Genomic DNA, 57,671 nt, shown 5'->3' on the forward strand with positions numbered 1-57,671 from the left:
CACATCACGCGAGACGCGGGTGACCTTGGTGCTGGCCGTGCCGCCCCAGGTGTCGTACTTGTGCGAGTACTCGAAGCTGCGCACATGGCCGTTCTGGGCGGTGGAGAGCGAGATGTTCTCGCCAGCGCGCAGGCTGGCGCCGCCACCGATGTTGCCCTGAACGCCCTGGGCCACGATGTTCTTGCCTGCGCTGATGCTCAGGCCACCACCGATGTTGAGCTTGGTGCCGGTCTGGTTGAAGGTGGAGTCTTCGCTGCGCCACTTCGGCCCACGCGCACCTTCGGAGGACTGCGCATAGATGCGGCGCCCGGTGTCATAGGCCAGCAGCGAGAAGTTGCCGCCAGCGCTCAGGCGGGCGCTGCCGCCGGCGCTGATGGCGCCACCGATGATGACGGTGTCGCCACCGCTGCGCATGCGCAGGTTGCGCTTGGCCGCGATGTCTCCCAGGATGCTGGTGAGGCCCCCACGCGCACGCAGGTCGATGTTGCGACCGTTGAGCGAGCCCAGAATGTTGGTGATGTTGGTGGCGCTGATCTTGAGGTCTTTGCGGGCATTGAGGGTGCCGGTGTTGAACACGTCGCCGCTGAGCTTCATGTCAATCTTCTTGGCCGAGATCAGGCCAGCCTCCTGACGACCGGTTTTCTTGTCCACCAGTGCATAGAGCTGCGGCACCAGCACTTTCTGAACCTTGCCGTCGGGCAGTTTCACGGTCTTCTCGACCAGCCAGACGATGTCGCTCGTGAGCGCGGCCATTTGCGCCTGGGTGAGCGCAATGCCGGGCTTGAGGCGGTATTTCTCCGCGAATTCAGCGCCGGCTGTCAGCAGCGCACGGTATTGCTCTTCATCGTCGGTGAAGGTGCCCAGGAAGCGGCGGCCGGTGAGCTGCGCCACCTGCTCGCGCACCAGCTTTTGCTCGTAGAAGCCGTCGCCCAAGCGTTGGGTGACCGTGGCCGGATCATGGCCCAGTTGCTCCAGCATGAAGCTGCTGCCGAGCCAGCGGCGCTCCATGGTGAACTCTGGGTCGGTTTCAACCAGATAGCCCGACGGCGCGCCCACGCGCAGCTGGAAGAGCGAGTTGTTGGGCAGCGCAATGCGCGGTGCCGGTGCATTGACGGAAGACGCGGCTGTGCTGCCAGCGCCGGAGACGGACGCAGCCGAAGCCACTCCACCAGGCATGGTGCGCACCACCACGCCCGGACCGGGGCGGCCCAGGCGGCCCGTGGGCGCCGTGGGCTGGTCATTGGTTTCCGTGCTGGTGTCGGCCGACTGCTCTGCCGTCTGGCTTTCCACTTCCACGGTGGCGGCAGCCCCTGGGCGGCGCGACCCGTGGTTGGGTGCCGTGTTGAACTTCACCGTCGAAGGAATCTCTTCGTACTGGGTTTGCTGTTCGAACACGCGGGTCTCTTCAGGCCCCTGAAAGCGGCGGTGGTGACGTTCCCAGTCGTACCACCGTTTCTCGGTCCAGGAGAGCTGGCGGGTGCCGACTTCGTCTACCGAGCGGGACTTGTAGCCGCTGATGTTTTGCAGGTCGCCACCGCGCACCGTGAGGTTGCCACCGACGATGATGCTGCTCTTGTCGTTGACCGTGCTCGCGGCATTGATCTTGAGGTTGCCGCCCACGGAGAAGGAAGCCGGGTCGCTGCCGAAGGTGCCGCTCTCAGTGATGGTACGGGTGTAGCGGTCAATCCACCATTCCTGCGCACTGACTTGTTCGCTGCCATCGTTGGGCACGAAGTAGGCGTACTTCTGGTTGTCGTCGTCCCAGCGCCAGTCCATCTCGCCGTCGTTGGCGTTGAGCGGCGTGTCCGCGTAGGGGTGCGGACGGGGGTCGGCAGGGTTGCCTGTCAGGGTTTCGTCGACGACGAGGTATTCCACCACGTCCTCGGTGGTGGTGCGGTTGTAGGAGCGGCCATGGCCGTCCACGTTGGCGACGCTGCCAGCGTTGATGGTCACGTTGCCGAACACATCGACCTCGGCACTGCTGTTGACAAAGCCTCCGGCGGTGCCCTTGGCCTTGAGTTCATCATCGAGCGAGCCGCCCACACGCATGTCGCCCAGGGCGAGGATAAGCGCGCCGTCAGAGTTGGTGACGGCGCCCACGCCAAAATCCAGATCTTCACGGCTGGCAATCACCGGTGCTTTGCCGCCGCTGGCGGCATTGGTCACGCTGCCGGCCGAGATGGCGATGTGGTCGCCATAGATGCGCCCCGTGCCCCGGTTGTTCAGCGCGCCAGCCTGGATGAGGGTGAGGTTGCCGTTGATGAGGCCGTAGTTGGTCACAGCGCCGCCACGCACATCGACCAGGCCGCCCCGGATGGCACCTGGCTGGCGGTTGCGCACGTTTGCGCCCGACACAGTGGTGACCTGCGAAGACTCCAGCGTGCCCGAGTTGTCCACGGACCCGTCCGAGAACAACTCCAGGTTGTTGGCTGACTGGACGATGGAGCCATCACCGGAAGTGAAGTTGCCCGACAGCACCATGCGGGTGTCACCCTCTTCAATGGCCATGCTGCCATCGCCTTGCTCGACCAGCTGGCCAGCATTGGCAATGGTGCCGTTGTTGACCATGCTGCGCGCGTCAAAGCTCAACGCGCCGTTGCTGGCGATGATGCCGTCGGTGCCATTGACCACATCCAGCGTTTTGCCGGCCACGTTGGTTTCGCCGTCAGGGTCGGCCAAGGGATCTTTGACGGTGAGCGTGGTGCCTGCAGAGAGCAGACCATCGGTGTTGTTGAGCGTGCCAGAGGCCTCGATGTTCACCGCTTCGGCAGCAATGATGCCGCCGCGCGTGTTGTCCAGGTCTTCGGTAGTGATGTCAATCTGGCGTGCCTGCATGCCGTTCACATCCAGCTCGTCATCAGGCAAACGGGTCTTGGTGTCGACGTTGAGGATGCTGCCAGCCTTGACCGTCAAGGTTTCTGACGAGGCGATCAGACCGTTATCGCTGTTGTCCAGTTGCCCGCCTTCGAGCAGCAGGTCCACGTTGGCCGCCGACTTGATGTCACTGCCACGGTTGTCCAGGCTGCCTGCGGTGATGGAAACGCCATCCGCCGAAGCGATCTGGCTTCGCACCGGGTCGCCTGCGTCGTCGGTGGAGGCCGAGTTGTCGATATGACCGATGGCTTGAACGGCGAGGGTTTCTCCGGCCAGCATCTGGCCGCCACGGTTGGTCAGGCCCGGGGTGCCTTCGCCCCCAATGTCCACCGTGAGCGTGGTGCTGGCCTGGATGATGCCCTTGTCGTTGCTGAGCTGGCCCGAGCGAATACTCATGTCTTCGAAGGCCATGATGGTGCCTTCGGTGTTGTCCAGCGCGTTCCCGTTGGTCTCAATTGCAACGCGTTCGCCAGAGACGGTGGCGCCACTGACGTCGGTGGCGCCTGCCGTGGTGAGCGCGACGTTTCTCTCTGATTGCAACGCGCCGCCATTGAGGTCGAAAGCGCCTGCCACGTTGACCGCCACATCGCCAGAAACGCCGATGACGGTGGCCTTCTGCGCAGACAGGCTGCCTGCTTTCAGGTTCATGGCCTCGTTCGCGGCCAGCGTGGCCTCTGTGGCGGTGGCGTCTTCGCCCAGCGACAGGTCTGCGCTGTGCTGCGCCGTGACATTGGCGCCGTCGAGCTTGGCAGAGGCCGAGCCCAGGCTCAAGGATTGGCCCGCCGAGACGATGGCGTCCGTGCCGGACATGACGCCTGTCATGTCGACCGTGACTTTGCCTAGACCGGAGAGATCTGCATCGTCGGCCAGCAGTTGGCCACCGCGAACCTCCAGGTCCCCTGCTGTGGCGACCAATGCGCCTGTGACGTTGACTTGCTCTTCACCATCGAGCTGCAGCTTGCCGGCACCACTGTGCAGCACCAGGCCGTCGCTCATGTCGATGGATTGGGCATCGAATGCCAGGTGGGTCGCGTTGGCTTCCAGAACGATGCCGGCCGCATTGACCTTGCCGGAAACCGCCATGCGGGCATCATCGCCATCGCCGGTTTGCGTCACAACAGCGTTTTCTGCGGACCAGTCTTTTGCGGTCAAGGCAACCGCCTTGCCGCCCAGGTTGGCGTCCGGGGTGACCAGATCGCCAGCGGCATTGAGGCTCAGGCCATTGACGGCTTGCAGCGAAGCACCAGTGGCCTCGATATCCCCCGCTGTGGCTTGCACATCGATCCGGTTGGAGACGATGACTTGGTCGCGCAGATGGACAGAACCCCCTTTGGCATCCAGTGCCTCGCCGGCCAAGGTGGTGCCTTGCAGGCTCACTTGGCCGGTTTCCGACTCTCCTGCATGCGCGGTGAGCACGCCTTCGCCCAGAAGCACATAGCCTTCTGTGTCCATGCCTGCGGCCAGCACTGCCGTATCGGTGGCGGTGACGGTGCCATCGGCAGCACTGGTTTGCAGATTCAAGTCCTTGCCCGATGCCATCAGGCCTTCAACGCCCACGGTTTGCCCCGCCGTCACGCTGGCGCCCTGTGCAGCGTAGGCTTGACCTGCGTTGGTGACGGCATCGCCCGCTTGCAGGTTCATGCTGCCGTCGGCCACCATCAGGCCCGGGTTCTCAATGCGTTGGCCGGCTTCCACATCGATGCCAGCACCACTGAAGATCTGGCCTTCGTTGATGAAAACGTCGGGTTTGGCGATGGTGATGCCGTTGTCGGCAGCCACAAAACCGGTGTTGGTGTTGACCACTTCAGTGCCGGCTTGCACAGCGATGCTGCCATCCGCAATGAGCGTGCCGGCATTGGTCACGCCTTGCTCCGTCAGCAGACGAACGTCTTGCTGGCTTTCGATGGCGCCAGCGTTGGAGATGCCGTCGGGCGCGGAGATATGCACACTGCCCTGGACGATGACGCTGCCCTCGTTGTCAAAGCGCGAGCCCGACTGCAGATCGAGCAGGCCGCCCGCATTGAGCATGCCGCTGTTCTGCACGTCACTCGCTTGCATGGACAAGGTATTGCCCGCGCCGATGTATCCGCTGTTGTTCAACGATTCGCTGGCGACGATGGTGGCATCCGTCCCCGCGAGCAATGCGCCACTGTTGTCGACGCTGGTGGCGGTGATGGTCGCGGACTGACCAACATCGATGAAGCCAGGGTTGTTCAGCGCACCGGGGGTGGAGACCTCCAGATGCCCGCCGGAGCGAATCGTCCCTTCGTTGTTGATGTCTCGGCCGGCCTGTACGTTCGCGTTGCCTTCGGCGAACAAAGTGCCGCTGTTGTCCACTTTGCCAGCCGTCTGAATATCGGCATCGCCATCGGCGCCCAAGGCGCCCGAGTTGACCAGATCACCCCGTGTATTGAGCGTCAAGCCTTTGGAGCCGGCTTGCACCGCGCCCGCGTTGCGCACGCCGACGCCCGCCTCGGTGCCCACCAGCGTGATCTTGCCTGCGTACATGCCACCCAGGCGGGACACGTCCAGCGAGAAGCTGGGGCGCGAGCCTGATGCAGCGGCTGAGCTGATCTGGTCGTGGTGATCGGCATCGATCTTGTTGGTGCCGGTGACCACTTGCAGGTCTTTGGCGTGCAAGGGGCCATTGACCTCCACTGCACGGGCCAGAATGCCGGTGTAGTCCGTCAGGGATGCGTCAAAACCAAGCTCCCCAATGGTGATCTTGCCGCCGCTGACGGTGTAGCTGCGCAGGTCGCCGCCGCTCATCTCCACCTGACCGGTGGTGAGCGTGGCACGCGAGGCATTGATGAAGCCACTGCCGTTGACGCTCAGGCCCGCCGGGTTGGCAACGACGATCTCTGCACGCTGGCCGGCAATCTCCACATAGCCATTGATCTGGCTGGGGTTGTTGCTGTTGACTTGCAGCAGAATCACGCGGGCTTCGCCCTGGCCCAGCCAAGGGTTGCCTTGCACCCAGCCACCCAGCTGTGTCTCGACGTTGGTGCGGCTGTTGTTGACGACTGCGCCCTGGCGGTCGACATCCATTTGAGAGAGCTGGTTTCGCGAGACGCCAGCACCGCTGGGCGTGGTGATGTTGATTTGCGGCAGGCCGTTGGCGGTGTTGAGCACCGTGGGCCGCTCGGCACCCGGCGCATTGCGGTCCGAGCGGATTTGCGCCATGGCGTTGATGGGCGTCAGCATGGTCTGCGCCAGCATGGCCGAGAGCGCCACGGTGTTGACCGCGCGAACGGTGAACGAAGGTCCCCGTACAGCTTTCACCACCTCACTGGCCTTGCTCTCGCCTCGCCCGGCAGAGCCACCCTTGCCCGCGCCTTTGGCTGTTTCAGCCACCAGCATCATGCAACCACGCGCCTTGTTGAAGACCTTGCGTCCCGTACCCTTGTTCATCTCAATCCCTCTTTGCGTCTTGCGGCTCTCTCTGCCGCAGATTTTGGTTTTTTGGCCTGCGCTCGTTCACCCTTTCCTAGCGGGCTGAATCGGCACGAATGGTTTTTTGAAACTGGCTCTATTCCGTTTTGCTGTTCTGCTGTTCTGCTGTCCTGCTTTCCAGTGGCCCGCTGTGGTGGGCCACCGCTGCAGTCAGGCGTCTACGATCAGAACGCGCGGTAGAGCATGAAGCCCCAGACCGACGAGTCCGCCTTGAGCTCTGGTGGTTTGCTGATGGGCTTGCCCCAGAAGACATCGAACTGGGTACCGGCCCACTGACCTCTCCAGCCAATGGCCGCGCCCACCAATCGCGTCCCTGACAGTGCCAAGGCTGAAGGGCCGGAGACCCGACCGGCATCAAGGCCCAGGTAGACTTGCGTTCCGTCCAGCAACCATGGGCTGGCGGTCACAAAGTCGTTGCGCAGCAGAAAGCCGCGCTCTGCTGTGATGGACGCCGAGCTGTCAAAGCCCCGCACGGTGTAGCGGCCACCAATGCTGAAGCGATCCTGCGGCGTCAGTGGCGTGTGATGGAACTGTGTTTTGAAACTACCGCTGTATGTCCAGCCACCGGCCGATTCGGTGATGGGTGCTTGCAGGCGCAAGCCCAGGGTGGTCAAACGGTATTGGCTGGTGCCTTCGCCATAGGGCTCTTCAGGTGCTTCAAGGCTGCCCAGCGCTTTGATGCCTTGGCGATACTGGACATCAGCGGTCACTGTCGCCTTGTCCCAGTAGAGGCGATGTGAGAGGACTGCCTCAACCGATGTGACTGCACGGCGCTGCACCAGAATCTCGGTGTCGTCAATGTAGTTGCGTGACGTGCGGCGCTGCAGGCCAACGCTGGCCGTTGTGACGTTTCTGCTGTCACGCCACAGGACGCGCGACGCATTGAGGGAGAAGTTGCTGCCCTCGCCCGAGTATTCATAGTTGTCAAAAGCACCGAGCACCGTCTGGTGGTACTGGTTGACGCTGCCATTCGCAGAGAACAACCAATATCCGTAGGGAATGGAATAGTGCAAGGTCAGGCTTTGTGAGCCTTTGGGCGAAGGGCCATCGCCGCCACCCAAGGCACGGCTGTAAGTGGCATAGGCCAGATCGCTTTGCCCCAACGGGTTGTCCAGCGAAGCCGTGAAGCTGCTCTGGAATTTTCCGGTCGCGTCGCTGCCGGCATCGTCCACCGACACGCCAAAGCGCCATTGCTTGTCCTGGCGCCACTTCAGCTGCAACTCGCTCTCGCCCGGACGCGTGCCCGGCGCAATCTGAATGTCGGCGTCGGCCGTGGGAACGCGCTTGAGGTTCTCCAAGGCCTGCTCAACATCCCGCAGATTGAGCAGATCACCCACATCAGCGGGCATGGCTGCACCGAAGTTGACGCCCGACGCATCTCCGCTGTTGAGTTTTTCGATACGGCCGGCAATCGGGAAGAACTGCAGGTTGCCGGACGCAATGTTCTGATTCTGGACGATGACGCGCGTGGTCACATAGCCGCGCTCCATGATGGCGTTCTGCAGACGCTTTTGCAGAAGATTGATGCTGTTAACGCCCAGGCAACGGCCGATCGGGTTGTCATCACCTTCCGGGCCCGTCACAGCGCTCAAGGCAAAGGAAAACTCGTCGGCATCAGGGCCCACCAGTTGTACCGACTGGATGGCAAAGCATGGTGATTCACCATCCACCAGCCGGCCAGCATCATCCTCGCGCAAATCGGCAGGCGCGGGTGCTCGCTGCGGCGCTTGCAGCGCCTTGAGCGCTTCTTCGCGCTCTTGCTGGCGAATCAGTTCTTGTGATGGGTCAGGCAGGGCGTCCTGCGCCCAAGCCTGCCCAATGTTGATCATGGCAGCTGTCAGACACAGCGCCACCTTTCTGGCTTGTCCCACCAGATCCTCCCTTTGACACTTCTCTACACGCGGCATCGCGGCCGCTCCCCATGTGTCCAATTGTAGTCAGGTGAAACTTTTTCTACACCATTCGGACAAGGGATAACCCGAACTGTTACCACTTTCCGTTGAACCGCCACAACAGGCCTGGCCGGTACGCCAATGAACGGTCAAAGAGCGAGGACAAGCGGTTGAATTGTTCGGGTGGAGACAGCGCTGCGAAAAAGAAAGCACGCCTCAGGCAGCGACACATCCGGAATACGACAAGGCCTGACCACCTCGCGCCTTCGAGCGTGGTTATCGCAGTGAAGAAGCCAGCAGAGAACCGAAGAAGGCGCTTCGCGACCTGATCGTTCAGGCCGTCTTCGCCTGCTGCAACACCTCACGCGTGCGCAGCGCCTCTGCCCTTGCCGCCTGTGCAAAGTCCTCCCCTCTGGAGGCATAAAGCACCGCGCGGGATGAGTTGACGATGACGCCGCCGGTGGTGTTGCCGCTGGCGTCTGTGCGATGGCCGGCTTTGATGGTGGCCATGGCGTCGCCGCCTTGCGCACCCACACCGGGAATGAGCAGCGGCAGTGTGGGTGCGAGTTCGCGCACGCGCTCGATCTCGTTGGGGTAAGTGGCACCCACCACCAGGCCAAGCTGGCCATTGAGGTTCCACGGGCCCTGGGCCAAGCCGGCAATGTGTTCGTACAGGCGTGGCTGGCCGTCGACTTCGGCCAGGCGCTGGTTCTGGAAGTCGTCACCGCCGGGGTTGGAGGTGCGGCACAGCAGGAACGCGCCTTTGCCTTCGTACTTCAGGTAGGGCTGCACTGAGTCAAAACCCATGAAGGGCGAGAGCGTCACGGCGTCGGCGCCGTAGCGTTCAAACGCTTCCACCGCGTATTGCTCAGCCGTGCTGCCGATGTCGCCGCGTTTGGCGTCGAGGATGACGGGGACATGCGGCGCAGCGCTGCGCATGTGTTTCATCAGGCGCTCGAGCTGGTCTTCGGCGCCGTGGGCAGCGAAGTAGGCGATTTGCGGCTTGAAAGCGATCACGGCGTCGGCCGTGGCGTCGACGATGGCGGCGCAGAAGTCGTAAATCTTGCTGGCATCGCCTTTGAGCGCAGCAGGAAAACGCTTGGGGTCAGGGTCCAGACCCACACACAGCATGGAACCGTTCTGGCGCTCTGCGGCCAGCAGCATGTCGATGAATGTCATGCCCTGATTGTAAGTTTGCCGGGCGCGCACGGCGCAGCTTATGCAGAGGGTCCCTGGCTGGCTGCCAGCGTGTCCAGCGCCAGGCACAGGTCGGCCCAGGCCTTGGCCTTCTCGCTGGGGCTGCGCAGCAGATAGGCAGGGTGGTAGGTCACGATGACGGGCACGCCTTCATAACGGTGCACCTTGCCACGCAGGCGGCCGATGGGTTCTTGCGTTTGCAGCAATGACTGAACAGCAAAGCGCCCCATGGCCAGGACGATGCGCGGCTGGATGAGGGCTACCTGCCGGCGCAGGAAAGGCTCGCACTGGGCCACTTCTTCTGGCGCGGGGTTGCGGTTCGCGGGCGGGCGGCATTTGAGCACGTTGGCAATGTAGGCGCCCTCCGCCCCCTGCTTTTGGCGGCTGCGGCCGATGGCGGCCAGCATGTTGTCGAGCAACTGGCCGGCAGCGCCCACGAACGGTTCGCCCTGGCGGTCTTCGTTTTCACCCGGGGCTTCGCCCACGACCAGCCAGTCGGTTTGCGCGTCGCCCACGCCGAAGACGGTGTTGGTGCGCGTTTTGCACAAGCCGCAGGCTTCGCAGCCGGCCACAGCCTTCTCCAGCGCCTCCATGTCCATGGTTTCGATGCCGGGCGGGCGCTGGCCCAGGTCGGCGGCAGGCGCTGCCGCGGGTACCGCAGCGACAGGTGCAGCAACAGGTACAGCTGCAGGGGCGGGCGCGCGAACTGGCGCGGGTGCTGGCGATGAAGCGGGAGCACGAGCAGGGGCAGGCGTCGCCACCGCCGCCGCCTCGGGGGTGGCCGCGGGAGCCTCAACAGGCGCCGCAACTGCCCTGGCTGGTTTGGGCGCCCACACCTTGACGCCCATCTCGGCGAGCATCGCACGCTGTCGCGCATCCAGCGACACCACAAAGGAGGTGTCCTCTGGCGCGTCCGTGGCGTCTGGCGCCTGCGCCGATACAGAGGTGTTGTCTTGCTCGCTCATGCCGATGCGTTCTTTGCCGACGGTTGGCCGTTGGCGGTCTGGGGGTTCAGGGCCAGTTGCATGACCACCGCATCTTCACGCTGGCCTTGCCCTGCCGGGTAGTAGTCACGCCGGACCCCCATTTTCACAAATCCGTACCGCGTGTACATGGCTTGCGCATTGTGGTTGCCCAGACGCACTTCCAGCCACAAGGATTCGGCGCCACGTGTGTGCGCCCAGGCCACCAGCGCATCCATCAACACCCGACCCCAGCCCTGCCTCTGCAAGGCCGGTACCACGGTGATGTTGAGCAAGTGCACTTCGTCCACGCCTTCCATGGCCACCACATAGCCCAGCAGGCCCTGACCGTCGTGCGGCCCGCCTTGCACGGCCGGGGCCTTTGGCAAGTCATCTGCCATCAGCATCATGGCCGCATAGCCGGCCTGGATGGAATCGGTGAAATGGCGTTGCGTCCAGGGGCGAGGGTATGCCGTCTTTTCCACCTCGTGGACGCTGGGCACATCGGCTGTCGTCATCGGACTGAACCAGACCTTGCCCTGGGGCGCATCCCTGACAGGCCTGTCTGGCCAGCCAGTTGCATGGGTGGCAGGCATCGCGGTCACGCTTGCTCAGCCTTTGCCCGCTGCGCCTCCCGCTCGGCAGTGGTCTGAGCGACCTTGTCGCGCACGTAGACCGGCTGCGCCTGTTCCGCCGCTTCTGCCAGACCGGCGGCCAGCAGCGACGGCGCGAGTGAGAGCATGGCCTCTGCATCCGGCACGGTGTCCAGCCACTGCCCCTCAACGGCGTCCAGTGCATCCGGATAGGCCTTGCGGGCATTGCCTACCAGCCACCGGAGGCCGGCGTGCGTTTCGTCCCCGGTGATGGCAGCCACATGAGCAGCCAGGGCTCGCGGCGCGCACAACTGGGGGGGCGAGACGGTTTGCCACAGCGCTTCACCGGACGGGCGGGCGTATTGCGCCACATAGACTTCGTTCATGCGCGCGTCGAGGACTGCGGTCACGCGCGACGGCGCCACTTGCCCGGCCTGGCTGGATGCCACGGCTGCCTGCTGCGCCAGGGTCATGAGGGTGTCCACGCCGATCACGGGCAAGCCAGCGCCCAAGGCCAGGCCCTGTGCCACGGCGCAGGCCGTGCGCAAGCCGGTGAACGATCCGGGGCCACGGCCATACACGACAGCGTCCAGACTGGAGAGCGCCCAGCCAGACTCTGCCAGCAAGGCACGCACCTGAGGGAGAAGGTGCAGGGAGGACTGCGCTGCACCCGGGCCACGGTAAACCCACACGCGTTCACCGGGCACGCCTGAGCCGAGCGCGACCGACATCACATCGGTACTGGATTCGATACTCAGGAAGCGGCGTTCGCTGGATGCAACAGTCATCCCCGAATTATGGGCCACGCCTGTAACAAGTCGACCATCCGGAGCAAATGCCGCACTGTGCATGACCACCTTGGTTTCATAATGGGAGCACATGTTTCTGCGCCAACGCCATTTCACACGCACCCGCTCCCGGCGACGCCCGAGCGGCTGCTTGCTCGCCGCCTGGCTGCTCAGTGCCCTGATGGCAGGGCCGGCCAGGGCCGACAGCTCACCACAGGCGCTACGCGACACGCCGTTGCCAGCGCCCGTATCAGAAGCACTGGCGGCGGCAGGCATACCAGAGCAGCACTTTGCCGCCATGGTGGTCCCGGTCGACGGGCTGATCGGTCCGCGCGTGCAGCACCGAGCCGACGAGCTGGTGAACCCGGCATCGGTCATGAAGCTGGTCACCACTTATGCCGCCATGGACATGCTCGGGCCGGATTTCACCTGGACCACGCGCTTTTATGTGGACGGAGACATTGCCGACGGCGTGCTCTACGGCAATCTCTACATTCGGGGTGGCGGTGACCCGAAGCTGGTGCTGGAGCGGATCCAGGAAACTTTCTGGGCACTGCACAGCAAGGGCGTGCAAGTGATTCTGGGTGACATGGTGCTGGACCACAGTGCGTTTGATCTGCCACCGCACGACCCTGCGGCATTTGATGGCGAAGCACTGCGCCCCTACAACGCCGCTCCAGACGGACTGCTGGTCAATTTCAAATCCGTGATCCTCAAGTTCGAGCCCGATCGGCGGGCGGGCGTAGCACGTGTGACGAGCGAGCCGCCCCTGGCGGGTCTGGACATTCAGGAGACCATCCCGCTCGCCGGTGGCGGCTGCGGTGACTGGCGTGGCGGTCTGGCTGCCGACTATTCAAAGCCGGAGAAGATCCGTTTTGAAGGCCGTTACCCGCGTCGCTGCGGCAAGCAGCTTTGGGCCGTGGCCTACCAGGACCCGGACACCTACTCTGCACGCGCCCTGGAGGGGCTCTGGCGCGCCAGCGGTGGCGCACTGACCGGGCACTCCCGCTACGGGCTCACGCCGCCCGGGCTCAAACTGCTGCACGAAGCGCACTCACTGCCCCTCAAGGACATCATTGCCGACGTCAATCAATGGAGCAACAACGTGATGGCACAGCAGGTGTTCCTCACGCTGGGACAAGTCGCACCGGATCAGGTGCAGGAGCTGCGCGCGGCAGACGGCCCCCTGACACCCATGCGCAAGGGGCGCTTCGAGCATTCGAAGGAGGTGCTGCGCAACTGGTGGGTGCGCACCCTGGGCTTGCGCTACTCGACACCCGTGGTGGAAAACGGTTCAGGGCTGTCCCGTACCGAGCGACTGACGCCGGGCGCACTGGCAGCGCTGCTGCTCAAGGCTGCGCAGCACCCGCATGGCCAGGCATTTGTGGACTCACTCTCGGTGGCCGGCGTCAAGGGCACGGCTGCACGCATTGCTCGCAGCCCGAACAATGCCGCACATGGCAAGGCCTGGCTCAAGACCGGCACGCTCGACGATGTATCTGGTGTGGCGGGCTATGTGCAGGCACTCGACGGCCAGCGATATGTCATCGCCGCCTTCGTCAATGATGCGCAGGCCCGTCAGGGCCGGCCGGCGCTGGATGCTCTGGTCGAATGGACGGCCAGCCTCGGAGCGACTCGCCCCTGACGAGTCTCGGCGGGTCGCGTCAGCCCGGCGCTGTCTTCAACCGAGCGCGCCGAGTACCCACCAGACCGCGAAGGCCAGGGCCGCTGCAGCCAGCAAGCCCGCTCCCCACATGGCGGCCCGACGGAGCTGGGCGCGGCGGGCTTTTTCCTGGGCCAGACGCTGCCCTCGCCGAAGCAGTGCTTCAGCGATGGGGTCCGTGTCATCCGAATCAGCCACCACCGTGTGGTAGTACTGATGCATGGTACGGGAATTGATATCCAGGGCGTCTCCGTCCTGGTCCTGGGCCTCGGGTATCGAACGTCGGGACATGGCAATCATGCGGCGAACAGCAAGCAGTGGGTGTGACAGCGATATTCTTGTTCAAAACGGCCATTTGCGGGCCAACAGCTCGGCGTATCATCGCCTCTAACCTGTCTCTGATGTCCCATGACCACGCTCGATCTTATCGGTTACTGTGCGGCTTTTCTGACCACGGTCAGCTTTGTTCCGCAAGCCTTGATGACTTTTCGCACAAGAAACGTCAGCGGTATATCACTGGGCATGTACACGGTGTTCACGGTGGGCGTGGGCATGTGGCTGGTCTATGGCATTGCGCTCGGCGCCTGGCCTCTCATCGCAGCCAATACGGTGACCTTTTCGCTTGCGCTGGCCATCCTGATCATGCGGATCCGGTTCGGTGGCTTGCGGCAGGGTCCGCAGCGGCAACCCATGCCGTGAAGGTGAAGACTGACTGACCAGCGGGTTGGCTCAGGCAGCCGCGCGCTGAAGCCTGTCTCTCACGCCGTCCCAGGCAGCATCTTCCGGTGGTGTTTCCACCCAGATGAGCTTCACGCCTGTGTCGTCCAGAGCACGGAGCTGGGCAAACAGCTCCTGGGCAGCGGCAGCGGCCTCTGATGGCATGCGGCGCAAAAGGATGCCCGGTGCAACCTTGAGATCGGCCCGCGCATAGACGGCGATGTGCCGGGCATCCGGGCCCAGCACATCCAGCGCGGACTGCAACTGCCTCGCGGGCATCAGGCGAACCGGCACCGACGGCGCATAGTGCGATGCCAGTGTGCCGGACGCGCGAGGCGCATCGCCCAACTCATTGTCCGCGGCTTCTTCCGGCTGCTGAACACGCACACCGCAAGCCCGGCTGAGCTCGTCCACCGACAGCATGCCCGGGCGCAACAGCACCGGCACCGCGCGGGTACAGTCCACGATGCTGGACTCGATGCCCACCGGGCACGCGCCTCCGTCGAGCACCAGAAGTGCGTCTTCCGGCAACGCTTCAAATTCCTGCTGCACATGGGCTGCCGTGGTGGGACTGACACGGCCGAAGCGGTTGGCGCTGGGTGCAGCCAGACCTTGCACGCCTTTGGCTCGCGCCGCCTTGAGCAGCGCTTGAGCGACCGGGTGCGAGGGGCTGCGCAAGCCCACTGAATCCTGCCCGCCCGCGGCCACCGCCACCGCCGACGGGCGCCGGGGAAGAATGAGCGTGAGCGGCCCCGGCCAGAAAGCCTTCATGAGGGCCAGTGCCACTGCCGGAACATTCTGTGCAAACGGCGCCACCACCGCGTCCCAGTGCCCGGACGCCGCACCGGCATCGTCAGCGGCCACATGCACGATCAAGGGGTGGTCTGCCGGGCGCTCCTTGGCCGAGAAGATGCTTTGCACAGCGGTGGCGTTGTCGGCATCTGCCGCCAACCCGTACACGGTCTCGGTCGGCATGCCCACCAGTCCACCCGCTGCCAGGCGATCGGCAGCCTGCTCGATGGCCGATGCAGCAGAAGCATCCAGGATCAGGGGCATGAGTAGGCGGCGGCAGGTTTCAGGGCAGCGGCGGCAGACCCAGCAACGCCAGCACTTTTGCGGCGGTCTCCCGCGTCGACGCGAGGCTGGTGCCCACAATGTTCACATGACCCATCTTGCGTCCACGGCGGGCACTGAGCTTGCCGTAGAGGTGCAGATGCACATCCGGCAGACCCAGGACTTTGTCCCATGGCGGATCAACAGGCGTATCGCTGGCTTGCGCGCGGTCAGCATTGGGGTCGAACCACAAATCCCCCAGGAGGTTAATCATGATGGCCGGACCATACTGACGCGGCGTGTGCAGCGGCAGGCGCGCCAGCGTGCGCACCTGGGCCTCGAACTGCGACATGTCGCAGGCGTCTTGCGTGTAGTGGCCGCTGTTGTGGGGACGAGGCGCCATTTCGTTGACCACCAGATCTTCGCTGCCTTTGCCATCATCGACCACAAAGTACTCGACGCACAGCACACCCACATATTGCATGTGCTCCGCCAGCGCCACAGTGGCGGCACGGGCGCGCTCGGCCAGTGCGGGCGTGATGACTTCGTCGTGGACTTCGGTCACCGCCAGAATGCCGTCGCGGTGGGTGTTTTTCTGAACAGGGAAACTCACCACCTCGCCGCTGGCAGCGCGCGCCACGATGACCGAGTACTCGGCCTTGAGAGGCAACAGCTTTTCCAGCACGCAGGGGACCTTGCCCAGCTGCTCCCAGGCGGCGACCAGTTCCTCGCGGGTACTGACACGAACCTGCCCCTTGCCGTCGTAGCCCATGCGGGCGGTCTTCAGAATGCCTGGCAGCAAGTCGGCCGGCACGGCTTCGAGCAGGGCTTCGGTGTCAATGGCCGCATATGGTGCGGGATAGACGCCGCTTTTCGGCGCACACTGAACGAAGTTGGCCTTCTCCTGCACGCGATCCTGTGCCGTCGCAACGCATTGGGCCGAAGGTGCCACCGGACGCTGCGCGCCGAGCGTCGCCAGCGCTGGCGCCGACACGTTCTCGAATTCTGTGGTGATGGCTGCACAGCGCTGCATCAGCTGCGCCAGGCCGTCCTGATCGTCGTACAGCGTCTGGATGTGAAACTGACTGACAAGACCGGCCGGACTGGCCGGATCCGGGTCCAGCACAGCGGTGAAATAGCCCATGGCCTGGGCGGCCTGGACGAACATGCGGCCCAGCTGGCCACCCCCCATCACCCCCAGCGTCATCTGGTGGCCGCGTTCGGTCATGGCGCCGGGAAGCAAGGGTTTGAGACTCATGAAATTAACCGTCCGGTGTTGGGAGAGTGAAGATTGGGGAATGAGGAAGGGGGGAGCCCTGAAAGATTCGCTGAATGAGGCACTGGGCCAGGCTTGTCCAGCCGGACTCAGGCATTACCACCTCATGCCGGCGGCAGCGTCATGGCCCTTGCGGCTTCGGTCTGGCGGGCCCGAAAGTCTGTCAGCTTCTGCCGCAACCCGGCGTCTTCATTGGCCAGCATGGCCACGGCAAACAGGGCTGCATTGGCCGCACCGGCCTGACCGATGGCAAAGCATGCCACAGGAATGCCCTTGGGCATCTGGACAATGCTGTGCAACGAGTCCACCCCGGAAAGGGCTTTGGACTGCACCGGCACGCCCAGCACCGGCACCTCGGTCTTGGCCGCCAGCATGCCAGGCAGGTGGGCGGCGCCACCCGCACCGGCGATGATGGCCTTGATGCCCCGCCCTGCCGCACTCTCGGCATAGGCGAACATGTCATCAGGCATCCGATGGGCCGATACAACCCTGGCCTCATGGGCCACGCCGAATTGCTCAAGTATCTGCACCGCGTGCTGCATGGTGTCCCAGTCGCTGCTGGAACCCATCACCACGCCAACCTGGATGTTGCTCATGTCTGTGGGCTTTCTGACGGGCACCGATCGGGCCAGCCGTTAGGTCGGGCCGCAAGGGTGGCCCATCTCCGGTAAAGTGTCGATTTTACGTTTTGCCCCGATAGGCCGCCCAACGGCCCAAAAAGAACATGATCAACGTCACCGTCGCCAATTTCGAACAAGAAGTCATTGCCGCGTCCATGCAGACCCCTGTGCTGGTCGATTTCTGGGCCACCTGGTGTGGTCCATGCAAGGTCATCGGTCCGATTCTGGAGAAGCTCGAGACGGAGTACGACGGGCGATTCAAGCTGGTCAAGATCGATTCCGACCAGGAACAACAACTGGCTGCCGCCTTCGGCATCCGCTCCATCCCGACCTGTGTGCTGCTCATCGGTGGCCAGCCGGTCGACGGATTCATGGGTGCCCTGCCCGAAGGCCAGATCAAGGAGTTTCTGGACAAGCATCTGCCCAGCGAAGGCGAGCTGCAGGCCGAAGCCGACGCCGAAGCCGCACAGGACATGCTGGCCACCGCGGACGACCCGGCCGAGGCCAGCAGCGCACTGGACAAGCTGGCTCAGGCCGTGGCCCAGGCGCCTGACAACGATGGCTTGCGCTTTGAGCTGGTCAAGCAGTACATCACCCATGGGCGCCTGGAAGAAGCCGCTGGCGCCCTCGCCCCAGCCATGGGCCAGATCCCGGTTCAGCTTCGATTCGAAGCCCTGAGCCAGTGGCTCAACGCGCTGGAGTTCGTCACCAATGACCCGCGCGGCCAGTGGCCGATCGCCAAGTTCGACGAAGCCATCGAGAAGAACAAGCGTGACTTCGAAACCCGCTTTGCCAAGTGCCGTGTGCTGATCGCCATGGGCGAGTGGCCTGCCGCGCTGGACGAGATGCTCGAGATCATCATGCGCGACAAGAAGTGGGACGACGAAGCGCCGCGCAAGACCTATATCGGCCTGCTCGAGCTGATGACCCCGCCACCCCAGAAGGCAGAGGAGAGCACCGATGGCAAGTCGGCTGGCGGCATTCAGCTCGCCGGCGCATCGGTGCAGCAGCAGGACCCCCAGCAGGAAATGGTCTCGCGCTACCGCCGCAAGCTCAGCATGGCGCTGAACTGATTGACCCTGCTCAGCATCCACCGCGACAGCATCGCAGCAGCCGTCAGGACCCTGCGATCCGCTGTTCCGCCGCAGGGCCGCTTCATTCTCGGCCTCGCCGGAGCACCCGGCGCCGGTAAGTCCACGCTGGCCGAGGCCTTGTGCGAGGCATTGGGCGCTGAAGCGGCACTCGTGCCCATGGACGGGTTTCACCTGGCCAATGCCGAGCTGGCACGTCTGGGCAGGGCCGGGCGAAAAGGCGCACCCGACACCTTTGACGCTGCGGGCTATGCAGCTTTGCTCTCGCGCCTGCGCTCACCCGAGGTTCTGGCCTCTGGCCAGACGGTGTACGCGCCCGCCTTTCACCGCGAGATCGAGGAGCCGATCGCAGGAGAAATCCCGGTGACCTCGTCCGCTCGCATCCTCATCACCGAGGGCAACTATTTGCTGCTGGACGATCCCGCCTGGAGAGGTGTCGCCGGTCTACTGGATCAGGTCTGGTACGTTGAAGCAGAAGACGACGCTCTGCGACAAGAACGCCTCCTGGCCCGCCACATCGAATTCGGCCGCAACCCGGATCAGGCCAAAGCATGGATCACCGGCACGGACGACCCCAACGCGCGACGAATAGAAGCCACCCGCAAGAAAGCACACAAAGTTTTTCGCTGGGGAACCGGCTTCGTGCGATAAGCGACTCTCGAGGCATATCTCGTGGCATAGAAAGCAAACCACCTCAAGTGAGGCGGCGCAGCATAACCCGGTCACGGCGAAGCATGGGACCTTGCTTGGCCGTTGGCATCACGACGACAGCCCTCTGACCAATGCTCACGGGCCAGCGCTGCGTGATGGACTTCTGCCTGATGTGGAACCGCACGCCTTCCTCGCCATACGCATGCATGTCGCCAAAACCTTGAGCGCCTTGGTGCGTTCGATCAGCTTGGGCATGATCTTCTCGGTCACGGCGTTGGTTCAGGCGTTCATGGTGTGTATGCCTCGCTCTGAGGACAGCTTCAACCCCACCAGCCTAGAGAGACGGGCCCGGCCATACAAGACTCGGATCTTGAATTGATTGTTTTGTTTGGTGAACAACAGCGGCATGGGCGAACAAACGATTCATGGTCTTTGGGGCCCATGCACTGGCTGACGGTGCTCGACCGCCAGGGCCGTTACGCCGCTGCCGCGGCGAGATCGTGCCCTCACTATCGGCGTACTTGCGCCAGTACCCGCAAGTAGGCATTGAGCTGAGCCTGCCGGACACTCACGTCGCTGTTGAGCTGTATCTCACGCGTTCCGCTGGCCGTGTCGGCACTGTTCAAACACATGCGCCACAGCCTGTCCAACGGCTTTCCTGCCGTCAGGCTTGAGTGGCTCCATGTGTCGCTCACGGCGGAGCTGATGCACAGAGGGCTGGACCGCGCCTGCTCGTTCAGATGATGACTTGTAAGCCCCATCGGGTCCGCAGGCTCATGGTCTCACCCGGCCTGAGAGCCACCCAGCCTGGTTGACCAGGAAGATGGGGTGCATCAATGGGGTGTGTCACGGGCTCAAAGCAGAACACAGCGGGTTCGGCTGGGCTGTACAGCAAGCACTCCAGCGCATGCCCTGCCTGGGGTGAGCTCAACTCGCTCTGCATCGTAAGTCGCAGGCGTCGTTCGGGCCATTCGATCGTCGCCCGCCCCGACCATCCGCCAAAACCATTGTCGATCACCACGGAACCGACTTCAATACCGGCATTCAGATCCCACCCCCTTGGGAAATCGTTCTCGTAGCCCGTGGGTATCTTGTCTGGCCCGCTGATCCAGACACCCTCAACCGCGGAGCGAACCGTACAACCAGGTGTTGAGGTGAACCATGGATGCAGGCCCAACCCAAATGGCATGGCTTCGTCGCTTTCGTTGCGCACGGTCAGGCTTTGGGTCAGGCCTTCCTGCGTGAGTTCGAAGGCTTGCTGTGCCCAGTAGTTATAGGGACCTCCTCCATAGCCATGAGAACGCAGCTCCATCTGCACCACTCCCTCATCTGGCTGGCGAAGCGTCCAAGGCTGTAGCCAGCCATCACCATGTATAGGGTAAGGGTCAGTGGCTGTGTTGGGCGACAAGGGTCGAAAGCGTCCCTCAAAGGCGAACCCTCCGCCTGAGATCCGGTTCGTCCAGGGGACCATGGGGTAGCAAGCCGTGCTCTCGATGGCAGGGTTGATACCATCCCAGGCCCGCCACACGTCGACCGATTCTCCCGCCCGGGACCAGGTCCATGCTGTCACGGCTCCGCCGCGGGATGGCATGAAGCCCATTCGTTGCCCGGCATGGGCGACCCAGTGAACATCAGACATCTGATCCCCTCCAACTCATGAAGACGCCATGCGCGCTGGCGCCACGCCTGCTTGAGACACCCTGACCGCAAAAAGACCGCCAGCCATGGGTTCGCGGGCCAAGGCGGCCTCATTCAGTCCCTCTCTTGCCGTGGTGACATACAGCGTGCGCAGATCATCGTCACCAAAGGCGCAACGGGTCACCTGGCTGACAGGCAACTCCACACGCGCAAGCTCTCGCGCCGACACAGGGTCGCGGCAGGTAACGCACCCGCCACCCCAATGGCACAACCACACCCTGCCCGCTGCATCGACAGTCATACCATCGGGCAAGCCATCTTCTGGCGCCAGCTGCAGCCAGACCCTGCGAGGGCCCAGCGTTCCCCGTTCCGGATCGAACGGATAAGCGAAGACCGTCGCTCCCGCGGTATCGGTGAACAGCATGGTGCAACCCTCGTCGACCCATACCGGCCCATTGGTGACGGGAAATCCATCTTCGAGGCGAGCGGACTGTCCATCCGGCGTGACCCGATACAGCGCGCCTGTCGCCTTCTGGCAATCAAAGTCCATGCTTCCCACCCAAAATCGGCCCTTCGCGTCGCAGGCGCCGTCATTGAATCGATTGCCCGTGCGGCCTGTTTCTGGACGGACCCAGATTGGTGGCGCAGGCGTATGGGCGTCTGGCGACCAATGCGCGAGACCACTGCGCATCGCGATGAGCAGCTCGCTTGACTCCTCACGCTCAGCCAGCGCCGACACCTCTTCCGACAGGCGCCATGCGTGATGGGTACCGGTCGCCACGTGAAGAGCGTGGATCTGGCAGGAGAGGATGTCCACCCAGAACACCTGCTGGCGGCGAGGGGACCACAAGACCCCTTCGCCCAATCTGGCTTGGCCATTCCACACGCAGCGCATCGACGAGATGTCGACCTCTGGCGCTGCGGGTTGCGACCCGGTTTCCGTCATGAATGCCTCCTGTCCGAGCGAAAGTGCTTGACGATGGATCGATTATGGAGGCATATTGATAATAGTTTTTTATATTTTCTGCATATATTAATACGAGTTTTGCAATGTCACGATCAACACATTCGTCGGCGGTCTATCCCTCACTGAAAGGGCGGCACGTTTTCATCACGGGCGGCGCTACCGGCATCGGGGCCGCCATGGTGGAAGCATTTGCGCATCAGGGAGCACAGGTGTCATACGTGGACGTGGCCAATGAAGCAGGCGAGAGCTTGAGCGCGCGCCTGGCTGCAGAGAGCCTGCCCAAACCCTGGTTCCGAGCGTGCGATGTGAAGGACGTGAACGCATTGCAGGCGGCTATCACGCAGGCCATGCAGACCCACGGCGACGTTCACGCCCTGGTCAACAATGTGGCCAGTGATGACCGGCATTCGCTGGAATCGGTGACTGCCGATTACTTCGACGAGCGCATGGCCATCAACCTGCGTCCCGCGCTGTTCGCCATTCAGTCGGTGGTTCCCGGCATGAAGCGCCTTGGCGGCGGCTCCATCATCAACTTCGGCTCCATAGGCTGGAAGGCCAAACAGGGGGACTACCCCTGCTATGCGATGGCCAAATCAGCGGCGAACGGCCTCACCCGAGGCATGGCCGGCCCGCTTGGCAAGGACCACATACGGGTCAATACGGTGACGCCTGGCTGGGTCATGACGGAGCGCCAGATCAACCTCTGGCTCGACGAGGATGGTGAGCAGAACATCCAGCGCAACCAATGCCTGCCCGACAAGCTTCAACCCGAGTACCTGGCGAACATGGTGCTGTTTCTCGCGGCCGACGACTCAGCCATGTGCACAGCGCAAGAGTTCACTGTGGACGCGGGCTGGACCTGACAAGCGCCTGCCGCACGGAAGTATCTGCTGGTGCGCAGGATCAGTCGGCATCCAGGCGCCGCCCGAACTGCGCCAGACTGCACTGCTTGATAGCCTGAACGACCACTTTGACACCAGGAGACTGCAGACGGTCGGAGCGCGTGATCAATCCGAAATCGTCCATGTGGCAGGGAAGCTCCATCGGCAACACAGACATCAGCCCATGTGAGGCGTAATAGCGAGCGACATCCAGTGCCAACACCGCAATCATGTCGCTTTGCTGCAGCATGCGGGAGATGAACAGCAGCGAGGAAGTCTCTACGATGTTGAGTGGAGGTGACAAGCCCTCTTGCTGAAACATCAGGTCAAAACGGTGCCTGAGAACGCTGCCGGCCGGTGGCACCAGCCACGCGGCGCCGTGCAGATCCCTCAACCCCAACTCGCTCAACTGCATCAGTGGATGGCCCGGTCGCGACACCGCGCAGACGGGCTCCTGGCTGATGGGCTGATACCGAAGATGAGACCGGTTGTGTTCCGCAAAGAGCCGGCCCACCACAATGTCGACCTTGCCTTGGTCCAGGCGGTCGAGCAAGACCGGACTGGTTTCAACTTCGATCGATATCCGCAGATTGGGGTGCTCTCGCTTGACCAAGGCCACTGCCGCCGGCAGCAACGTCAGGCCCGGTGACGTAATGGCGCCGATTCCCACCTGCCCATAGTGCCCGGATTTGAGCGCCTGCAGCTCGTCGTGCGCCTGATTGAGACTGGCCAGGGCCATCCTGGCATGCCGGATCATGGTTTCGCCATACCAGGTTGGCTTCATGCCCCTGGGCAAGCGATCGAACAACGACACCCCCAGCACCTCCTCCAGATCCTTGAGCAGCTTGGAGGCCGCCGGCTGCGTCATGCTGAGCACTTGTGCCGCCCGGTGGATATTGCCTTCCTCGGCCAACGCGACAAGCAACAGCAGTTGTCGGGTTTTGAGGCGGGCGCGGATGAACCAGTGGTTGTAGGAGGCCGTCATCAGGGGTTTTCCAGAATGCTGTTATTGATATCTATTTTGATCGAAAAATCATTAGATTGATATCAATTTCTCTTCTAGACTGCTTTGCACTGTTCACACACCGATCGCTGTCCTGCGCAGACATCCAGAAGCGGCCCGTCAAATGAAACTCACTGACATTCGCCTCCAACCCCGCCACTACATCAATGGTGCATGGGTCAACGGCACCACCACCGGTATCAGCATCAATCCATCCAACACGGCGGAAGTGGTGGCCGAATACGCTCGCGCAGACCGCAACCAGACCGATGACGCCATCGGAGCCGCAGCAGACGCCTTGCCACAATGGGCGCTGAGCACGCCGCAACGCCGCGCGGAAGCCCTCGACATGGTGGGCAGCGAGTTGCTCGCGCGCAAAGAGGAGCTCGGAGAGCTGCTGGCACGAGAGGAAGGCAAAACCCTGCCCGAATCCATTGGCGAAGTGGCACGCGCAGGTCAACTGTTCAAGTTCTTTGCCGGCGAGGCCATTCGCATCCAAGGGGAAACGCTTGCATCGGTGCGTCCCGGCATACAGGTGGACATCACGCGAGAGCCCGTGGGCGTCATCGGCATCATCGCGCCCTGGAACTTTCCGTTTGCGATACCGGCGTGGAAGATTGCCCCAGCCTTGGCCTACGGCAATACGGTGGTCTTCAAGCCCGCAGAGCTGGTGCCAGCCTGCGGCTGGGCATTGGCTGAGATCATCAGCCGTAGCGGTTTGCCAGCCGGGGCATTCAACCTGATCATGGGCAGCGGGCGGGAAGTGGGACAGACGCTGATCGAGCACCCCGCAGTGAACGCTGTGAGCTTCACAGGGTCCGTCGGCACCGGCAAACGAGTGCTGGAGGCGACGACAAGCAGAGGGGCAAAGGTTCAACTGGAGATGGGCGGAAAGAACCCTCTGGTGGTTCTGGGCGATGCAGACCTGGATCAAGCTGTGGACTGCGCAGTGCAAGGCGCCTACTTCTCCACTGGGCAGCGGTGCACGGCTTCCAGCCGTTTGATCGTCACCCGAGACATACATGACGCATTTGTGGTGCGCTTGCGCAACCGCCTTGAAGCACTGAAGGTGGGCAACGCGCTGGAGCGAGGCATCGACATGGGCCCGGTGGTAGACCAGTCGCAACTCGAACAGAACCAAGCCTACCTGAATATTGGACGCGAAGAGGGCGCCGTACACGTATGGGGTGGAGAGCGCGTCGAGCGCGCCACGCCAGGACACTACATGCTTCCAGCCCTGTTTCTGGCTCAGCCAGAGCACCGCATCGCCAGCGAAGAGATCTTCGGACCGGTGGCCTGCGTCATGGAAGCCCAGAACTACGAGCATGCACTGGCATTGGCCAATGACACGCCCTTTGGCCTTTGCGCAGGCATCTGCACCACCTCACTGAAACACGCCGTGCATTTCAAGCGACATGCACAGGCAGGCATGACCATGGTGAACCTGCCCACCGCCGGCGTCGACTTCCATGTTCCCTTCGGCGGAAGAAAAGAGTCCAGCTACGGACCGCGCGAGCAGGGCCGCTACGCTGCCGAGTTCTACACGACCGTCAAGACCAGCTATATGTTGGCCTGAACGGACTCCGAATGCTTCATTTCCCGTCACCGACTACATCACAACGAAACACACAGGAGACAAACCCATGAAATCCATGAAAAGACGCGCGCTGAGTCTGGCGCTGGCACTCACCCCCTTCGCTGGCCTGCTTCCCCAAGCTGCCATGGCAGAGAAACCCCTGGTGCTGGGCTTCAGCCAGGTTGGCGCTGAAAGCGAATGGCGCACGGCCAATACCGAATCGATCAAGTCCTCAGCCAAGGCCGCCGACATCACACTCAAATTCTCGGACGCCCAACAAAAGCAGGAGAACCAGATCAAGGCCATCCGGTCCTTCATTGCACAGCGGGTGGACGTGATCGCTTTCTCTCCAGTGGTTGAATCAGGGTGGGAGAACGTGTTACGCGAAGCCAAGGCTGCCCGCATTCCAGTGGTCCTGACGGACCGAGCCGTTGACGTCAAGGATGACTCGCTATATGTGTCGTTCATCGGCTCCGACTTCGTCGAAGAGGGTCGAAAGGCAGGGCGTTGGCTACTCGAAGAGATGAAGGACAAAACCGGTCCGATCCACATCGTTGAGCTGCAGGGCACGGTGGGATCAGCCCCGGCGATCGACCGCAAAGCAGGCTTTGAGGAAGTCATCAAGACCGACTCCAAGTTCAAGATCATCCGGTCGCAAACGGGTGACTTCACGCGCGCCAAGGGCAAGGAAGTGATGGAGGCCTTCCTCAAAGCCGAAGGAAACAAGATCAACGTGCTGTACGCCCACAACGACGACATGGCCATCGGTGCCATTCAAGCCATCGAGGAGGCGGGCCTCAGGCCAGCGAAGGACATCACCATCATCTCCATCGACGCTGTCAAGGGTGCGTTTGAAGCCATGATCGCGGGCAAGCTCAATGTGACCGTCGAGTGCAGCCCCTTGCTGGGCGACCAGTTGATGTCGGTGGTCAAGGATGTCAAAGCCGGGAAATCTGTCCCCAAGCGCATCGTGACCAAGGAAGGCATCTTTCCCATGGAAGTGGCCAAGCAAGAACTGCCCAATCGCAAATACTGAGAAAGAGTCAGAGCCTGAAAAGACCACTGAGGCGCGAGTCGTAGACGCTCAATGGCTCAGTGGCATAGAGGCGGCTGCTCAACCGCCTCTTTCTCTGCCCGCCAGCCATCACCACAAGATCAACTGGAGACACGTATGAACCGTCATCATTTCCTGAGGGGCGTATCTGCGCTTGCGCTGTCCGCCGCACTGGGATCATCGCCCGCTCTGGCAGCGGACAAAGGCACCATCGGCATCTCCATGCCAACCAAATCGTCCGCGCGCTGGATCGCCGACGGCGACAACATGGTCAAGGTGCTGAAAGCACGGGGCTACAACACGGACCTGCAATATGCAGAGGACGACATTCCCAATCAGTTGGCCCAGGTGGAGAACATGATCACCAAAGGCGCCAAGGTTTTGGTGATTGCATCCATCGACGGCACCACCCTATCCAAAGCACTGCAGACGGCCGCCGATGCCGGCATCAAAGTTATCGCCTATGACCGCCTCATTCGCGGCAGCAAGAACGTCGACTTCTACGCCACGTTTGACAACTTTCAGGTCGGCGTGCTGCAAGCGAACTCCATCGTCGAAAAATTGGGACTCCAACAAGGGAAGGGACCATTCAACATCGAGCTCTTTGGTGGCTCTCCCGACGACAACAACGCCTTTTTCTTCTACAACGGAGCCATGAGCGTTTTGCAGCCCTATATCGACAGCGGCAAGCTGGTCGTGCGCAGCAAACAGATGGGAATGGACAAGGTCGGCACCCTGCGCTGGGACGGCGCCGTGGCTCAAGCCCGCATGGACAATTTGCTCAGTGCCTTCTACGGAAACGACAAAGTCCATGCCGTTCTCTCGCCATATGACGGTCTTTCCATCGGCATCCTTTCCTCGCTCAAGGGTGTGGGCTACTGCACGGCCAAACAACCATGTCCCGTCGTGACCGGACAGGACGCCGAGGTCCCTTCCGTGAAAAGCATACTGCGAGGTGAGCAGTCATCAACCGTATTCAAGGACACCCGGGAGTTGGCGAAGGTCACGGCCAGCATGGTCGATGCGGTCCTAAGCGGCAGCCAGCCCGAAGTGAATGACACAAAGACCTACGACAACGGCGCCAAGGTCGTGCCATCGTACTTGCTCAAGCCAGTGGCTGTTGATGCCAGCAACTGGAAACAGGTACTGGTCGACAGCGGCTACTACAAGGCCTCCCAGATCCGGTGAATTTGCCTATCAGGCAAGCACCCCAGCACAAAGAGACCGCTCTCGCCACTCCTGATCAGAACAGGTACGTCCGTGACCGAACCCCTCCTGAACATGCGGGACATCCGCAAGACGTTCCCAGGCGTGCTGGCGCTCGATCGGGTCAACCTGCGTGTCATGCCCGGAGAGATTCACGCGATCGTCGGCGAGAATGGAGCGGGCAAGTCCACGCTCATGAAAGTGCTCTCGGGGGTCTATCCTGCAGGCAGTTTCTCCGGCGAGATACGTTTCGATGGTAAGCCACGATCATTCAACGGTATCGCCGACAGCGAGGCGTTGGGCATCATCATCATCCACCAGGAATTGGCCCTGGTCCCTTCATTGTCCATCGCTGAGAACGTCTTCCTCGGCAATGAGTTATCCGCCTACGGCGTTGTGAATTGGATGGCGGCCCATCGCAAGACGCAGGAACTCCTGGCCAAGGTCGGCTTGCGGGAGTCGCCATCCGCCCCCGTCGGAGATCTTGGAGTCGGCAAACAGCAATTGGTGGAGATCGCCAAGGCTTTGGCCAAGAAGGTCAGGCTGCTGATTCTTGACGAGCCGACGGCCAGCCTGAACGAATCCGACAGCCAGGGGTTGCTGCAACTGCTGTGCGAGTTCCGCGAGCAAGGTATTGCGTGCATTCTCATCTCGCACAAACTCAACGAGATCGCTCAAGTTGCCAACCACATCACCATTCTTCGTGATGGCACCACTGTCGAAACACTCGAGGCTGGCGATGGTCGAATCGACGAAGACAGGGTCATACGGGGCATGGTGGGGCGTGAACTGGCTGATCGCTATCCTCATCGAACGCCGTGTCCGGGTGACGTAGGGTTCAAGGTCTCGCATTGGCACGTGGCACACCCTCAGCACAGGCATTCATCTTTCATCGAGGATGTGAGCATTGAAGTGCGCAAGGGCGAGGTGGTGGGTATTGCAGGCCTCATGGGGGCCGGTAGAACCGAACTGGCCATGAGTCTGTTCGGACGGAGCTGGGGACGCCATATCGGCGGTCTCATGGAGCTCGATGGTCAACCGGTGAACTTTCGCAACGTAGGTGAAGCCATACGCGGCGGCCTGGCCTATGTCACGGAAGACCGCAAGGCGCTTGGCCTGATTCTGTCGGAAGACATCCAATTCAACACCACGCTGGCCAGGCTCGAAGGGGTCTCGCCAGCGGGCCTGATCAACCGTGGGCTGGAGCATCAGGTCGCCAGTGACTACCGCGAGCGCCTCCGCATCCGCAGTGCTGGCGTCGGTCAGAAGACTGTGAACCTGTCTGGAGGCAACCAGCAAAAGGTGGTGTTGAGCAAATGGCTTTACGCCCGTCCCAAGGTGTTGATCCTGGACGAGCCGACGCGAGGCATCGATGTCGGCGCCAAGTTCGAAATCTATTCCATCATCGCAAACCTGGCCGCCGAGGGGCGTTGCGTCATCGTGATCTCCTCCGAGATGCCCGAGCTGCTGGGCATCACCGACCGCATCTACGTGATGAACGAAGGGCGCATCGTTGCCGAGATGCCCACCACCGAAGCCTCCCAGGAACGCATCATGCGCGCCATTGTCGGAAGACACTGAATTTCCATGCACAGTTCATCCACTTCCCCCACTTCGCCAACCTCATCTTCCGCTCTGCCCGAAAGTGCTGAAGTCCAGTCCAAAGCACCAAGAGAAGACACCTTGGACTTCCTGCGCCAGCACTTTCGCGAATATGGGATGTTGCTGTCTCTCATCATGATCATGGTGTTCTTCCAGGTCATGACCGACGGCACGTTGATGCAGCCACTCAATATCACCAACCTGGTGCTCCAGAACAGCTATATCGTCATCATGGCGCTGGGCATGTTGCTGGTCATTGTGGCAGGACACATCGACCTCTCTGTGGGCTCAGTGTGCGGATTCATCGGCGCCTTGGCCGCGGTTTTGATGGTCAACTTCAACTGGCCTGTGCTTCCCGCCGTTCTGGTCTGCCTTTGTGCAGGTGGCCTGATCGGAGCGGTGCAAGGCTGGTTCATCGCGTACTACCGGATTCCTGCGTTCATCGTGACGCTGGCCGGCATGCTGGTTTTCAAGGGCCTGGCATTGGCGCTCTTGCAAGGTCAGTCTGTCGGCCCGTTTCCGGACAGCTTCCAGACGCTGAGCTCAGGCTTCGTGCCAGCAGCGTTCAACCCGGATGGCTTCCGGTGGACTTCGCTTGGAGCCGGTCTGGTCGTGGCGATGTGGCTGGCCGTGGCGGCTGCTCGCTCAAGACATCAGGCAGCACGGTACGAGATGAACGTGGAGCCACAGCCCGTCTTTCTCGCACGCACATTGGTGTTCTCCGGACTGCTCGTCTATTTGAGCTATCTGCTGGCGTCATACAAGGGGCTCCCGAACGTGCTGGTAGTGATGGGGGCATTGATCGCCATCTTCCATTTCGCGACCTCGCGCACCACTGTGGGAAGGCGCATTTACGCACTCGGCGGAAACGAGAAAGCAGCCAAGCTATCGGGCATCCGCACCGAGCGGTTGAGTTTTCTCACCTTTGTCAACATGGGTGTGCTCGCTGCGCTGGCCGGACTGGTTTTCGCGGCCCGACTCAACACCGCCACACCCAAGGCCGGCCTGGGATTTGAGCTGGACGTCATCGCCGCATGCTTCATCGGGGGCGCCTCTGCCTCCGGCGGTGTTGGCAAAGTCATGGGTGCGGTGATCGGTGCCTTCATCATGGGTGTCATGAACAACGGCATGTCCATCATGGGCATAGGGATCGATTACCAGCAGGTGATCAAGGGTCTGGTCTTGCTCGCTGCCGTTTTCGTTGATGTCTACAACAAGAACAGAGCATGACGCAACCGAAACCTCTTCTGTCAGTTGAGTCGGTCACCAAGCGCTTCGGTGATGCCACCGTTCTGGACAACATCCGCTTTCGTCTGTTTCCGGGCGAGGTCCATGCGCTCATGGGACAAAACGGCGCTGGCAAGTCGACTCTGATCAAGATATTGACCGGCATCATCCAGCCCACGGCAGGGCATATGGTTCTGGACGGCCGGTCGGGTTGGCCCGGCACGGCTGCCGAAGCCCAGTCCCTGGGCATCAGCACGGTCTATCAGGAAGTCAATCTGTGCCCCAACCTGAGCGTCGCAGAGAACATCTTTTCTGGCCGGTTTCCGAGTCATGGGTGGGCCCAAGGCCGACGAATCAACTGGTCCCAGACACACCGCCAGGCACAGTCGCTGCTCGCCCGGGTCGGTCTGTCGATTGACGTGACACGGCGTCTCGCCGACTACCCTGTTGCGATTCAGCAGTTGGTCGCCATTGCACGGGCATTGGGTATCCAGGCGAAGGTGCTGATTCTCGACGAGCCCACTTCCAGCCTCGACGACGACGAAGTTCATGCCCTGTTCGGCGTTGTCAATCGCTTGCGTCAGGAAGGGCTGGCGATCCTGTTCGTCACCCACTTTCTCGATCAGGTGTATGCCGTCGCTGACCGCATCACGGTGTTGCGCAACGGGACATGGGTGGGTGAATGGCAGGCCGAGGCCCTCCCCGCACAGGCCCTGATCGAGGCCATGGTGGGTCGCGAGTTGAACACGAGCCAGCAAAGACCACTGCATGAGCCGCGAGAGCCACAGACATCACCTGCCTGGTTGACGGCTCAAGGCCTGGGGCAAAGCGGTCGACTGCAGCCGATGGACCTGGAGATTCGAGCCGGGGAAGTGCTGGGGGTGGCCGGGTTGCTGGGTGCGGGGCGGACCGAGCTGGCAAGACTGCTCTTTGGACTCGATGCCGCAGACTCGGGTGCCATCGTAGTCGAAGGTCGCTCAGTCCGATTCCTCAACCCGGTCGACGCCATCGCCCAGGGTCTGGCCATGTGCCCGGAAGAGAGGAAGACAGACGGCATCTTTGCCGACCTGTCCGTGCGCGAGAACATCGTGCTGGCCTTGCAGGCCAGGAGCGGCATCCGATTGAGCCTGAACAAATCCGAACAGGGCGAGATGGCCGACCGGTACATCCGGACGCTCGGCATCAAAACACAGGATGCCGAAACACCAGTGGGCTTGCTGTCTGGCGGCAACCAGCAGAAGGTGATCATTGCTCGCTGGCTGGCCACCGCTCCCCGCCTGCTGATCCTGGACGAACCGACGCGAGGTATCGACGTGGCGGCCAAGCAGGAAATCATGGAGCAGATTCTGGCTCTGGCCGATGAGGGCATGGCCGTGATGTTCATCTCCTCCGAGATGAGCGAAGTCGTGCGCGTTGCGCACCGAATCCTGGTGCTCAGGGACCGACGAAAAGTCGGAGAACTGCCTGGCGGTGTGGAGGAAGACGCCGTCTACGAACTGATTGCCGATGAACACCACTGAGAAAAGACACATCGTGAAGAAGAAAGTCCCTGTGTGGCGTCGTTTGCTTTCGCACCGCTTGAGCTGGCCCCTGACTGCCCTGTGCCTTCTGCTCGTCACCAACGCCGCGTTCAACCCGACGTTCCTGAGCATCGAGTGGCGGGGAGGTCACCTCTACGGCAGTTTGATCGATATCCTCAATCGCGCGGCGCCTCTGATACTGGTGTCTCTTGGCATGACACTGGTGATCGCCATGCGAGGCATCGATGTCTCGGTGGGAGCGGTCGTGGCCATTGCCGCCGCAGTAGGGGCGTGGATGATCGGGGGATCACTAGATGGTGAGACCAGCCGGTTCCCTCTGCCAGTTGCGATAGTCGGCGCACTGGTGGTGGCCATGCTGTGCGGTCTCTGGAACGGGCTTCTGGTGGCCGGGCTGGGCATGCAACCGATCATCGCCACCCTGATCCTGATGGTGGCCGGTCGAGGGATTGCTCAGCTCATCACCGACGGACAGATCATCACCGTCTACTATCCGCCTTTCTTTTTTCTGGGCGGGGGCTACTGGCTAGGCCTTCCGTTTTCACTGTTCGTGGTCGCCGGCATTCTGGCAATGATGAGCTTTGCCCTGTCGCGTACCGCCCTGGGCGTTTTCGTTCAAGCCGTCGGTGTGAACCCGTCAGCGGCCCGCGGCAGCGGCATCCGTGCACGCCAGCTGGTTCTTGGGGCCTACGTGTTTTGTGGCTTTTGCGCTGGCTTGGCAGGCCTGTTGATCAGTTCGAACGTCAAGAGCGCTGATGGCAACAACGCTGGTCTGCTGATGGAGCTCGATGCCATCCTGGCGGTGACTCTCGGCGGGACGGCGCTGACAGGTGGCCGTTTCAGCCTCATGGGCACCGTCATTGGCGCCCTGATCATTCAAACCTTGACCTACGCGATCTATTCCATGGGCGTTCCGCCAGAAATCAACATGGTGGTCAAAGCTGCCGTCGTGTTCGTCGTCATGCTCCTGCAATCGCCTGCCTTTCGCAGCGAGGTCTGGGCTTTGGTCCGACGCCCCAGCTCCGTGGAGGTCGCGCAATGAGCACCGTCACTCAAGCCTTGGAGAATGCCCAGGTCCGCGGCACCGACTCGTCACCTTCGCGCCGTCATCGCTTTGACCTGCGCTTCCTGCCTCTTGCAGCCACCATCGGCCTGTTCCTCTTGATGTCATTGGTTGGCGGCGCACTCTACGACGGCTTTCTATCGCCACAGGTCTTCTTGAACCTGCTAATTGACAACAGCTTCCTGATCATCGTCACCGTCGGCATGACTTTTGTCATCCTCACGGGCGGAATTGATCTCTCTGTCGGGTCGGTCGTGGCCTTGACCACCATGGTCATGGCTACCCTGGTAGAGCACCACCATTGGTCGTTCTGGTCGGCTTTGCCCGTTGTGCTCCTGATGGGTGCGTCGTTCGGAGCGTTCATGGGTTTTCTGATCGAGCGATACCGGTTGCAGCCGTTCATCGTCACGCTCGCAGGCATGTTCCTCGCCCGCGGCCTTTGCTATCTCATCAGTATCGACTCGATCAGCATCTCCGATGAACCGATGGCCGACCTTGCGTTGTGGCGATGGTGGATCACCGAGGATGCCTACCTTTCACTGAGCGCACTGGTTGCTGTCGCGTGTGTGCTGCTGGCCGTCTGGACAGCCCACGGCACGCCGTTCGGACGCACTGTCTATGCCATTGGAGGTAATGAACATTCGGCCCTTTTGATGGGGCTTCCCGTGCGCAGGACCATCGTCGCCGTCTATGCGCTCTCAGGGATGTGCTCCGCCCTCGGGGGGGTGACTTTCGCACTCTACATGCTCTCCGGATATGGACTGCATGCCAGCGGAATGGAGCTCGACGCCATCGCCGCGGTTGTGATCGGAGGCACGCTGCTGACTGGTGGCGTGGGCTATGTCTTTGGCACCCTCTTCGGCGTCCTGATGCTCGGCCTGATTCAGACACTGATTGCATTTGATGGAAGCCTCAGTTCTTGGTGGACACGCATCTTCGTCGGCGTGCTGCTGTTTGTATTTTGCCTGTTGCAACGCTTGCTCACCCGCAAGGCCGATTCATCCCGTGTGGGATGAGCCACTCCGAATGAGACTCCAGGATTCACACCAATCATGACCCAACGAAAACAGAAACTTCGATCTTCCGAATGGTTTGGCACCGCTGACAAGAACGGATTCATGTATCGAAGCTGGATGAAAAACCAAGGCCTGCCCGACCACGTCTTTGACGGCCGGCCGATCATCGGCATCTGCAACACATGGTCAGAACTGACCCCGTGCAACGCCCACTTTCGCAAGCTGGCCGAGCACGTCAAGAAGGGTATTCTGGAAGCAGGAGGATATCCGGTGGAGTTCCCCGTTTTCTCCAATGGAGAATCCAACCTGCGCCCGACGGCCATGCTCACCAGGAACCTGGCTGCAATGGATGTGGAAGAGGCTATCCGTGGCAACCCGATCGACGGCGTCGTGCTGCTGGTCGGATGTGACAAGACCACCCCTGCGCTCTTGATGGGCGCTGCCAGTTGCGACCTTCCCAGCATTGTGGTCACCGGCGGCCCCATGCTCAACGGAAAGCTGGATGGCAGGGACATTGGCTCCGGAACCGCCGTGTGGCGACTGCACGAGGAGTTCAAGGCGGGAGAAATCACTCTCCATCAGTTTCTGGCAGCGGAGGGAGGTATGTCCCGCTCAGCCGGTACATGCAACACGATGGGCACCGCTTCTACCATGGCCTGCATGGCCGAGGCGCTGGGGACATCTCTGCCTCACAACGCAGCCATCCCCGCTGTGGACGCCAGACGCTACGTTCTGGCTCACCTGTCGGGACAGCGCATCGTGTCCATGGTGCATGAAGACCTCACCTTGTCCAAGATCCTGACCCGGGAGGCGTTCGAGAACGCCATCCGCACCAATGCCGCGATCGGCGGATCGACCAATGCTGTCATTCACCTCAAAGCCATCGCCGGGCGCGCCGGCGTTGCCCTGGAGCTTGAGGACTGGACACACATCGGGAAAGGAACCCCCACCCTGGTCGACCTGCAACCATCAGGACGATTCCTGATGGAAGAGTTCTACTACGCGGGCGGACTTCCAGCGGTTCTGAGGCGTCTTGGAGAAGCAGGCTTGCTGCCCCACCCCAACACCCTGACAGTCAATGGCCACAGCCTTTGGGACAACGTCCAGGATGCGCCCATCTACAACGACGAGGTCATTCGGCCATTGGATTCCCCCTTGGTACCTGATGGTGGTATCTGCGTCTTGCGAGGCAACCTCGCTCCGCGCGGCGCCGTCCTCAAACCGTCTGCGGCGTCAGCACACCTCTTACGCCACCGTGGCAAAGCCGTGGTGTTCGAGAACTTTGCCCACTACAAAGAACGTATCGCCGACGAATCGCTCGAAGTCGACGCCAACTCTGTTCTTGTTATGAAAAACTGTGGCCCGCAAGGCTACCCCGGCATGGCCGAAGTCGGCAACATGGGCTTGCCGCCAAAGCTGCTGCGGCAGGGCATCAAGGACATGGTTCGCATCTCGGACGCGCGCATGAGCGGAACGGCCTACGGAACCGTCGTGCTGCACGTCGCGCCGGAGGCGGCGGCCGGTGGCCCTTTGGCAGCTGTGCGGGACGGCGACTGGATTGAGCTGGATTGCGATGAGGGAAGGCTCCACCTCGATATCAGCGAAGAGGAATTGACACATCGCCTGACTGACCTGCCGCTGCGCGAACCTGCCATGAATGGCGGCTATCAACAGCTTTACGTGGATCATGTGCTGCAGGCGGACCAAGGCTGTGACTTCGACTTTCTGGTGGGCTGTCGGGGCGCAGCCGTTCCTTCCCACTCGCACTGAGCATCGACACCTCCACCGATGCAGAACGCCACCACCAACCTCCATCCGAAGCACCGCGATCCACATGCCAACTTCATCCAGTCCTTCAAACTCAGCCACGCCGCCCCGCTACCGGGGCATCTTTCCTGTCGTGCCCACGACCTTCCATCCGGATGGCACGCTTGACCTCGAGAGCCAGAAACGCTGTCTCGACTTCATGATCGATGCGGGTGTTGACGGGCTTTGCATTCTGGCCAACTTCTCAGAACAGTTTTCCTTGTCCGATGACGAGCGCGAACTGCTGACGCACACCTGCCTTGATCACGTGGGCGGCCGTGTCCCCGTGATCGTCACCACGACGCACTATGGCACCCGAGTCTGTGCGGAGCGCAGTCGGCGCGCACAGGAGCTGGGCGCGGCCATGGTCATGATCATGCCCCCCTATCACGGAGCGACGTTCAGGGTGCCGGAAGCCCAGATCCGTGAGTTCTACGCGCGCACCTCTGACGCGATCGACATCCCGATCATGGTGCAAGACGCACCTGCATCCGGCACCAATCTGTCGGCAGCCTTTCTGGCCGACATGGCCAAAACCATTGAGCACCTGTCCTATTTCAAAGTGGAGGTTCTAGGCGCCGCGAGCAAATTGCGCGATCTGATCCGCCTGGGTGGAGACGCCATCGAAGGCCCCTGGGACGGAGAAGAGGCCATTACTTTGCTGGCCGACCTTGACGCGGGCGCAACTGGTGCGATGACGGGCGGAGGCTTTCCTGACGGCATCCGCCCTATCATCGAAGCCCATCGACGAGGCGATCACGAGCAAGCCTTCGAACACTACCAACGATGGCTTCCATTGATCAACCACGAGAACCGGCAGGGAGGCATTCTGACCGCAAAGGCCTTGATGGCTGAAGGCGGCATCATCACCTGCGAGGCGGGCAGGCATCCATTTCCAGCCATGCATCCGGCCGTTCGAGAGGGGTTGATCAGCATCGCGCGGCGGCTCGATCCTATGGTGTTGCGTTGGGCGAAATGACATGGAAACCGCCCGTGCCAGTGGCGACGCGACCGGCCTGATCGGCATCGACTGGGGAACCTCATCGGTCCGCGCTTTCCGTATGGGCCGACAAGCTGAGCTGCTGGACCAACGGCACAGCAAGCACGGAATCATGCATCTGCCCCAGGGCGGTTGCCCGCCTGGGAGGATGCCCCGCGCAACCGCATTTGAGCAGGCCTTTCAGGAGCTTTGTGGTGATTGGATCCAGGAAAGCCCTGGCGCACCCGTCATTGCCAGCGGCATGATCGGGAGCGCACAAGGCTGGCGCCAGGCACCCTATCTGAGGGTGCCCTGTGACCCGAAGTCTCTCGCACGAACACTGACCACCATTGATCGTGGACCCGGAAACACGCCCATTCATGTCATCGGAGGTCTTGAGCAGACCACCCCTCGCGCCAACGTCATGCGGGGAGAGGAAACACAGGTTCTGGGAGTCTTGCGGCGATTCGCACACACCGAAAGGCTGCCGCTCGGCCCGCTGCTCATCGGCTTACCGGGGACCCACTCGAAATGGGTCTGGGTAAGCGAAGAGGGTTGTATCACGCGTTTCGAAACCGTCATGACAGGCGAGGTATTCGGCTTGCTCTGCCGACACAGCCTTCTGGGCCAAACCATGACGCCGCGCGAGGACGCGACATCGCATATGGGCGCCTTCCGACAGGGTCTGTCGACGGCAAGAGATGAAGGCGCCCGTCTCGGTGTGCTCTCTGACATTTTCACCACGCGCGCAATGTCACTGAGCGGCCGGTTGGCGCCGAACGAACAAGCCGACTACCTCTCCGGGGTCTTGATCGGTCACGAAGTGGTTGCCCTTGTCCGCCAGCTAAAACAGGACATGCAGGACATGCAACCTCCTCCTGTTGTGCTGTGCGGCGACAGCCGATTGTGCGAGCGCTATCGCACGGCCTTGATCGACCAAGGCGTCATGCCCGCCGCCGAGTTCACAGACGCCTGTGCTGAGGGCTTGTGGTCCATTGCTGATCAGGCCGCCCTCCTGGCCCCGTCACAGGTGCCGCCGACTGCTTCATCATGACAACACAAGACCAAACCACTGGACCCGCCTCCTGCGCAGTCCGAGAGGCCTTGGCCCGCTGCCCGCTCGTGGCCATCTTGCGCGGCATCCCGCCAGCTGACGCGCTATCGGTGGCGCAAGCTCTGGTGGAAAAAGGGTTCACACTGATCGAGGTCCCCCTCAACTCGCCCGCCCCTCTTCGCAGCATTGAAATCATGCGCCGACACCTGCCGGCCGACATCTGTATTGGCGCAGGCACTGTTCTGAGCCCGGGATCGTGCGCGGATGTGGCCCAGGCTGGCGGGCAATGGGTGGTCATGCCCCACTCCGATGCGGCCGTCATTCAAGCCGCCACGACCCATGGACTCAGTTGTGCAGCGGGAGTTGCCACACCCAGTGAGGCGTTCGCCGCCTTGAATGCAGGCGCCGATATGCTCAAACTGTTTCCGGCAGAGATGTTGCCTCCATCCGTCGTCAAGGCTTGGCGTGCAGTGATACCGGCTTCCGTGCCTCTGCTACCAGTGGGAGGCATCAACCCGCAGAACCTGTCGGACTACATGAATGCCGGTGCGAGCGGCTTCGGCCTCGGTTCCGCCTTGTACCGGGCTGGCGACAACGCAGATATCGTCCGTCAGCGCGCGTCCGCCTTCTTTCAGGCGTGGCGAGATGGTTGAGGAGCATCTCACTGCCCGTCCCCCCATCTCTTGATACCTCAATGACATCATGAAAATCACCCGACTGACGACCTACCTGGTTCCTCCACGTTGGTGCTTCCTCAAAGTGGAGACCGACGTTGGTATCGATGGCTGGGGCGAGCCGGTGCTGGAAGGGCGTGCGCATGCAGTGGCGGCCATGGTCGATGAACTGTCAGACTACTTGGTGGGCAAAGACCCGCGTCACATCGAAGACCATTGGACCGTCATGTTTCGGGGGGGCTTCTACCGAGGCGGAGGCGTGCACATGAGCGCCGTGGCTGGCATCGATCAGGCACTTTGGGACATCAAGGGAAAAGCCTTGGGGGTGCCTGTCAATGAGTTGCTGGGAGGCCCTGTGCGAGACCGCATCCGCGTCTATTCATGGATCGGAGGCGATCGTCCGGCCGACACCGCAACGGCAGCCAAAGCAGCGGTTGAACGCGGCTTCACTGCAGTCAAGATGAACGGCACGGAAGAACTGCAGTTCGTCGACTCTCATGCCAAGGTAGATCGTTGCCTGCAAAACGTCGCGGCGGTCAGGGAAGCCGTTGGGCCCGACGTGGGCATTGGCGTGGACTTTCACGGCCGGGTTCACAAAGCCATGGCGAAAGTGCTGGTCAAGGAGCTCTCAGACTACCGACTCATGTTCATCGAGGAGCCTGTGCTCAGTGAGCACCACGAAGCCCTTCGCGATCTCGCCGGCCTGTCATCCACGCCCATTGCCTTGGGAGAGCGCCTCTTTAGCCGCTGGGATTTCAAGCGCATCCTCAGCCAGGGGTACGTGGATATCATCCAGCCTGATCCCTCCCATGCTGGCGGGATCACAGAGACACGAAAAATTGCCGCCATGGCCGAGGCCTATGATGTGGCGCTGGCCTTGCACTGCCCGCTGGGCCCGGTCGCCCTGGCAGCCAACCTGCAACTCGACGCCATCTGCTACAACGCATTCATTCAGGAACAGAGCCTGGGTATCCACTACAACCAGCGCAACGACCTCCTGGACTACGTCTGCAACCCTTCCGTATTCAAGTACGACGGTGGCATGGTGGGCATCCCGAAAGGACCTGGACTGGGCATTGAGGTCAACGAGGCATACGTCAAAGAGCGAGCAGCCGAAGGTCATCGATGGCGCAATCCGATCTGGCGACATGCAGACGGCAGTTTTGCCGAATGGTAGACGCCCTCCTCGAACCGTTCAGCCCATCCGCTATCCCTGCAGTTACGTCAACCCATGATGCGCTCGAGTGCTTCCTGGTATTTGGCCGAGGTTTTCTCGATCACGTCCTTGGGCAGGCGTGGTGCGGGCGGGGTCTTGTCCCAGGGCTTGCCGTTGACCTTGGCCGTTTCGAGCCAGTCGCGCAGGAACTGCTTGTCGTAGCTGGGCGGATTGCTGCCAACGGCGTACTGGTCGGCCGGCCAGTAGCGGGAAGAGTCGGGCGTGAGCACTTCGTCCATGAGCACCACGTTGCCATCAGCATCCAGGCCGAACTCGAACTTGGTGTCGGCAATGATGATGCCCTTGGTCAGGGCGATCTCGGCCGCAGCCTTGTACAGGGCAATGGAGGTGTCGCGGATCCTGGCTGCCAGCTCGGCGCCGATCATCTCGACCGTGCGCTCGTAGGTGATGTTCTCATCGTGTTCGCCAACCGCAGCTTTGGCTGCCGGAGTGAAGATGGGCTCTGGCAGCTTGGACGCGTTGTCCAGACCTTCGGGCAGGGGCACGCCACAAACCGAACGACTTTCCTGGTATTCCTTCCAGCCGCTGCCGGCCAGATAGCCACGCACCACGGCTTCCACCGGAATGGGCTTGAGGCGCTGCACCAGCATGGAGCGGCCTTCCACCTGCGGCAAGTCCTCGGCGGACACCACGCTTTCGGGGGCATCGCCGGTCAGGTGAATGGGGCAGATGTTCAGGCCTTTGGGCCCGAGCTGGTCGAACCAGAACAGGGAGAGCCGGGTCAGCAGCTTGCCCTTGCCCGGAATGGGCTCGCCCATGATGACGTCGTACGCACTGATGCGGTCGGAGGCCACCATCAGGATGCGATCGTCGCCCACGGCATAGTTGTCGCGGACCTTCCCGCGCGCCATCAGCGGCAGGGATTTGAGGGCAGAGGTATGGACGGATTTTTGTTCAGGCATCCGCCTATTATCGGTCCTGTCGGGCCAAAGCTCGCGCAACAGAATCAGCCGACAGCGGTTTTGTGGGCCTTGCGCACGCGCGCGACGTCATGCGGCAGCGACAAGCCAAGCTCTGCACGCCCCATGGCGACCCGGGCCTGCTCGGCAGCCGCGTCAGACATGCGCAGGTCACTGCACCGCACCAGCGCGCCCAGGTGCTGCTGCAATGCCATGCCCAGCTCCACCAGGCTTGCCCCATCGCGGCTGATGGGGTCGTACCCGGCGCGCACAAACTCGCCCTCGTCCAGACCCACCATGGTCAGATGGTCCAGCGGCTTCACGTCCGGTGGTTCGTCCGCCTCAAAGCCTGGTCTGAGTCGCAACAGCAGGCGGGTGAGCACCGTCAGCACCTGAAACGCCGTGCCCGGATCGTTGACGGCTGGCGAAAGCGCGCGCTGTGCCACCTCGCTGATCACGCCCAGACCAAACATCGGGTCCTGATCAAAGCTGCGGTCGTGCTGGATGACAAACGCATGCTGCACCGTTCGCACGGCATCTTCCGGGCATTCGCCTTCGACCACGGCCAGCACGGTGTCATGCAGGATGAACGCTCCAGGCCGAACCCGCACATGCACGGTGGCACCCGTTTCGCTGGCCAGTTCATTGAGGCTGAGGAGGTTGATATGGGTCAGATATCCCGCCGCATTGATGAACACCCGGGTGCCATCGGGCACTTGCACCGGGGCCATGCGGCAGCCCATGAGCGGCGCGACGTGGTATTCGTCGATCACCTTGCAGGCCGCTCTCTCCAGCTTCTCCAGCGTGCTGGGCAGGCGGCCAAGGTGCGAAAGGGTCTTGACCCATTTGATCAGGGTGAAGATCAGGTACACCAGCACGCCGACCGTGCAGGCAAACAGCACGAAGCGCCCCGAAGCTCCGTAATAGTCCATTCCCAGTGCTGTCTTGGCAATGACGGCATAGATGAAGGCGGCAATGAAGCTGGCAATGGCAATGCGCGTGCTGTCATCGGCCATGACCAGCTCGGTGGCGCGCGGCGACGCGCTGCTCGATGCCGACGCAAAGGCCGAGAGCATGATGCCCAGGGAGAAGGTCGTCACCGACAACATGCTTGAGGCAATGACGGTCAGCAGGGAATCAATCGTCTCGATCCTGATGTCGGGTACCAGGTCATGGTCGAGCCAGTTGTTGACCAGCGCAGCGGCCAAGGCCAACAGCACCGCCAACGCACTGGCTGCGGCAGGGGTGGTCCAGATGAGGTTGCGTGGGTCCCTCAGCCAGAGGCTCAGCCGGTAAAGAATGGACATCGCGTTAGGTTAGGGTTCTTCGTGTTCGATCAAGGTCAGGTAGCGATGAGGCTTTCACGCCTGCGCATCCGGCAATCGCCAGGCGATGAAGGCACCCGCGGCGGCCATGGCACTGAGCAACAGGATACCGGCCATCGCGCTGAAACCAATGACCACACTGACGCCAGCACCAATGACCAGCAAGGCGACGCCGATCAAGGTGTTGCTCACCGCGACATAGTCGGTTCGGTTGTCCTTGCCGGCCATGTCCACCAATTGCGTCTTGCGCCCGATGCGCACGCCCGCGTGGGCGACGCCGAGAATGAACATCACCACCGCATAAAAGGCCATGTGCTCGGTGGCCTGCGGCCAGGCGGTTTGCGCCAACCAGACCAGCACACCCAGCACGGCTGCAATGAGCGCGCCTGCCGCCATGGTCAAACGGCTGGAGGCATCGGACCACACGCCCCAGAAGGAAGAACTCAGCGTTCCGGCCAGACCAGAGGCGACCATCAAGCCGCCCAGCGTCGCCAGGGATTCGCCGGTGGACGACTGGGCCATGCCCACGTACACCGGCCCGACCAGCGCCGTCGAAATCATCAGACCACGGGCCAGCAAAAACCATTGCAGAGGACGCTCGCGCAGCAGCAGTTGCATCTGCGACTTCACCAGATCCCCCAAGCCGCGTCCACCGTCGGTGGCGCCCGGGTGCTCGCGGATGCCCCAGTACACCAGGGCAGCCAGCACCCAGCACAGACCTGCGCCCAGAATCATGCCGCCCAGCCAACTGTCGGATTGTTTGACGGACGGTTGCAGCAACAAAAGCAAACCCACTGCGCCGCCGACCAGACCGGACGCCGTGGCCGCATAGCCAGAGACGCGCCCGCGCCGGCCCTTGGATACCGTTTTGCCCAAGGTGTCTTTGGCCGCAATGGACGCCACGCCGCGGGACAAGCTGAAGATGGCCAACAGCGCCAACATGGCCCAGCCGGCAACCGCGCCGTCCAGCACACCGCTCCATGCCAGCGCGCCCATGAGCAGCACGCACAAGCCCTCCACCAGACTGGCCACAGCCCAGAAGCCCTTGCGCACTTCAAAGTGGCGAATCCAGCCGCCCACCAGCATTTGCGGCAGCAGAGAGAGCGACTCGCGGATGGGCACCAGCATGCCGACCAGATAGCCAGGCGCCCCCACCACACCGAGCAGCCAGGGCAGCACGATCTTGGCATCAGCCAGCACGTCCCCGGTTTTGCTCAGCGCCTGGCTGAGCACTTGCCGCAAGAAGCTGTCGGGCTGTTCGCTGCACTGGCTGTCAGGGATGTCGCGACACAGGCGAGCCTCATCTTCTGCGGTCAGCAATTCGTAGAGGTCTTCCTTCCAATCTTCAGTGGAGATGGATGTGGGCGTGGACTTGTTTGAGGCAGTCTCGGGCATGCTCGAACTCTAACGGCATGTGCAGCGATCTTGTGTAGGAAGACGCCGCACATTGGCCGCCGAGGGCGAAAAAAAGCCCGCCTTGTGGGCGGGCTTCCAGCCCGGAGGGTCGATCGCTGACCCTTCAGGCGTTACACGATGAGGCTTGGTGGGCTCAGACGACCTTCTGGGCCAATTCACCAGCGGCGTATTTCTGGGCCATCTGGTCCAGGCTGACGCCTTTGATCTTGCTGGCCTGGCCTTCGCAGCCGAATTCCTGGTAGCGCTGCTTGCAGATGGCCTTGGCCGCTTCACGGGCCGGCTTCATCCACTCGCGCATGTCGAACTTCTCAGGATTTTCGACCTGGAACTTGCGCACCGCGCCGGTCATGGCCATGCGGATGTCAGTGTCGATGTTGATCTTGCGAACGCCGTGCTTGATGGCTTCCTGGATTTCAGCCACGGGCACGCCGTAGGTCTGCTTCATCTTGCCGCCGTACTCATTGATGATGGCGAGCAGGTCTTGCGGCACCGAAGAAGAGCCGTGCATCACCAGGTGGGTGTTGGGGATGCGGGCGTGGATTTCCTTGACGCGGGAAATGGCCAGCACGTCGCCGGTGGGTGGGCGAGTGAACTTGTAGGCGCCGTGGCTGGTGCCGATGGCAATGGCCAAAGCGTCAAGCTGGGTGGCTTTGACGAACTGGGCGGCTTCTTCCGGGTCGGTCAGCATCTGGCTGTGGTCCAGCTTGCCGACAGCGCCCACGCCGTCTTCCTCACCGGCTTCACCGGTTTCCAAAGAGCCCAGGCAGCCGAGCTCGCCTTCCACGGTGGCGCCAATCTTGTGGGCCATGGCCACGACTTGCTGGGTCACGCTCACGTTGTAGTCGAAGTTGGACGGGGTCTTGCCGTCTTCCTTGAGCGAGCCGTCCATCATGACGGAACCAAAGCCCAGGTCCAGCGCGCCTTGGCAGATGGCCGGGCTGGTGCCGTGGTCCTGGTGCATGACCAGTGGGATATTGGGGTAGGCCTCGCAAGCGGCCTGGATCAGGTGCTTGATGAAGCTCTCGCCAGCGTACTTGCGCGCGCCAGCGCTGGCCTGCAGGATGACCGGCGCACCGACCTCGTCCGAAGCGGCCATCACGGCCTGGACCTGTTCGAGGTTGTTGACGTTGAATGCCGGGATGCCATAGCCGTTTTCAGCGGCATGGTCGAGCAGTTCGCGCATGGAGACGAGTGGCATGGATTTCCCCTATCAAAACAAGTTGGTAACCGATTGGTAACTCGGGGGATTCTAACGCGGATGCGGGTTTCCACTTAGGGACCATGGGTCTCGAATCCAACTCGTTGGTGGGTTTTGGCGCTCGAATGAGGTACTTTGCCTTTGAGAACCGGTCTTTTTCGGTTTTTCTTCTTTTTCTTTCCCCCCCTATCCCCCCCGCCCCTTTCCACCCCCGCCGGGGCGGAAAGGGGAGCCTTTAAACATTCGGCTTCTGCGAATTGGACGGGTGGCTACTGGCGGAAGGTTTCCACTGCTTCTGGCTCACCACAGTTTCTCCACCGCTGCCGTAGAGACTTCGCCTGCCCTTGGTGCACCCACGGCAGTCAACCAGCATTGCCGCTGCGCGGCTCGCCGGTTGCCTGCGGGCGAGACATTGCAGGCCAACGAGATTGGCAACGCATGAGGCAAGCGCCCACCGGACAAGCCGCGAAGCGGCAACGTCAGCTGGGCGCCGTGGGAGCGAACACCAAAGCCGAGGCTCCTACGACAGCTTCGGAGAAATGCATGTACCCCAAACCACGGTGGCGACGCATCGAGCCGTAGAAGCCGAGTCGGCGACCAGAAGCCAGATGAGAGCTCCCCCTTTCCGCCCGGCGGGGTGGAAAGGGGGTTGGGGGGATAGGGGGGGGAAGAAAAGAAAGAGCGAAAGAAGAACAGCTCGCCGGAGGCAAAAAGCTCCCTACCGCGAGGTGCCTCGTCAGGCGGCGCGACAAATCTTCAAAGTATTCGTCCCACCAGCCGTCCCCATCGGCTCACCCACAGTAATCGCGTACACATCCCCACTCTCCACCACGCCGCGCGACTTCAGGTCGGCTTCGGCCTGGGCCAGGGCGGTGTCGCGGTCGGCGCTGGTGTCCATCAGCAAAGGGCGCACGTTGCGATACAAGGTCATGCGGCGCTGGGACGTCTGGCGCGAGGTCACGGCAAAGATCGGCATGCGCACGTTGTGACGGCTCATCCACAAAGCCGTAGAGCCAGATTCGGTCAAGGCCACGATGGCTTTGGCGCGCAAATGGTGGGCGGTGAACAGTGCGCCCATGGCAATGGCGTGGTCGATGCGCTTGAAGGTCTGGCCGATGAAGTCGTCTTCCAGCGGGTCATATTCGGTCTTTTCCGCTTCCTCGCAGATGGCGGCCATCTGTTGCACGGTTTCCAGCGGGTATTTGCCGGCGGCGGTTTCGGCGCTGAGCATCACAGCGTCGGTGCCATCGAGCACGGCGTTGGCCACGTCGGACACCTCGGCGCGGGTGGGTACCGGGTTGGTGATCATGGACTCCATCATCTGGGTGGCGGTGATCACCACTTTGTCCATCTGGCGGGCCAGTTTGATCATGTGCTTTTGCAGGCCTGGCACGGCCGCGTTGCCCACTTCCACGGCCAGGTCACCGCGGGCGACCATGATGCCGTCCGAGACTTGCAAAATGTTGGCCAGCTCGGGAATGGCTTCGGCGCGCTCGATCTTGGCGATCAAACCCGGCTTGTGCTTGTAAGGGGCCGCAGCCATGTTGCACAGCTGGCGGGCCAGTTCCATGTCGGTGGCGCCCTTGGGGAAGCTCACGGCCACGTAGTCGGCTTGCAGGCTCATGGCGGTCTTGATGTCCTCCATGTCCTTGGGCGTGAGCGCGGGTGCGGAAAGGCCGCCACCTTGCTTGTTGATGCCCTTGTTGTTGGACAGCTCGCCGCCCAGCCGGACCGTGGTGTGCACAGCGCCGCCGATGACGTTGGTGACGTCCATGACGATCAAGCCGTCGTTGAGCAACAGCACGTCGCCCGCCTTCACGTCGCGTGGCAGTTCTTTGTAGTCCAGGCCCACGCCTTCGATGTCACCCGGCTCGGTACGGTCGGCATCGAGCACGAAGGGCATGCCCTCTTCCAGCATGACCTTGCCCTCGGCGAACTTGCCGACGCGGATCTTGGGGCCTTGCAGGTCGGCCATGATGCCCACTTCCTTGCCCACGCGCTGTGCGGTACTGCGAACCAGTTCGGCGCGGTCAATGTGATCCTGGGCCGTGCCATGCGAGAAGTTCAGGCGAACCACGTTCACGCCCGCGCGAATCATGGCTTCGAGTTTGGCAGGGTCGCTGGAAGCCGGGCCGAGTGTGGCAACGATCTTGGTGGCGCGCTGGGGCATGATGGGCTTGTCTCCTGATCCTTTGATGGTTCTGCGCTGCATTATGGGTGCAAGGCGTTACATCGTGGTTACAGACCTGTTTCATGCCACCCTCGCCGGCACTGTCGCCGCTGAAAGACACATCCATGCAAAAGCCCCGGGATGGCCGGGGCTTGCGGGGCTTGCAGGGCAGGCGCCGGTCAGACGAAGTGTGGGTCAGTCGATGCGGAACCTCTGCACGGCCCTGACCAGCTGACCCGCCTGCTCGCGCATGGCGTTGGCAGCGGCAGCAGCCTCTTCCACCAGGGCCGAATTCTGCTGCGTCGAATTGTCGATTTCGCTGATGGACTGACCCACGCCATCGATCCCCGAACGCTGGTCGTTGGCGGACCGACTGATTTCACCGATCAGCGCGCTGACCTGGTTGACCGACTGCACGAGCTCGGTCATGGTTGCGCCCGCTGCGGCGACCTGCTCGCCCCCTTCGCGCACTTTGTCCGACGAGTCTGCGATCAGCGACTTGATCTCCTTGGCAGCTGATGCAGAGCGTTGTGCCAGGCTGCGCACCTCGCCCGCCACCACGGCGAAGCCCCTGCCCTGCTCGCCCGCGCGCGCGGCTTCCACCGCCGCGTTGAGCGCCAGGATATTGGTCTGGAACGAGATGCCGTCGATCACGCTGGTGATCTCCTCAATGCGGCGGGATGACTGCTCGATCATGCCCATCGTGGCCACGACCCGGCCCACGGCTTCGCCACCCCGCTCGGCCACCTGAGAAGCACTGGATGCCAGGCGAGTGGCTTCACCCGCGTTGTCGGACGTGTGGCGCACGGCGTCGGTCAGTTGTGCCATGGTGTTGGTGGTCTGCTGCAGGTGCCCTGCCTGGCGCTCTGTCCGCTCAGACAGGTCGTTGTTGCCTTGCGCGATCTCGGCAGACGCCACACCCAGCTGGTCGGTGCTCTTGCGAACATGGCGAACCACGCCGCCCAGGCTCTCTGCCATGCGGTCCATGGCGTTCATCAGCTGGCCGAACTCATCTTGTGCACGGGTCTTGCAGCGGACGGTCAGGTCACCTTCGGCCACCTTTTCGGCCGTGGCCACGGCCCGTGCCATCGCGCTGCGGATATGTCGAACCACCATGGTGATCAGCAGCCCGGCGAGAACCAGGCACGCGGCCACTACACCCGTGCCGAGCACGAAGCGTTGCCATTGCCGCTCTTGCTGGCGAGCAATGCTCTCGCGCAGCTTGCGCTGCTGTACCTCGCCAAGCCTGTCGATGGCAGCGTGGTAGGCCGTCACTGGGGGCATGAATGCCTCCTCAAACAGGCGAACCGCCGTACCGTTGTCGTTGTTGGCCCGCGCCTTCTCAATGCCTCCCAAGGCCTTGAGGATGTCGCCTGAGAGTTTGTCCACTTCGGCAATGATGGCCTTCTCTTCCGGAATGGTCGCCCATTGGCGAATCGAGTCGAGATAGGTCTGGATTTTTTCTACGCGCGGCCCGATCTCCGGGCCAAACATCATGGCAACGGCCGGGTCTGTGCTTCGGTTGAGTGCCATGATCCGCACCGTCGTACCGGTGGCATGCAGCTGCCATGCCGCCACCTCGTGGGCACGGTCGTATTCGATGCCCGCAATGTTGTCGAGCATGGTGCTGGCGCGGGATTGCTGCACATAGCCGAACACCAGCGCCGACACCGCCAGCATACCCACCAGGGCGAAAGTGAAATAGAGGCGTTTGACGACAGAAAGATTGGTCCAGATTGACATGTTGAGAAGCTCCAGGGTGCGCTGACCGCACAAGCGGGCGCGTCTCCGTTGTCTTCGACACCAATGACCGGACCTTGAGAAGAGAAAGCTACAGACCTTCGGTCGAGCCTGTCGCGCCGGTCGGGGCACGACTCATGTCGTTGTTCGAGGTGACCAGCTTGTTGAGCAGGTGCACGAAGTCCTTCTGCTGGCGAGGGGTAAGCGGGGCGAGGATTTGATGCTGCGCTTTTTGCATGGCAGGCACCACTGAAGCGAGCAGCACCTCCCCTTCAGCCGTGAGCGTCAGCACCCGCGCACGCCGATCCTCTCTAGAGGTGGCACGCTTGAGCCAGCCCCGGGAGGCCATGCGGTCCACGACACCGCCCGTGGTCGACGCGTCCAGCGCAATGGCCCGGGCAAGCGTTCGTTGGTCGATGCCCGGCTGATTGCACACCACTTGCAAGACCCCGAACTGCACTGGTGTCAAACCGGTTTCAGCGGCCTCCGCCAGAAATATGCCGACCGATATCTGGTGCAGGCGCCGAATCAGATGCCCGGGAATGTCATTGATATCGATGGCGACAGGCGCTTTGGCGGAAGGGGCTGGCTTGGGCATCTCGGAAACTCGGGAAATCACGCTTGACCGATGGTATCAGCGCCCATATGCTAAGCATACTTAGTAATTAGCACCTTGCCCTGCAAGACCATCCCCTTCGAGACACGCATGAGCCAAGACCTCGGTCGCCTGGAAGACCTGCCACAGGACTACCGCGACAAACTGACCGACCTGAATCTGGTGCCCTTGTGGCCCAGCCTGCGGGCTGTGCTGCCGCCAGGCGTGCCTGCCCGTGCCACGCAGGCGATCCACTGGGCCTACAGCACGCTCAAGCCTTTGCTGCTGCAAGCGGGCGAACTCACCCCCATTGAGAAAGCCGAGCGGCGCGTGCTGGTGCTGGCCAACCCTGGCCATGGCCTGGAAAACATGAAAGCCAGCCCTGCCATTTACCTGGGCATGCAGTTGCTGATGCCTGGTGAGTGGGCGCCCAGCCACAAGCACACTCCCAACGCCGTGCGCATGATCGTGGAGGGCGAAGGCGCCTACACCACAGTGGATGGCGAGAAGTGCCCCATGAGCCGGGGCGACCTCATCCTCACGCCCACCGGCTTGTGGCACGAGCACGGCCATGACGGCACCGACCCGGTGGTCTGGCTGGATGTGCTGGACCTGCCGCTGGTGTACTACATGGAAGCCAGCTACCACATCAATGGTGCGCGCCAGGAGGTCAAGCCAGGCAACGGCGAACGCGCCTGGAGCCGGCCCGGTGTGGTGCCGACCCAAGTGTTCGGGCGTCATGACAAGCGCTACCCCATGCTGCGCTATCCGTGGGCGGCCACCCGCTCCGCGCTGGAAGAACTGGCGGCAGACGACCCGGCGCTGGAGTGCGTGCAGGTCACCTACATCAACCCGGAAACGGGCGAAGACGCTGAAAACATTCTGGGCTTCTACGCCTTGATGCTGCGCCCTGGACAATCATTGAACCTGCCGGCCCGGTCGCCGTCGCAAGTGTTCCACCTGATCGAAGGTGGGGTCGACGTAAGCACCTGTGGCAAGACATTTGCCTTGGTGGAAGCCGACACCTGTTGCGCACCGGGCTATGAAACGGTGACACTGAAGAACCGGTCGGCGGACAGCGCCGCCTTCGTCTTCATTGCCGATGAATCTCCTCTGCACCGAAAGCTGGGGGTATACGAGGTGCGCTGAAGCATCTTTTGTGCACCCCGACGGCACTGCCCGATTCCACCGCCTTCTTTCCATTCAAACCATCAGCCCAAGCGCTGAGCCAACCCACCTCTTCATCCATGAGCAACTACCTGTTTCCTCCCCCGGCCGTCGCTGCCCTGCCCATTCGCGGCCAGTCCGAACTGTTCCCGGTGAACCGTCTGTTTTTTGTCGGCCGCAACTACCATGCGCACGCTGTGGAAATGGTGGGCAAGGAAGTCGACAAAGCCAATGAGCGCGCCTTCTACTTCACCAAAGCGCCCAGCAGCCTGACGCTCTCTGGCGCGACCATTCCCTACCCACCCGAGACACAGAACTACCACTACGAAATGGAGTTGGTGGTGGTGCTGGGCAAGGGTGGTTTCCGCGTGAGCCAGGAACAAGCCGACGACTTGATCTACGGCTATGCCTGCGGTCTGGACATGACACGCCGTGACCTGCAACTGGTGGCCCGCGAAAAAGGCCGCCCCTGGGATCTGGGCAAGGACATCGAAGACGGCTCCATCTGCAGTGAAATCGTGCCCATGCCTGGCAAGGTGATCGAGTCCGGCAAGATTGCACTGACGGTCAATGGTGAAACGCGCCAAAACTCCGACGTGAACAAGCTGATCTGGAACATCCGCGAGATCATTGCCGACCTCTCGCTGTACTACCACCTGCAGCCAGGCGACATCATCTACACCGGCACGCCTGAAGGTGTGGGCCCGGTCAAAGCGGGCGACGTGCTGTCTGGCGAAGTGGAAGGCGTGGGCACCGTGGCACTGACCATCGGCCAGCCAGAATAACTCCCCCGCGTTCTTTCGCTCAGCGGGAGCGATGGCTCCACATCACGAGCCGCCCCACACCACGGGCGGCTCGTCAGCTTTCCAGGGTGCAAATTTCTCCATCACGCCAGTGAAGTCCGGATGCGCCAACCAGCGATCGAGCCAGGCGCGCACGCGGCGCCATTCTGAAGCGGCGAACCATTCCGCATCCACCGCGGCAAACTGCCTGATGAAGGGCATGAGCGTCACATCTGCCAAGCCCGGCGTTGCTCCTGCCAGAAAGGCCTGCATGGACAAACACTCTTCCATCGGGGCGATGAGCACATCAACACCCGCCGCACGGTGTTCTGACTGAGACACCTGCGGGTGTCGCTCGGGATATTTGTAGGCGTCCAGCGCCTTCTTGAAGGGCCCATCGTTGATGGCAATCCATTGCTGCTGTGCCGAATGATCAGCGTGCGCCATCCAGCCGTCAGGGTCGTTCTGCGCCAAAGCCCAGCGCATCACGTCCAGGCTTTCATCGATCACACGCCCGTCGGGCAACACCAGCACCGGCACCGTGCCCTTGGGAGATGCCGCGAGCATTTCTGAGGGTTTGCTTCGAAGGACCACCTCGCGCAACTCAAGCCGCGCACCCGACTTGCGCAAGGCCATGCGCGCCCGAATGGCATAAGGGCAGCGGCGAAAGCTGTAAAGAATGGGCAAGCCCATGATGTTGGTTTCGGTCATCGCAGGTACAAGCTTATCGCGTTCGACCGCCAGACCCTTGATGTGTTTTTTTCATCTGCGAAAGCGCCTTCAGCAAACGCCCTGTTAAGCTGCCCGAACCCGCTTTCCGTTCGACATTTCCAACGATTTCTGCCCACCACAACATGCTGCAAAACCACCCTGGCGAAGCTTCATTCCCAGTCAAACCGGATTGGAATGCGAAGGTCACGCTGCGACTGACCGACCGTGAACGCGTCGCCGCACACGGAATGCTGACCCTGGCCATCATCACACTGGGCCTGGCCGGCATTGGCGGTGGTGTGGTCTCGGACCTCACCGAGCCGTTCCCAGCTGGTTGGTGGTTTGTCGGCATTTGCGCGATGCTGGGCGCGGTTTGCTTGTCTGTGATGATCTTCTTGCTCTCACGAGCGGCGACGCGACGCGTGAAAGAACAGCAGCGCTACTGCGCAACCGCCGGTATCTCCTTGCCGTACCCAGAGCTGTACCGGCAGGCATTGCAGCTCGATGGTGTCAACGCTGTCGGCAACTGGAGCGAGACCCTGGAAAACTGGCCGTGCGAGCGTCGCGCCAAAACCCAAAGAATGCCCACATTCGTCTCGTTTTCACTGCTGACAGTCGATGAACAAAAATCGAGCCTTGATGCCGATTGGGGCATCCTCACCAGAGCCGACTACTTGCGCATGGTCGAAGCTCTCAAGCAAGGCTTGCACACACGCGAATTTGTGAGAGATGCCGTTGGCCCTCAACGTGACGCGCTCTTCGACCGCCTCTCCGCGCTGACGGGCATTCCATCCTCAGAGATCGCATCGCTGCTGTCTTCTTCAGCCACGGGCGGGCCCAACGCCATTCCAGCGCTGATTTGGGCATGGGATTGGTGGCGCATCTTTCCGATGACACGGGGTGCCTACATCGCAGACCTCATCACGGAAGATGAAGCATGGGCCACCTTGCTGCAAGTCAGCGAGTGGATTCACGCCCTGTTTGGAGACTTGGCAAGCTACCACCGCAATCTGCGCATCGGCCACGCCTACTGGTCCAACAACTTTGCCGACGTTCAAGCCCGCATGAAAACACTGGAAGCCTTCGAGGCCAATGCCAATGGCTTGTCCATTGTTGGCGTTCCTTGGACTTCACGCCCTTCCTCGGTCCTGCCGGACCACGTCACGGGCGGCTGGATGCGACTACTCGAAATGGACGACGCCGCAGCGTTCGACAATGACGACGAAGACAGCGACCTGGATGCCGATGACAGGGTTTTGAACTGAAACCTCGCACAGGCGAAGCAGCCTTGCTTGTCAATTCAACGCATTGACCATCACCTCTGCCCGGCAACGTGCCGCCGCAGCAGCATCACTCTGCGCGATGGCACGCCACGCATAGCTTGTTGCCGTCGGGGTCTCTGAAGTACGCGCCGTAGTAGTGGGCGTGATAGTGCGGGCGCAAGCCCGGCTCGCCTTCGCTCACACCGCCATGGGCCATGGCCAAGGCATGGGCTTGGTCGACCTGAGAGCGGGTGGCCGCCTGAAACGCCACCATGTGCCCGTTGCCTGGCTGATGCGGCGCCCCGTTGAATGGCTTGCCCACGATGAACAGCGGGCGCGGGTCGGGCGAAGACTCCCAGCCGATCCACGGGACATCGTCTTCCTGAAACCGCAGGCGCACACCCAGCAGGTCCATCAAAGGTGTGTAGAACGCCAGCGCACGCGGAAAGTCGGATACCCCGACCATGACATGAGAGAACATGGGTTCACCTTTCGCCTTGGTTGCACTTGGGCGGAGGCAAGCCTCCACCCAAGCCGCCATTCAGACCGTCAATGAATGTCTGAGAGCAAAGCAGGATTCTTCACCAGATTGCGAACGCCGTGCGCGTGGTCTTCCTTGAAGACATTGCCTTTGCACCATTGGCCGACCGACGCGATGTTGACCTTTTTCACCTTGGGCCGAACGCTCCAGCTCACCTGGAGAGGTGAGCCCACTTCGTTGTATGACGGACCAGTAGTGGAGCCGGCATATTGGACCGGTTTGCCGGTGTCGCCGGGAATGGCCAGCGCTTGCTGCATACCGTCTTTTTCACCCAGCTTGGTGAGGTCAGCAAAATCTGCTGCCTTGTCGTCGTTGACCAGCACAAACACCTGGGCCTCGACTCGAAGTTGCGGGTTCTTCAGCGACTCGCTCAGGCAGGCACCCAGTGTCGGACCGGGTTTGATCTGAGCGGTGGAGTGCACGTAGTGAACCTCGATGGTGTCACCCGGCACGAGCGCGCCGTGGTCGCTGGGGCAGATCTCATCTTTCACGGGTGCCAGCTCGGCCTTGGTGAGCGTGCCTGTGTACTGGTAGCCACTCTGGTACCCCTTGCCATCACCATTGCCGGCATAGCGGGTGAACTCGCCACCCTTGTGCTCTGCGTTTTTGTGAAAGTGGATGTTGCACAGATTCATTTGCTCGTAAGCAGGTGCGGCATTGAAGGCGATGTTGTTGTCGCCATCCACTGCGTCGATGTCGCGTGGCGATTGTGGGCCAAAACCCTGATCTATCGTGTTCTTGGCCAACGCCTGGCGCTGCTGCTTGACAACAGCGTCATCCACGTGCCCGTGGGCATTGCCCTTGGCAAAGGCGGTGAGCGAAAGGGAAGCAGCTGCGGCTGCGACGAGGCATCGGCCCAAAGTCATCTGGTTGGCTCCTGTAACGATTGAAGGAGCCAACAAGTCTAGTCACATTGATAAAACCATAGGCCTAATGCCGGCTTTCTGGCGCAAGGCTGTCACACACAAAGTCTTACTTTGCCGGACCCAGGCGGTCTTGCAAGGCCGCTCGAAAGCCTGCCACATCCAGGCCTTGCGAGGCAACGGACTTCGGAACGATGTGAAACAGGCGCGGCATCATGTAGATCAAGATGAAGGCTTCGCCTTCCCGCCATTTGAGCATCTTCTCCCAGGGCACCAGGCCACTGGCATCCACTGAGGCCACTTGCATGCCTTCGGGCACAAAGCCCAGCGAAAACTCGTCATGAATGGCTTTGTACTTGCGATAGGCTCTGCGCGCCTGCCAGGGAATGAGCACCCACCGCCCCAACACAATCATCAGCACGGTGCCGATGAATGCTCCCCAGAACACCGGCTGCACGCTGGCGGGCGCCATGACGGCGATGACCGCAATGATCAGCAGACAGGCCACCGTGCCGACGACGCGCAACGGTGTCAGCCGTGCATGCAGACGCATGGCCTGAACATAGTCTTCTTCACTGATGGTGTAGCGGGCGGTCATGCTGGGCGAATGCGGAAGATCAGGTCAGGTAAAAGCCACATTGTGCCCGCTCACGGCCGGGCCTCAGATCGCCAACGGTTTGACACCTCTTCGCACCATCATGTCTTCGCTCATCGCCGCCAGCGACTCATCACGTATGCATCGCTTGGCCGCCGGATAGACGGTGCCGTCTTCGTCGATCAGGTGGCGCCGGTACAGCGCATCGTAGGCATCGAAGGCCACAGACTCATCGTCGCTGAAGCCTGGCCAATCACTGTCAACTCGTGCACAGACCAAACGGTCCAGTGCAGAGCGAACGTCCTTCCATTGTTCGGCCATTTCGCGATGATCTTGCTTGAGGCGAATCACCACCGCCACCACGGCAGGATCGCGCTGGGCCAGCAGCGCAGGGAAGACGTGCAACTCTTCGTCCTCGTGGTGCAAGGGACCTGCCTGATCGAAGTAGCGCATGATGTCGCGCGCCGCCTGTTGACCTTGCTCGTCCGTCCCGTGCGCCAACACATGCGCCCGCAACTTCTGCAGCAGACCGAGCATGCGCTCCACGCGCTCGTGGCACGCTTCCAGCATGTCGAATGGGGCTTCAAAACCCGCGCCGGGCGCGCGGTGCCCAGGCAATGAGATGGACACTCTTGTGCCAGGTGTGGTGCTGTCTGATGAACTCATGCTTGTGGTTTCTCCAGATCCTCTCCGAGACGAGAGACGTAGTCGGAAACAGACGGCCGCAATTTGCCTGGGCGGCTCTTCTCGACTGATCCAACGCTCACAAAACACAGCGCCTGCTCGCTCGGACGCAATTGAAAGAAGCGGTGCATGGCAGAGGTGCCTATCCCCTTGCCGGTGGTGACGGCCGATCCATAACCCAAAGCAGTGGAGGCAAGCAACATGTTCTGGACCGCACACGCAGCAGAAAATATGCGCTCGGCCAACGGAACGTCTGGCGCCTCGCCCTTGCATTCGTCAACGGCCACCAGCATCAGAACCGGGCCACGGGTGGCTTTGTCACGCGCCTTGTCCTGATCGACGACTGAAGCATCCGCATCGCGCTCAAGCAGTGCGTCGACAAACGCCTGCCCCAAGGCTCCCCGTTGTTCATCGGGCACCAGAATGAAACGCCAGGGCAGGAGTTGCTGGTGGTCGGGCGCGTGGGCGGCAGCCGCCAGAATGCGCTGAAGTTCGGCCTGACCAGGGCCTGGTGGCATCAGGCGTTTGGGCAGGATGGTCCGCCGGGCAGCCAACAGCTCTTCAACGAGCGTAGCCACGTCCTGGTGGGTCGGGTTTGTCTGGTCCATGAGGCAGTCTACTCTGGCACGGGCTTGCCGAGCCCTGGCTTGAGTACCCCGCGTGACGCCGCGGCAACGGTCATCACCCAGGCTTGCCATCCACCCTGGGCTGGCCATACCAGACCAGCAATCGGCCACCCCAGACGAGCATGACCAAACACCACATGCCGGAGATGACCAACAGCACCGGGCCGCTGATGCTGCCTGTCACGGGCTGGAACACGCGCAGCAGAGTGGCAAGCTGAAGCAAGCAGAACATGGCCCACGCCAGCGTATCGGCGTGGAGCGGCCGGCCGCTGTGACCGCACGACACGCGTGTCACCATGGCCAGCAACAGAGAGCCCAGATAGCCCATGGTCACTGCATGAAGAGCGCCCAGTTCAAAGGTGCCCGCCCCTGTGAGCATCCACCACCATTGGCTGACACCCAGCATCGCCATGGCCACGCCCAGCCAGAGAAAGCCGATATGCAACATGGCCAACAGCCGAACTTTCAGGCTGGGGACCAGCCCCCACACGGCAGCCAGCCAGATCAGTGCGGCGCCGGCAGCCAGCTCCATCGTCCCCCGCAGTCCGCGCCAGATGGTTTGACCACCCCAACCAGCCCAGTCGAGCCAAACCGCCAGCACCTCCAGCGCGGCCACGCCAAGCATCAGCTTCAGAATCCACTTGGGACGCCAGACTTTCACGGCCGGCAGCGCTGCCGCCGTGAAGAAGGGAATCATCCGGTGCGCCACTGCGCCATAGGTCACCACCACAAAGCCCCACAACGCAGTGCGTACGAGCACGGAGGCCAGGTCATGGGCTTCCAGAAATGTCGCCACCGCCAGACCTGCGGTACATGCGGTCCCGAGCAGCCCGCCGACCGCGATGGCGCTCGCATGCAGCTTGTCCTGTGCCGGGCTGGCCAGCAGCAAACGCACAAATCTGGCGTACTGCGTCCGAAGACCCAGCGCCGCCAGCAAAGCACCTCCGGCGGCGACGGCCACATGGAGGTGCGCACCGGCCAGCCAGATCGACCAGCCAACCACTTGCAACGCCAGTGCGGGCGCGACGGCGCCGGCCGAAGGTGCGGGCATGGACAACCATTTGGGGCCAGCCGTGAACAGGAAGCCGGCAAAGAACAGCGGCATGAAACCAAGCGTCATGACCGCGGCGTGCGTCAGGCTGGGCGACATGGCGTAGGAGATGTCCAGCCATCCGGTGACGCGGTCGAGCTGCACCAGCAGCCACCAAAGCCCTGAGAGCAAGACGATCAACATGCCGGCAAAAAAGGACAGACGATGTGGTGCCGCTGACAGGAGGGACCAACGCCAGGACGGGGATGTCAGCGTGGCATTCGCCGGATGACGGGGTTCGGCTTGGGGTGTTGCGGGAGCTGCCTTGATCAACATGCGATGGCCAGAGAAGGTGCGCGATGGCCTCATTCTCCCGGCCAGGCTTGGTGGCGTCCATGAACTGCATCAAGAACGGCACCAACATGCCCAACGCAGAACGCCAGGATCACCGCCCGGCCTGGGCTTTCTCCTGAAACAGCTCCACCACCAAAGAGCGCATCCAGCGCAGGAACGGGTCGTGCTCGTGTCGGCGGCCGTAGTGCAGCGACACCGTGAAGTCCCGGCTGGGCAGGTCGGGTTCCAGCAGCACGAACTCGTTTCGTGGTTCGAACTCGTGGGCAATGTCGCGCGGGATCACCACGGCCAGGTCAGTCGAGCGCACGATGGATGGCAGGGCCAGAAAGCTGGCCGCGTACAGGCGGATCTGCTCTTCCAGG

50 protein-coding genes (1 of these 50 running past the window's edge) are annotated in these 57,671 nt (G+C 61.9%); 21 read left to right on the forward strand and 29 right to left on the reverse strand.

What is annotated here, in order from left to right:
* The 6 genes from ABWV89_RS09625 to tsaB form a co-directional block, all read right to left on the reverse strand.
* Positions 1 to 6,285 (reverse strand): two-partner secretion domain-containing protein (locus ABWV89_RS09625; protein WP_353396085.1); only part of this gene is annotated, 6,285 nt, incomplete at its 3' end.
* 206 nt (positions 6,286 to 6,491) lie between these two features.
* Positions 6,492 to 8,198: a ShlB/FhaC/HecB family hemolysin secretion/activation protein gene (locus ABWV89_RS09630; protein WP_353396086.1), complete on the reverse strand. Its 1,707-nt coding sequence runs from the start codon at positions 8,196 to 8,198 to the stop codon at positions 6,492 to 6,494.
* Positions 8,199 to 8,552: 354 nt separating this feature from the next.
* The gene (gene pyrF, locus ABWV89_RS09635) at positions 8,553 to 9,398 is read right to left on the reverse strand and encodes an orotidine-5'-phosphate decarboxylase (RefSeq protein WP_353396087.1); all 846 of its coding nucleotides are present in this window, start codon (positions 9,396 to 9,398) and stop codon (positions 8,553 to 8,555) included.
* 38 nt (positions 9,399 to 9,436) lie between these two features.
* Positions 9,437 to 10,276, reverse strand: coding sequence for a uracil-DNA glycosylase (locus ABWV89_RS09640; protein ID WP_502903205.1), 840 nt, complete (start codon positions 10,274 to 10,276; stop codon positions 9,437 to 9,439).
* Positions 10,277 to 10,377: 101 nt separating this feature from the next.
* Positions 10,378 to 10,974 carry a ribosomal protein S18-alanine N-acetyltransferase gene (rimI, locus tag ABWV89_RS09645; RefSeq protein WP_353397460.1) on the reverse strand — a complete coding sequence of 199 codons (597 nt, stop codon included), beginning with the start codon at positions 10,972 to 10,974 and terminating at the stop codon, positions 10,378 to 10,380.
* Positions 10,975 to 10,979: 5 nt separating this feature from the next.
* Complete coding sequence (tsaB, locus tag ABWV89_RS09650; RefSeq protein WP_353396088.1) at positions 10,980 to 11,759, reverse strand: tRNA (adenosine(37)-N6)-threonylcarbamoyltransferase complex dimerization subunit type 1 TsaB; 780 nt, start codon at positions 11,757 to 11,759, stop codon at positions 10,980 to 10,982.
* Positions 11,760 to 11,850: 91 nt separating this feature from the next.
* On the opposite strand from tsaB, the gene dacB reads away from it, so the two are divergent.
* Positions 11,851 to 13,404, forward strand: coding sequence for a D-alanyl-D-alanine carboxypeptidase/D-alanyl-D-alanine endopeptidase (dacB, locus tag ABWV89_RS09655; RefSeq protein ID WP_353396089.1), 1,554 nt, complete (start codon positions 11,851 to 11,853; stop codon positions 13,402 to 13,404).
* 36 nt (positions 13,405 to 13,440) lie between these two features.
* On the opposite strand, the gene ABWV89_RS09660 is transcribed toward dacB, so the two are convergent.
* Complete coding sequence (locus ABWV89_RS09660; protein WP_353396090.1) at positions 13,441 to 13,713, reverse strand: hypothetical protein; 273 nt, start codon at positions 13,711 to 13,713, stop codon at positions 13,441 to 13,443.
* Positions 13,714 to 13,830: 117 nt separating this feature from the next.
* Between ABWV89_RS09660 and ABWV89_RS09665 the strand changes: the two genes are divergently transcribed.
* A complete protein-coding gene (locus ABWV89_RS09665) occupies positions 13,831 to 14,121 on the forward strand; it encodes a SemiSWEET transporter (RefSeq protein ID WP_353396091.1) in 291 nt (96 codons plus the stop codon).
* A 30-nt stretch (positions 14,122 to 14,151) separates the two neighbouring features.
* On the opposite strand, the gene ABWV89_RS09670 is transcribed toward ABWV89_RS09665, so the two are convergent.
* From ABWV89_RS09670 to purE, 3 genes are all read right to left on the reverse strand, one after another.
* Positions 14,152 to 15,189 carry an L-threonylcarbamoyladenylate synthase gene (locus tag ABWV89_RS09670; protein WP_353397463.1) on the reverse strand — a complete coding sequence of 346 codons (1,038 nt, stop codon included), beginning with the start codon at positions 15,187 to 15,189 and terminating at the stop codon, positions 14,152 to 14,154.
* Between the two features lie 25 nt (positions 15,190 to 15,214).
* Positions 15,215 to 16,450 carry a 5-(carboxyamino)imidazole ribonucleotide synthase gene (locus ABWV89_RS09675; protein WP_353396092.1) on the reverse strand — a complete coding sequence of 412 codons (1,236 nt, stop codon included), beginning with the start codon at positions 16,448 to 16,450 and terminating at the stop codon, positions 15,215 to 15,217.
* A gap of 122 nt (positions 16,451 to 16,572) precedes the next feature.
* Positions 16,573 to 17,064, reverse strand: coding sequence for a 5-(carboxyamino)imidazole ribonucleotide mutase (gene purE / locus ABWV89_RS09680; protein ID WP_353396093.1), 492 nt, complete (start codon positions 17,062 to 17,064; stop codon positions 16,573 to 16,575).
* Positions 17,065 to 17,192: 128 nt separating this feature from the next.
* Here purE and trxA point away from each other — a divergent pair, with 128 nt between their 5' ends.
* On the forward strand, positions 17,193 to 18,161 hold the full coding sequence (gene trxA / locus ABWV89_RS09685; protein WP_353396094.1) for a thioredoxin: 969 nt from the start codon (positions 17,193 to 17,195) through the stop codon (positions 18,159 to 18,161).
* Entirely contained in the window at positions 18,162 to 18,830 is a 669-nt protein-coding gene (locus ABWV89_RS09690; protein ID WP_502903184.1) for a nucleoside/nucleotide kinase family protein, read from the forward strand.
* Between the two features lie 509 nt (positions 18,831 to 19,339).
* Here the strand turns inward: ABWV89_RS09690 and ABWV89_RS09695 are convergent.
* From ABWV89_RS09695 to ABWV89_RS09705, 3 genes are all read right to left on the reverse strand, one after another.
* Positions 19,340 to 19,462 carry a hypothetical protein gene (locus tag ABWV89_RS09695; protein WP_353396095.1) on the reverse strand — a complete coding sequence of 41 codons (123 nt, stop codon included), beginning with the start codon at positions 19,460 to 19,462 and terminating at the stop codon, positions 19,340 to 19,342.
* A 104-nt stretch (positions 19,463 to 19,566) separates the two neighbouring features.
* Positions 19,567 to 20,469 (reverse strand): aldose 1-epimerase, encoded by a 903-nt coding sequence (locus tag ABWV89_RS09700; RefSeq protein ID WP_353396096.1) that lies wholly within the window; start codon positions 20,467 to 20,469, stop codon positions 19,567 to 19,569.
* A 15-nt stretch (positions 20,470 to 20,484) separates the two neighbouring features.
* On the reverse strand, positions 20,485 to 21,414 hold the full coding sequence (locus ABWV89_RS09705; protein WP_353396097.1) for an SMP-30/gluconolactonase/LRE family protein: 930 nt from the start codon (positions 21,412 to 21,414) through the stop codon (positions 20,485 to 20,487).
* 104 nt (positions 21,415 to 21,518) lie between these two features.
* On the opposite strand from ABWV89_RS09705, the gene ABWV89_RS09710 reads away from it, so the two are divergent.
* Entirely contained in the window at positions 21,519 to 22,298 is a 780-nt protein-coding gene (locus ABWV89_RS09710) for an SDR family NAD(P)-dependent oxidoreductase (protein WP_353396098.1), read from the forward strand.
* A gap of 40 nt (positions 22,299 to 22,338) precedes the next feature.
* On the opposite strand, the gene ABWV89_RS09715 is transcribed toward ABWV89_RS09710, so the two are convergent.
* On the reverse strand, positions 22,339 to 23,301 hold the full coding sequence (locus ABWV89_RS09715; protein ID WP_353396099.1) for a LysR family transcriptional regulator: 963 nt from the start codon (positions 23,299 to 23,301) through the stop codon (positions 22,339 to 22,341).
* A gap of 142 nt (positions 23,302 to 23,443) precedes the next feature.
* Between ABWV89_RS09715 and ABWV89_RS09720 the strand changes: the two genes are divergently transcribed.
* The 13 genes from ABWV89_RS09720 (at position 23,444) to dgoD (ending at position 39,291) form a co-directional block, all read left to right on the forward strand.
* On the forward strand, positions 23,444 to 24,895 hold the full coding sequence (locus tag ABWV89_RS09720; RefSeq protein WP_353396100.1) for an aldehyde dehydrogenase family protein: 1,452 nt from the start codon (positions 23,444 to 23,446) through the stop codon (positions 24,893 to 24,895).
* Positions 24,896 to 24,971: 76 nt separating this feature from the next.
* Positions 24,972 to 25,931: an ABC transporter substrate-binding protein gene (locus ABWV89_RS09725; protein WP_502903206.1), complete on the forward strand. Its 960-nt coding sequence runs from the start codon at positions 24,972 to 24,974 to the stop codon at positions 25,929 to 25,931.
* 135 nt (positions 25,932 to 26,066) lie between these two features.
* Positions 26,067 to 27,137 (forward strand): multiple monosaccharide ABC transporter substrate-binding protein, encoded by a 1,071-nt coding sequence (gene chvE, locus ABWV89_RS09730; RefSeq protein WP_353396102.1) that lies wholly within the window; start codon positions 26,067 to 26,069, stop codon positions 27,135 to 27,137.
* A gap of 93 nt (positions 27,138 to 27,230) precedes the next feature.
* Positions 27,231 to 28,736, forward strand: coding sequence for a multiple monosaccharide ABC transporter ATP-binding protein (gene mmsA / locus ABWV89_RS09735; protein WP_353397469.1), 1,506 nt, complete (start codon positions 27,231 to 27,233; stop codon positions 28,734 to 28,736).
* A gap of 6 nt (positions 28,737 to 28,742) precedes the next feature.
* Positions 28,743 to 29,987 (forward strand): multiple monosaccharide ABC transporter permease, encoded by a 1,245-nt coding sequence (mmsB, locus tag ABWV89_RS09740; protein WP_353396104.1) that lies wholly within the window; start codon positions 28,743 to 28,745, stop codon positions 29,985 to 29,987.
* The gene (locus tag ABWV89_RS09745; RefSeq protein ID WP_353396105.1) at positions 29,984 to 31,504 is read left to right on the forward strand and encodes a sugar ABC transporter ATP-binding protein; all 1,521 of its coding nucleotides are present in this window, start codon (positions 29,984 to 29,986) and stop codon (positions 31,502 to 31,504) included. The genes mmsB and ABWV89_RS09745 overlap by 4 nt, the downstream gene beginning before the upstream one ends.
* 13 nt (positions 31,505 to 31,517) lie before the next feature.
* The gene (locus ABWV89_RS09750) at positions 31,518 to 32,564 is read left to right on the forward strand and encodes an ABC transporter permease (protein ID WP_502903186.1); all 1,047 of its coding nucleotides are present in this window, start codon (positions 31,518 to 31,520) and stop codon (positions 32,562 to 32,564) included.
* Complete coding sequence (gene yjfF, locus ABWV89_RS09755; protein ID WP_353396109.1) at positions 32,561 to 33,601, forward strand: galactofuranose ABC transporter, permease protein YjfF; 1,041 nt, start codon at positions 32,561 to 32,563, stop codon at positions 33,599 to 33,601. Before ABWV89_RS09750 ends, yjfF begins: the two co-directional genes overlap by 4 nt.
* 36 nt (positions 33,602 to 33,637) lie before the next feature.
* Entirely contained in the window at positions 33,638 to 35,371 is a 1,734-nt protein-coding gene (locus ABWV89_RS09760; RefSeq protein ID WP_353396110.1) for an IlvD/Edd family dehydratase, read from the forward strand.
* Positions 35,372 to 35,435: 64 nt separating this feature from the next.
* Positions 35,436 to 36,386: a dihydrodipicolinate synthase family protein gene (locus ABWV89_RS09765; protein WP_353396111.1), complete on the forward strand. Its 951-nt coding sequence runs from the start codon at positions 35,436 to 35,438 to the stop codon at positions 36,384 to 36,386.
* 1 nt (position 36,387) lies between these two features.
* A complete protein-coding gene (locus ABWV89_RS09770) occupies positions 36,388 to 37,440 on the forward strand; it encodes a 2-dehydro-3-deoxygalactonokinase (protein ID WP_353396112.1) in 1,053 nt (350 codons plus the stop codon).
* Complete coding sequence (locus tag ABWV89_RS09775) at positions 37,437 to 38,093, forward strand: 2-dehydro-3-deoxy-6-phosphogalactonate aldolase (RefSeq protein WP_353396114.1); 657 nt, start codon at positions 37,437 to 37,439, stop codon at positions 38,091 to 38,093. Before ABWV89_RS09770 ends, ABWV89_RS09775 begins: the two co-directional genes overlap by 4 nt.
* Positions 38,094 to 38,142: 49 nt before the next feature.
* Positions 38,143 to 39,291, forward strand: coding sequence for a galactonate dehydratase (dgoD, locus tag ABWV89_RS09780; protein ID WP_353396115.1), 1,149 nt, complete (start codon positions 38,143 to 38,145; stop codon positions 39,289 to 39,291).
* A gap of 47 nt (positions 39,292 to 39,338) precedes the next feature.
* Here dgoD and ABWV89_RS09785 read toward each other — a convergent pair whose 3' ends face one another.
* From ABWV89_RS09785 to ABWV89_RS09815, 7 genes are all read right to left on the reverse strand, one after another.
* Complete coding sequence (locus tag ABWV89_RS09785) at positions 39,339 to 40,253, reverse strand: phosphoribosylaminoimidazolesuccinocarboxamide synthase (protein WP_353396116.1); 915 nt, start codon at positions 40,251 to 40,253, stop codon at positions 39,339 to 39,341.
* Positions 40,254 to 40,297: 44 nt separating this feature from the next.
* The gene (locus tag ABWV89_RS09790) at positions 40,298 to 41,557 is read right to left on the reverse strand and encodes a DUF2254 domain-containing protein (RefSeq protein ID WP_353396117.1); all 1,260 of its coding nucleotides are present in this window, start codon (positions 41,555 to 41,557) and stop codon (positions 40,298 to 40,300) included.
* 54 nt (positions 41,558 to 41,611) lie between these two features.
* Entirely contained in the window at positions 41,612 to 42,970 is a 1,359-nt protein-coding gene (locus tag ABWV89_RS09795) for an MFS transporter (RefSeq protein WP_353396118.1), read from the reverse strand.
* Positions 42,971 to 43,124: 154 nt separating this feature from the next.
* Entirely contained in the window at positions 43,125 to 44,189 is a 1,065-nt protein-coding gene (fba, locus tag ABWV89_RS09800; protein ID WP_353396119.1) for a class II fructose-bisphosphate aldolase, read from the reverse strand.
* Between the two features lie 736 nt (positions 44,190 to 44,925).
* Entirely contained in the window at positions 44,926 to 46,359 is a 1,434-nt protein-coding gene (pyk, locus tag ABWV89_RS09805) for a pyruvate kinase (RefSeq protein WP_353396120.1), read from the reverse strand.
* Between the two features lie 195 nt (positions 46,360 to 46,554).
* Positions 46,555 to 48,102 (reverse strand): methyl-accepting chemotaxis protein, encoded by a 1,548-nt coding sequence (locus ABWV89_RS09810; RefSeq protein ID WP_353396121.1) that lies wholly within the window; start codon positions 48,100 to 48,102, stop codon positions 46,555 to 46,557.
* 88 nt (positions 48,103 to 48,190) lie between these two features.
* Entirely contained in the window at positions 48,191 to 48,697 is a 507-nt protein-coding gene (locus tag ABWV89_RS09815) for a MarR family winged helix-turn-helix transcriptional regulator (RefSeq protein ID WP_353396122.1), read from the reverse strand.
* A gap of 108 nt (positions 48,698 to 48,805) precedes the next feature.
* On the opposite strand from ABWV89_RS09815, the gene ABWV89_RS09820 reads away from it, so the two are divergent.
* Complete coding sequence (locus ABWV89_RS09820; RefSeq protein ID WP_353396124.1) at positions 48,806 to 49,843, forward strand: cupin domain-containing protein; 1,038 nt, start codon at positions 48,806 to 48,808, stop codon at positions 49,841 to 49,843.
* Positions 49,844 to 49,941: 98 nt separating this feature from the next.
* Positions 49,942 to 50,646 carry a fumarylacetoacetate hydrolase family protein gene (locus ABWV89_RS09825; RefSeq protein WP_353396127.1) on the forward strand — a complete coding sequence of 235 codons (705 nt, stop codon included), beginning with the start codon at positions 49,942 to 49,944 and terminating at the stop codon, positions 50,644 to 50,646.
* Positions 50,647 to 50,688: 42 nt separating this feature from the next.
* Here the strand turns inward: ABWV89_RS09825 and ABWV89_RS09830 are convergent, their stop codons facing one another.
* On the reverse strand, positions 50,689 to 51,354 hold the full coding sequence (locus ABWV89_RS09830) for a glutathione S-transferase (protein ID WP_353396129.1): 666 nt from the start codon (positions 51,352 to 51,354) through the stop codon (positions 50,689 to 50,691).
* A 143-nt stretch (positions 51,355 to 51,497) separates the two neighbouring features.
* Here ABWV89_RS09830 and ABWV89_RS09835 point away from each other — a divergent pair, with 143 nt between their 5' ends.
* Complete coding sequence (locus ABWV89_RS09835) at positions 51,498 to 52,619, forward strand: DUF1266 domain-containing protein (protein WP_353396131.1); 1,122 nt, start codon at positions 51,498 to 51,500, stop codon at positions 52,617 to 52,619.
* An 85-nt stretch (positions 52,620 to 52,704) separates the two neighbouring features.
* On the opposite strand, the gene ABWV89_RS09840 is transcribed toward ABWV89_RS09835, so the two are convergent.
* The 7 genes from ABWV89_RS09840 to ABWV89_RS09870 form a co-directional block, all read right to left on the reverse strand.
* Positions 52,705 to 53,097 (reverse strand): VOC family protein, encoded by a 393-nt coding sequence (locus ABWV89_RS09840; RefSeq protein WP_353396132.1) that lies wholly within the window; start codon positions 53,095 to 53,097, stop codon positions 52,705 to 52,707.
* A 68-nt stretch (positions 53,098 to 53,165) separates the two neighbouring features.
* Complete coding sequence (locus tag ABWV89_RS09845) at positions 53,166 to 54,023, reverse strand: delta-class carbonic anhydrase (RefSeq protein ID WP_353396134.1); 858 nt, start codon at positions 54,021 to 54,023, stop codon at positions 53,166 to 53,168.
* 106 nt (positions 54,024 to 54,129) lie between these two features.
* Positions 54,130 to 54,618, reverse strand: a complete 489-nt coding sequence (locus ABWV89_RS09850) for a YcxB family protein (protein WP_353396136.1) — start codon at positions 54,616 to 54,618, stop codon at positions 54,130 to 54,132.
* A 63-nt stretch (positions 54,619 to 54,681) separates the two neighbouring features.
* Entirely contained in the window at positions 54,682 to 55,281 is a 600-nt protein-coding gene (locus ABWV89_RS09855) for a hemerythrin domain-containing protein (RefSeq protein ID WP_353396138.1), read from the reverse strand.
* The gene (locus tag ABWV89_RS09860) at positions 55,278 to 55,907 is read right to left on the reverse strand and encodes a nitroreductase family protein (RefSeq protein ID WP_353396141.1); all 630 of its coding nucleotides are present in this window, start codon (positions 55,905 to 55,907) and stop codon (positions 55,278 to 55,280) included. Before ABWV89_RS09860 ends, ABWV89_RS09855 begins: the two co-directional genes overlap by 4 nt.
* Positions 55,908 to 55,980: 73 nt before the next feature.
* Positions 55,981 to 57,324: an NnrS family protein gene (locus tag ABWV89_RS09865; RefSeq protein WP_502903187.1), complete on the reverse strand. Its 1,344-nt coding sequence runs from the start codon at positions 57,322 to 57,324 to the stop codon at positions 55,981 to 55,983.
* Positions 57,325 to 57,400: 76 nt separating this feature from the next.
* Positions 57,401 to 57,671: the end of a LysR family transcriptional regulator gene (locus ABWV89_RS09870; RefSeq protein WP_353396143.1), read on the reverse strand. The gene runs 638 nt beyond the window's last position; only the last 271 of its 909 coding nucleotides appear in the window; its start codon lies beyond the right edge, outside the window — the gene reads right to left on this strand; it ends in the stop codon at positions 57,401 to 57,403.

This window comes from Hydrogenophaga sp. 5NK40-0174 (assembly GCF_040372165.1).
GTDB lineage: Bacteria > Pseudomonadota > Gammaproteobacteria > Burkholderiales > Burkholderiaceae_C > Hydrogenophaga.

Coding starts and splice junctions, on each gene's coding strand:
- pyrF (WP_353396087.1), bottom strand. CDS start 9,398: ATGACATTCATCGACATGCTGCTGGCCGCAGAGCGCCAGAACGGTTCC.
- ABWV89_RS09640 (WP_502903205.1), bottom strand. CDS start 10,276: ATGCTCGCCGAGATGGGCGTCAAGGTGTGGGCGCCCAAACCAGCCAGG.
- rimI (WP_353397460.1), bottom strand. CDS start 10,974: ATGCCTGCCACCCATGCAACTGGCTGGCCAGACAGGCCTGTCAGGGAT.
- tsaB (WP_353396088.1), bottom strand. CDS start 11,759: ATGACTGTTGCATCCAGCGAACGCCGCTTCCTGAGTATCGAATCCAGT.
- dacB (WP_353396089.1), top strand. CDS start 11,851: ATGTTTCTGCGCCAACGCCATTTCACACGCACCCGCTCCCGGCGACGC.
- ABWV89_RS09660 (WP_353396090.1), bottom strand. CDS start 13,713: ATGTCCCGACGTTCGATACCCGAGGCCCAGGACCAGGACGGAGACGCC.
- ABWV89_RS09665 (WP_353396091.1), top strand. CDS start 13,831: ATGACCACGCTCGATCTTATCGGTTACTGTGCGGCTTTTCTGACCACG.
- ABWV89_RS09675 (WP_353396092.1), bottom strand. CDS start 16,450: ATGAGTCTCAAACCCTTGCTTCCCGGCGCCATGACCGAACGCGGCCAC.
- purE (WP_353396093.1), bottom strand. CDS start 17,064: ATGAGCAACATCCAGGTTGGCGTGGTGATGGGTTCCAGCAGCGACTGG.
- trxA (WP_353396094.1), top strand. CDS start 17,193: ATGATCAACGTCACCGTCGCCAATTTCGAACAAGAAGTCATTGCCGCG.
- ABWV89_RS09695 (WP_353396095.1), bottom strand. CDS start 19,462: ATGTGTTTGAACAGTGCCGACACGGCCAGCGGAACGCGTGAGATACAG.
- ABWV89_RS09700 (WP_353396096.1), bottom strand. CDS start 20,469: ATGTCTGATGTTCACTGGGTCGCCCATGCCGGGCAACGAATGGGCTTC.
- ABWV89_RS09705 (WP_353396097.1), bottom strand. CDS start 21,414: ATGACGGAAACCGGGTCGCAACCCGCAGCGCCAGAGGTCGACATCTCG.
- ABWV89_RS09710 (WP_353396098.1), top strand. CDS start 21,519: ATGTCACGATCAACACATTCGTCGGCGGTCTATCCCTCACTGAAAGGG.
- ABWV89_RS09715 (WP_353396099.1), bottom strand. CDS start 23,301: ATGACGGCCTCCTACAACCACTGGTTCATCCGCGCCCGCCTCAAAACC.
- ABWV89_RS09720 (WP_353396100.1), top strand. CDS start 23,444: ATGAAACTCACTGACATTCGCCTCCAACCCCGCCACTACATCAATGGT.
- ABWV89_RS09725 (WP_502903206.1), top strand. CDS start 24,972: ATGAAAAGACGCGCGCTGAGTCTGGCGCTGGCACTCACCCCCTTCGCT.
- chvE (WP_353396102.1), top strand. CDS start 26,067: ATGAACCGTCATCATTTCCTGAGGGGCGTATCTGCGCTTGCGCTGTCC.
- mmsA (WP_353397469.1), top strand. CDS start 27,231: ATGCGGGACATCCGCAAGACGTTCCCAGGCGTGCTGGCGCTCGATCGG.
- mmsB (WP_353396104.1), top strand. CDS start 28,743: ATGCACAGTTCATCCACTTCCCCCACTTCGCCAACCTCATCTTCCGCT.
- ABWV89_RS09745 (WP_353396105.1), top strand. CDS start 29,984: ATGACGCAACCGAAACCTCTTCTGTCAGTTGAGTCGGTCACCAAGCGC.
- yjfF (WP_353396109.1), top strand. CDS start 32,561: ATGAGCACCGTCACTCAAGCCTTGGAGAATGCCCAGGTCCGCGGCACC.
- ABWV89_RS09760 (WP_353396110.1), top strand. CDS start 33,638: ATGACCCAACGAAAACAGAAACTTCGATCTTCCGAATGGTTTGGCACC.
- ABWV89_RS09765 (WP_353396111.1), top strand. CDS start 35,436: ATGCCAACTTCATCCAGTCCTTCAAACTCAGCCACGCCGCCCCGCTAC.
- ABWV89_RS09770 (WP_353396112.1), top strand. CDS start 36,388: ATGGAAACCGCCCGTGCCAGTGGCGACGCGACCGGCCTGATCGGCATC.
- ABWV89_RS09775 (WP_353396114.1), top strand. CDS start 37,437: ATGACAACACAAGACCAAACCACTGGACCCGCCTCCTGCGCAGTCCGA.
- dgoD (WP_353396115.1), top strand. CDS start 38,143: ATGAAAATCACCCGACTGACGACCTACCTGGTTCCTCCACGTTGGTGC.
- ABWV89_RS09785 (WP_353396116.1), bottom strand. CDS start 40,253: ATGCCTGAACAAAAATCCGTCCATACCTCTGCCCTCAAATCCCTGCCG.
- ABWV89_RS09790 (WP_353396117.1), bottom strand. CDS start 41,557: ATGTCCATTCTTTACCGGCTGAGCCTCTGGCTGAGGGACCCACGCAAC.
- ABWV89_RS09795 (WP_353396118.1), bottom strand. CDS start 42,970: ATGCCCGAGACTGCCTCAAACAAGTCCACGCCCACATCCATCTCCACT.
- fba (WP_353396119.1), bottom strand. CDS start 44,189: ATGCCACTCGTCTCCATGCGCGAACTGCTCGACCATGCCGCTGAAAAC.
- pyk (WP_353396120.1), bottom strand. CDS start 46,359: ATGCCCCAGCGCGCCACCAAGATCGTTGCCACACTCGGCCCGGCTTCC.
- ABWV89_RS09810 (WP_353396121.1), bottom strand. CDS start 48,102: ATGTCAATCTGGACCAATCTTTCTGTCGTCAAACGCCTCTATTTCACT.
- ABWV89_RS09815 (WP_353396122.1), bottom strand. CDS start 48,697: ATGCCCAAGCCAGCCCCTTCCGCCAAAGCGCCTGTCGCCATCGATATC.
- ABWV89_RS09820 (WP_353396124.1), top strand. CDS start 48,806: ATGAGCCAAGACCTCGGTCGCCTGGAAGACCTGCCACAGGACTACCGC.
- ABWV89_RS09825 (WP_353396127.1), top strand. CDS start 49,942: ATGAGCAACTACCTGTTTCCTCCCCCGGCCGTCGCTGCCCTGCCCATT.
- ABWV89_RS09830 (WP_353396129.1), bottom strand. CDS start 51,354: ATGACCGAAACCAACATCATGGGCTTGCCCATTCTTTACAGCTTTCGC.
- ABWV89_RS09835 (WP_353396131.1), top strand. CDS start 51,498: ATGCTGCAAAACCACCCTGGCGAAGCTTCATTCCCAGTCAAACCGGAT.
- ABWV89_RS09840 (WP_353396132.1), bottom strand. CDS start 53,097: ATGTTCTCTCATGTCATGGTCGGGGTATCCGACTTTCCGCGTGCGCTG.
- ABWV89_RS09845 (WP_353396134.1), bottom strand. CDS start 54,023: ATGACTTTGGGCCGATGCCTCGTCGCAGCCGCAGCTGCTTCCCTTTCG.
- ABWV89_RS09850 (WP_353396136.1), bottom strand. CDS start 54,618: ATGACCGCCCGCTACACCATCAGTGAAGAAGACTATGTTCAGGCCATG.
- ABWV89_RS09855 (WP_353396138.1), bottom strand. CDS start 55,281: ATGAGTTCATCAGACAGCACCACACCTGGCACAAGAGTGTCCATCTCA.
- ABWV89_RS09860 (WP_353396141.1), bottom strand. CDS start 55,907: ATGGACCAGACAAACCCGACCCACCAGGACGTGGCTACGCTCGTTGAA.
- ABWV89_RS09865 (WP_502903187.1), bottom strand. CDS start 57,324: ATGAGGCCATCGCGCACCTTCTCTGGCCATCGCATGTTGATCAAGGCA.